Origin of the sequence: Paenibacillus sp. BK720, from assembly GCF_011761545.1 — a bacterium.
In the GTDB taxonomy this organism is placed as follows: domain Bacteria; phylum Bacillota; class Bacilli; order Paenibacillales; family Paenibacillaceae; genus Pristimantibacillus.
Window position 1 is genome coordinate 403,699 of sequence record NZ_JAASRQ010000002.1, and the last position, 57,671, is coordinate 461,369.

Annotated in this window: 54 protein-coding genes and 3 pseudogenes (2 of these 57 only partly in view); 40 read left to right on the top strand and 17 right to left on the bottom strand. The window is 48.3% G+C overall.

Going from position 1 to position 57,671, the window contains the following annotated elements:
* The 6 genes and pseudogenes from FHT67_RS08620 to FHT67_RS08645 form a co-directional block, all read left to right on the top strand.
* Positions 1-1,634, top strand: partial view of an adenosylcobalamin-dependent ribonucleoside-diphosphate reductase gene (locus FHT67_RS08620; protein WP_167197420.1) — the 3' portion only. 961 nt of this gene lie to the left of the window's left edge; only the last 1,634 of its 2,595 coding nucleotides appear in the window; its start codon lies beyond the left edge, outside the window; the stop codon is at positions 1,632-1,634.
* Between the two features lie 147 nt (positions 1,635-1,781).
* Positions 1,782-2,027, top strand: a pseudogene (locus tag FHT67_RS30655) (IS110 family RNA-guided transposase); the annotation flags it as partial.
* Positions 2,028-2,563: 536 nt separating this feature from the next.
* A pseudogene (locus tag FHT67_RS30660) lies at positions 2,564-3,472 on the top strand (DUF3885 domain-containing protein).
* A gap of 74 nt (positions 3,473-3,546) precedes the next feature.
* Positions 3,547-4,491, top strand: a complete 945-nt coding sequence (locus FHT67_RS08635) for an ABC transporter substrate-binding protein (RefSeq protein WP_208403238.1) — start codon at positions 3,547-3,549, stop codon at positions 4,489-4,491.
* 157 nt (positions 4,492-4,648) lie between these two features.
* Positions 4,649-5,104 (top strand): GNAT family N-acetyltransferase, encoded by a 456-nt coding sequence (locus FHT67_RS08640; RefSeq protein ID WP_167197429.1) that lies wholly within the window; start codon positions 4,649-4,651, stop codon positions 5,102-5,104.
* A gap of 398 nt (positions 5,105-5,502) precedes the next feature.
* Positions 5,503-5,598 (top strand): annotated as a pseudogene (locus FHT67_RS08645) (manganese catalase family protein); the annotation flags it as partial.
* Between the two features lie 328 nt (positions 5,599-5,926).
* Here the strand turns inward: FHT67_RS08645 and FHT67_RS30330 are convergent.
* From FHT67_RS30330 to FHT67_RS08670, 5 genes are all read right to left on the bottom strand, one after another.
* A complete protein-coding gene (locus FHT67_RS30330) occupies positions 5,927-6,793 on the bottom strand; it encodes a collagen-like protein (RefSeq protein ID WP_167198383.1) in 867 nt (288 codons plus the stop codon).
* Positions 6,794-7,494: 701 nt separating this feature from the next.
* Positions 7,495-8,577 (bottom strand): Ger(x)C family spore germination protein, encoded by a 1,083-nt coding sequence (locus FHT67_RS08655; RefSeq protein ID WP_165930639.1) that lies wholly within the window; start codon positions 8,575-8,577, stop codon positions 7,495-7,497.
* Positions 8,570-9,640: a GerAB/ArcD/ProY family transporter gene (locus tag FHT67_RS08660; protein ID WP_167197432.1), complete on the bottom strand. Its 1,071-nt coding sequence runs from the start codon at positions 9,638-9,640 to the stop codon at positions 8,570-8,572. The genes FHT67_RS08655 and FHT67_RS08660 overlap by 8 nt, the downstream gene beginning before the upstream one ends.
* Before the next feature lie 5 nt (positions 9,641-9,645).
* Entirely contained in the window at positions 9,646-10,974 is a 1,329-nt protein-coding gene (locus FHT67_RS08665) for a spore germination protein (protein WP_167197435.1), read from the bottom strand.
* Between the two features lie 768 nt (positions 10,975-11,742).
* On the bottom strand, positions 11,743-12,090 hold the full coding sequence (locus FHT67_RS08670; protein WP_167197438.1) for a putative quinol monooxygenase: 348 nt from the start codon (positions 12,088-12,090) through the stop codon (positions 11,743-11,745).
* Between the two features lie 491 nt (positions 12,091-12,581).
* Between FHT67_RS08670 and FHT67_RS08675 the strand changes: the two genes are divergently transcribed.
* From FHT67_RS08675 to FHT67_RS08690, 4 genes are all read left to right on the top strand, one after another.
* Entirely contained in the window at positions 12,582-13,268 is a 687-nt protein-coding gene (locus tag FHT67_RS08675; RefSeq protein ID WP_167197441.1) for a DsbA family oxidoreductase, read from the top strand.
* A 57-nt stretch (positions 13,269-13,325) separates the two neighbouring features.
* On the top strand, positions 13,326-13,640 hold the full coding sequence (locus FHT67_RS08680) for a Dabb family protein (RefSeq protein ID WP_165930637.1): 315 nt from the start codon (positions 13,326-13,328) through the stop codon (positions 13,638-13,640).
* Between the two features lie 39 nt (positions 13,641-13,679).
* Positions 13,680-15,152, top strand: a complete 1,473-nt coding sequence (locus FHT67_RS08685; protein WP_208403196.1) for a VanZ family protein — start codon at positions 13,680-13,682, stop codon at positions 15,150-15,152.
* Positions 15,153-15,594: 442 nt separating this feature from the next.
* Entirely contained in the window at positions 15,595-16,041 is a 447-nt protein-coding gene (locus tag FHT67_RS08690; RefSeq protein WP_167197447.1) for a cupin domain-containing protein, read from the top strand.
* A gap of 339 nt (positions 16,042-16,380) precedes the next feature.
* On the opposite strand, the gene FHT67_RS08695 is transcribed toward FHT67_RS08690, so the two are convergent.
* The gene (locus FHT67_RS08695; RefSeq protein ID WP_132306465.1) at positions 16,381-16,893 is read right to left on the bottom strand and encodes a nuclear transport factor 2 family protein; all 513 of its coding nucleotides are present in this window, start codon (positions 16,891-16,893) and stop codon (positions 16,381-16,383) included.
* Positions 16,894-17,233: 340 nt separating this feature from the next.
* Entirely contained in the window at positions 17,234-17,893 is a 660-nt protein-coding gene (locus tag FHT67_RS08700; protein ID WP_208403197.1) for a nuclear transport factor 2 family protein, read from the bottom strand.
* 561 nt (positions 17,894-18,454) lie between these two features.
* Between FHT67_RS08700 and FHT67_RS08705 the strand changes: the two genes are divergently transcribed.
* A complete protein-coding gene (locus FHT67_RS08705) occupies positions 18,455-19,879 on the top strand; it encodes an MFS transporter (RefSeq protein WP_167197450.1) in 1,425 nt (474 codons plus the stop codon).
* Positions 19,880-19,949: 70 nt separating this feature from the next.
* Complete coding sequence (locus tag FHT67_RS08710; protein ID WP_132306459.1) at positions 19,950-20,612, top strand: NAD(P)H-dependent oxidoreductase; 663 nt, start codon at positions 19,950-19,952, stop codon at positions 20,610-20,612.
* Between the two features lie 151 nt (positions 20,613-20,763).
* Here FHT67_RS08710 and FHT67_RS08715 read toward each other — a convergent pair whose 3' ends face one another.
* A complete protein-coding gene (locus FHT67_RS08715) occupies positions 20,764-21,099 on the bottom strand; it encodes a winged helix-turn-helix transcriptional regulator (RefSeq protein ID WP_243711613.1) in 336 nt (111 codons plus the stop codon).
* A gap of 347 nt (positions 21,100-21,446) precedes the next feature.
* On the opposite strand from FHT67_RS08715, the gene FHT67_RS08720 reads away from it, so the two are divergent.
* The 3 genes from FHT67_RS08720 to FHT67_RS08730 all read left to right on the top strand — a co-directional run bounded on the left by FHT67_RS08720 (position 21,447) and on the right by FHT67_RS08730 (position 24,422).
* Positions 21,447-22,433: an SDR family NAD(P)-dependent oxidoreductase gene (locus FHT67_RS08720; RefSeq protein ID WP_132306455.1), complete on the top strand. Its 987-nt coding sequence runs from the start codon at positions 21,447-21,449 to the stop codon at positions 22,431-22,433.
* Between the two features lie 490 nt (positions 22,434-22,923).
* Entirely contained in the window at positions 22,924-23,646 is a 723-nt protein-coding gene (cuyB, locus tag FHT67_RS08725; protein WP_167197452.1) for a cysteate racemase, read from the top strand.
* Between the two features lie 74 nt (positions 23,647-23,720).
* Complete coding sequence (locus FHT67_RS08730) at positions 23,721-24,422, top strand: response regulator transcription factor (RefSeq protein ID WP_167197455.1); 702 nt, start codon at positions 23,721-23,723, stop codon at positions 24,420-24,422.
* A gap of 476 nt (positions 24,423-24,898) precedes the next feature.
* On the opposite strand, the gene cuyB (FHT67_RS08735) is transcribed toward FHT67_RS08730, so the two are convergent.
* Positions 24,899-25,645: a cysteate racemase gene (gene cuyB / locus FHT67_RS08735; RefSeq protein ID WP_243711612.1), complete on the bottom strand. Its 747-nt coding sequence runs from the start codon at positions 25,643-25,645 to the stop codon at positions 24,899-24,901.
* A 168-nt stretch (positions 25,646-25,813) separates the two neighbouring features.
* Between cuyB (FHT67_RS08735) and FHT67_RS08740 the strand changes: the two genes are divergently transcribed.
* From FHT67_RS08740 to FHT67_RS08775, 8 genes are all read left to right on the top strand, one after another.
* Positions 25,814-26,737 carry a transglutaminase domain-containing protein gene (locus FHT67_RS08740; RefSeq protein WP_132306447.1) on the top strand — a complete coding sequence of 308 codons (924 nt, stop codon included), beginning with the start codon at positions 25,814-25,816 and terminating at the stop codon, positions 26,735-26,737.
* Positions 26,738-26,770: 33 nt separating this feature from the next.
* Positions 26,771-28,273, top strand: a complete 1,503-nt coding sequence (locus FHT67_RS08745; protein WP_243867041.1) for an amino acid adenylation domain-containing protein — start codon at positions 26,771-26,773, stop codon at positions 28,271-28,273.
* Between the two features lie 4 nt (positions 28,274-28,277).
* On the top strand, positions 28,278-28,508 hold the full coding sequence (locus FHT67_RS08750) for a phosphopantetheine-binding protein (RefSeq protein ID WP_132306443.1): 231 nt from the start codon (positions 28,278-28,280) through the stop codon (positions 28,506-28,508).
* Positions 28,509-28,517: 9 nt separating this feature from the next.
* Positions 28,518-30,110: an MBOAT family O-acyltransferase gene (locus FHT67_RS08755; RefSeq protein WP_167197460.1), complete on the top strand. Its 1,593-nt coding sequence runs from the start codon at positions 28,518-28,520 to the stop codon at positions 30,108-30,110.
* Between the two features lie 24 nt (positions 30,111-30,134).
* Positions 30,135-31,205 (top strand): SGNH/GDSL hydrolase family protein, encoded by a 1,071-nt coding sequence (locus tag FHT67_RS08760; protein WP_132306439.1) that lies wholly within the window; start codon positions 30,135-30,137, stop codon positions 31,203-31,205.
* 26 nt (positions 31,206-31,231) lie between these two features.
* Positions 31,232-31,798: a hypothetical protein gene (locus FHT67_RS08765; RefSeq protein ID WP_167197463.1), complete on the top strand. Its 567-nt coding sequence runs from the start codon at positions 31,232-31,234 to the stop codon at positions 31,796-31,798.
* A 256-nt stretch (positions 31,799-32,054) separates the two neighbouring features.
* A complete protein-coding gene (locus FHT67_RS08770) occupies positions 32,055-32,603 on the top strand; it encodes a 1,2-dihydroxy-3-keto-5-methylthiopentene dioxygenase (RefSeq protein WP_132306435.1) in 549 nt (182 codons plus the stop codon).
* Between the two features lie 89 nt (positions 32,604-32,692).
* A complete protein-coding gene (locus FHT67_RS08775; protein ID WP_167197466.1) occupies positions 32,693-33,415 on the top strand; it encodes an alpha/beta fold hydrolase in 723 nt (240 codons plus the stop codon).
* Between the two features lie 92 nt (positions 33,416-33,507).
* Here the strand turns inward: FHT67_RS08775 and FHT67_RS08780 are convergent, their stop codons facing one another.
* The 3 genes from FHT67_RS08780 to FHT67_RS08790 all read right to left on the bottom strand — a co-directional run bounded on the left by FHT67_RS08780 (position 33,508) and on the right by FHT67_RS08790 (position 35,908).
* Positions 33,508-34,464, bottom strand: coding sequence for an SDR family NAD(P)-dependent oxidoreductase (locus tag FHT67_RS08780; RefSeq protein ID WP_167197469.1), 957 nt, complete (start codon positions 34,462-34,464; stop codon positions 33,508-33,510).
* Positions 34,464-34,823: a MerR family transcriptional regulator gene (locus FHT67_RS08785; RefSeq protein WP_132306429.1), complete on the bottom strand. Its 360-nt coding sequence runs from the start codon at positions 34,821-34,823 to the stop codon at positions 34,464-34,466. The genes FHT67_RS08780 and FHT67_RS08785 overlap by 1 nt, the downstream gene beginning before the upstream one ends.
* Positions 34,824-35,017: 194 nt before the next feature.
* On the bottom strand, positions 35,018-35,908 hold the full coding sequence (locus FHT67_RS08790; RefSeq protein WP_167197471.1) for a LysR family transcriptional regulator: 891 nt from the start codon (positions 35,906-35,908) through the stop codon (positions 35,018-35,020).
* Positions 35,909-36,031: 123 nt separating this feature from the next.
* On the opposite strand from FHT67_RS08790, the gene FHT67_RS08795 reads away from it, so the two are divergent.
* The 4 genes from FHT67_RS08795 (at position 36,032) to FHT67_RS08810 (ending at position 39,460) form a co-directional block, all read left to right on the top strand.
* On the top strand, positions 36,032-36,958 hold the full coding sequence (locus tag FHT67_RS08795) for a DMT family transporter (RefSeq protein ID WP_167197474.1): 927 nt from the start codon (positions 36,032-36,034) through the stop codon (positions 36,956-36,958).
* A 149-nt stretch (positions 36,959-37,107) separates the two neighbouring features.
* On the top strand, positions 37,108-37,398 hold the full coding sequence (locus tag FHT67_RS08800) for a DUF3817 domain-containing protein (RefSeq protein WP_167197477.1): 291 nt from the start codon (positions 37,108-37,110) through the stop codon (positions 37,396-37,398).
* A 198-nt stretch (positions 37,399-37,596) separates the two neighbouring features.
* Positions 37,597-38,529 carry an ABC transporter ATP-binding protein gene (locus tag FHT67_RS08805; RefSeq protein WP_132306421.1) on the top strand — a complete coding sequence of 311 codons (933 nt, stop codon included), beginning with the start codon at positions 37,597-37,599 and terminating at the stop codon, positions 38,527-38,529.
* A gap of 19 nt (positions 38,530-38,548) precedes the next feature.
* On the top strand, positions 38,549-39,460 hold the full coding sequence (locus tag FHT67_RS08810; RefSeq protein ID WP_208403198.1) for an ABC transporter permease: 912 nt from the start codon (positions 38,549-38,551) through the stop codon (positions 39,458-39,460).
* Positions 39,461-39,516: 56 nt separating this feature from the next.
* Here FHT67_RS08810 and FHT67_RS08815 read toward each other — a convergent pair whose 3' ends face one another.
* From FHT67_RS08815 to FHT67_RS08825, 3 genes are read right to left on the bottom strand one after another with little or no spacing between them, the layout of a single operon-like run.
* Positions 39,517-40,362: an ABC transporter permease gene (locus FHT67_RS08815; RefSeq protein ID WP_207918125.1), complete on the bottom strand. Its 846-nt coding sequence runs from the start codon at positions 40,360-40,362 to the stop codon at positions 39,517-39,519.
* Complete coding sequence (locus FHT67_RS08820) at positions 40,346-41,149, bottom strand: ABC transporter permease (RefSeq protein WP_132306417.1); 804 nt, start codon at positions 41,147-41,149, stop codon at positions 40,346-40,348. The genes FHT67_RS08815 and FHT67_RS08820 overlap by 17 nt, the downstream gene beginning before the upstream one ends.
* Positions 41,146-42,144, bottom strand: a complete 999-nt coding sequence (locus FHT67_RS08825) for an ATP-binding cassette domain-containing protein (protein WP_167197480.1) — start codon at positions 42,142-42,144, stop codon at positions 41,146-41,148. The genes FHT67_RS08820 and FHT67_RS08825 overlap by 4 nt, the downstream gene beginning before the upstream one ends.
* A gap of 327 nt (positions 42,145-42,471) precedes the next feature.
* On the opposite strand from FHT67_RS08825, the gene FHT67_RS08830 reads away from it, so the two are divergent.
* From FHT67_RS08830 to FHT67_RS08845, 4 genes are all read left to right on the top strand, one after another.
* On the top strand, positions 42,472-43,389 hold the full coding sequence (locus tag FHT67_RS08830) for an EamA family transporter (RefSeq protein ID WP_167197483.1): 918 nt from the start codon (positions 42,472-42,474) through the stop codon (positions 43,387-43,389).
* A 186-nt stretch (positions 43,390-43,575) separates the two neighbouring features.
* Positions 43,576-43,917, top strand: coding sequence for a hypothetical protein (locus FHT67_RS08835; RefSeq protein WP_208403200.1), 342 nt, complete (start codon positions 43,576-43,578; stop codon positions 43,915-43,917).
* The gene (locus tag FHT67_RS08840; RefSeq protein WP_167197485.1) at positions 43,914-45,668 is read left to right on the top strand and encodes an ABC transporter ATP-binding protein; all 1,755 of its coding nucleotides are present in this window, start codon (positions 43,914-43,916) and stop codon (positions 45,666-45,668) included. The genes FHT67_RS08835 and FHT67_RS08840 overlap by 4 nt, the downstream gene beginning before the upstream one ends.
* Positions 45,652-47,505, top strand: coding sequence for an ABC transporter ATP-binding protein (locus FHT67_RS08845; protein ID WP_167197488.1), 1,854 nt, complete (start codon positions 45,652-45,654; stop codon positions 47,503-47,505). The genes FHT67_RS08840 and FHT67_RS08845 overlap by 17 nt, the downstream gene beginning before the upstream one ends.
* A 50-nt stretch (positions 47,506-47,555) precedes the next feature.
* On the opposite strand, the gene FHT67_RS08850 is transcribed toward FHT67_RS08845, so the two are convergent.
* Complete coding sequence (locus FHT67_RS08850; RefSeq protein WP_167197491.1) at positions 47,556-48,656, bottom strand: glycoside hydrolase family 88/105 protein; 1,101 nt, start codon at positions 48,654-48,656, stop codon at positions 47,556-47,558.
* Positions 48,657-48,804: 148 nt separating this feature from the next.
* Between FHT67_RS08850 and FHT67_RS08855 the strand changes: the two genes are divergently transcribed.
* The 6 genes from FHT67_RS08855 to FHT67_RS08880 all read left to right on the top strand — a co-directional run bounded on the left by FHT67_RS08855 (position 48,805) and on the right by FHT67_RS08880 (position 54,828).
* Positions 48,805-49,635 (top strand): AraC family transcriptional regulator, encoded by an 831-nt coding sequence (locus FHT67_RS08855; protein ID WP_167197494.1) that lies wholly within the window; start codon positions 48,805-48,807, stop codon positions 49,633-49,635.
* Between the two features lie 96 nt (positions 49,636-49,731).
* The gene (locus tag FHT67_RS08860; protein WP_207918123.1) at positions 49,732-50,226 is read left to right on the top strand and encodes a DUF2798 domain-containing protein; all 495 of its coding nucleotides are present in this window, start codon (positions 49,732-49,734) and stop codon (positions 50,224-50,226) included.
* Positions 50,227-50,366: 140 nt separating this feature from the next.
* Entirely contained in the window at positions 50,367-51,305 is a 939-nt protein-coding gene (locus FHT67_RS08865) for a hypothetical protein (RefSeq protein WP_208403201.1), read from the top strand.
* A gap of 237 nt (positions 51,306-51,542) precedes the next feature.
* Entirely contained in the window at positions 51,543-52,997 is a 1,455-nt protein-coding gene (locus FHT67_RS08870) for an ABC transporter substrate-binding protein (RefSeq protein WP_167197500.1), read from the top strand.
* An 85-nt stretch (positions 52,998-53,082) separates the two neighbouring features.
* Positions 53,083-53,973, top strand: a complete 891-nt coding sequence (locus tag FHT67_RS08875; RefSeq protein WP_167197502.1) for a carbohydrate ABC transporter permease — start codon at positions 53,083-53,085, stop codon at positions 53,971-53,973.
* A 21-nt stretch (positions 53,974-53,994) separates the two neighbouring features.
* Positions 53,995-54,828 (top strand): carbohydrate ABC transporter permease, encoded by an 834-nt coding sequence (locus FHT67_RS08880; RefSeq protein ID WP_132306397.1) that lies wholly within the window; start codon positions 53,995-53,997, stop codon positions 54,826-54,828.
* Positions 54,829-54,927: 99 nt separating this feature from the next.
* On the opposite strand, the gene FHT67_RS08885 is transcribed toward FHT67_RS08880, so the two are convergent.
* Positions 54,928-55,578, bottom strand: a complete 651-nt coding sequence (locus FHT67_RS08885) for an SIMPL domain-containing protein (RefSeq protein ID WP_167197505.1) — start codon at positions 55,576-55,578, stop codon at positions 54,928-54,930.
* Between the two features lie 331 nt (positions 55,579-55,909).
* Here FHT67_RS08885 and FHT67_RS08890 point away from each other — a divergent pair, with 331 nt between their 5' ends.
* The 3 genes in view from FHT67_RS08890 to FHT67_RS08900 are tightly spaced (at most 20 nt apart) and all read left to right on the top strand, a layout consistent with a single transcriptional unit that may run on beyond the window.
* Positions 55,910-56,113 carry a hypothetical protein gene (locus tag FHT67_RS08890; RefSeq protein WP_243711610.1) on the top strand — a complete coding sequence of 68 codons (204 nt, stop codon included), beginning with the start codon at positions 55,910-55,912 and terminating at the stop codon, positions 56,111-56,113.
* Positions 56,114-56,133: 20 nt separating this feature from the next.
* Positions 56,134-56,835 (top strand): hypothetical protein, encoded by a 702-nt coding sequence (locus tag FHT67_RS08895; RefSeq protein WP_167197507.1) that lies wholly within the window; start codon positions 56,134-56,136, stop codon positions 56,833-56,835.
* Positions 56,832-57,671 carry the 5' portion of a glutathionylspermidine synthase family protein gene (locus FHT67_RS08900; protein WP_132306389.1) on the top strand. It continues 372 nt past the right edge of the window, so only the first 840 of its 1,212 coding nucleotides appear in the window; it begins with the start codon at positions 56,832-56,834; its stop codon lies beyond the right edge, outside the window. The genes FHT67_RS08895 and FHT67_RS08900 overlap by 4 nt, the downstream gene beginning before the upstream one ends.

The following is a 57,671-nucleotide window of genomic DNA, read 5'->3' on the forward strand; positions in this document are numbered from 1 at the left end:
CGGCTGAACCCGGCGTCGTCTTTATGGAGTATTACAACCAGATGTCGAACAGCTGGTATTTCAACCCGATTATTTGCACGAATCCTTGCGGCGAGCAAGGGCTGCCGGGCTGGGGCGTCTGCAATCTGTCCGCGATTAATCTGTCCAAATTTTACGATGAGAGCAAGCACGACGTGAATTGGGAGGAGCTGGCTAAGGTAACCCAGTGGTCCGTTCGTTTCCTCGACAACGTCATAGACACGACGCCTTATCACTTTGAAGAAAATGAGAAGAACCAGAAGAAGGAGCGCCGCGTAGGCCTTGGCACGATGGGGCTTGCCGAGTTTATGATCAAGCTTGGCATCCGTTACGGCAGCCCTGAATCCCTTCTGTTCCTCGATAAAATATACGGCTTTATGGCAAGAGAGGCTTATCTCTCTTCGGCGGAGATCGCTTCGGAGAAAGGTTCGTTTGAAGCGTTTGACGCGGAGAAGTTCCTGCAAAGCGGCTTTATGAAAAACATGGTGGCGGAATTCCCGGAGGTAGGCGAAGCGGTGCTGGCCAAAGGCATGCGCAACGTTACCGTTATTACCCAAGCTCCGACGGGCAGCACGGGTACGATGGTGGGGACATCGACAGGCATCGAGCCTTACTTTGCCTTCGAATACTTCCGTCAAAGCCGTCTCGGCTTCGACAAACAGCTGGTGCCAATCGCGCAGGCATGGAAGGATGCGCATCCGGGCGAAGAGCTGCCGGATTATTTCGTAACGGCGATGAATTTGTCCGCGAAGGATCATATCCGCGTGCAAGCGGCGATTCAGCGCTGGGTAGACAGCTCGATCTCGAAGACGGCGAATTGTCCTAGCGACTTTACGGTTGAAGAAACAAAAGAGCTGTACGAGATGGCCTTTGATCTGGGCTGTAAAGGCGTTACGATCTACCGCGACGGCAGCCGCGACGTTCAAGTATTGTCGACGAAGAAAGACGATGCCAAGCCGGATGCGGCTGGCGAAGCAGCTGCGGCAGCGGAAGCAGTGAAAGAAGAGGATAAACTCGAGACGCTGAATACGACGCTTAACGCGAAGGTATCGCCGCATGCGGAGCAGGAATTCGACAAGCAGTATAAACGCCGCCCGCAAATTCTTCGCGGGGCAACCTATAAAGTAAATACGCCGTTTGGCATGGCGTATATCACGATTAACGATCTGAACGGTATTCCGGGCGAAATCTTCCTGAACGTAGGCAAAGCGGGCTCCGACGTGTTTGCGATGGCGGAAGCGCTTGGCCGCGTATGCTCCTTGTTCCTCCGCTACGGAGATCACGGCAACAAAGCGAAGCTGTTGATCAAGCATCTTAAAGGCATTGGCGGCACGGGCGCTATCGGCTTCGGAGCCAATCGGGTAGAATCCATCGCTGACGCTGTTGCGAAGGCGCTGGAGATTCATATCGAGAGCACGAATGAGCAGGCGGCTGCTTCTGAACCGGTAAGCGCGGCTCCTTCTTTAGCCGTTGCCGCAGCGCCGGCAGCCGAAGACTCGCATAAGCATGGCGAGGTTACCTCTCGCGACTTATGCCCGTCCTGCGGATCAGCATCGCTGATCAATGTCGAGGGCTGCAAACAATGCAGCAATTGCGGTTATAGCAAGTGCAATTGAATAAAAAACAAGCGAAAATCTCTCGATGAATGAATGTCCGCTGTAATATCATATGTCACATCTTGTAATATAAAATGTCACTAAAATTGGTTATGATGTCAAAGCCCGAATCCCTTGTGGATTCGGGCTTTTTTGTATAATAGGACTGTTCTTTCAAAACGAGGTGACTCTGCTTTACGGAAATATCTCTACCTTGCAACGGTTCGGCTCGTTTGGAATAATCCCGTTTTCCGTTACCTGCATGAGCATAATTTGCAAGTAAAGAAGATGAAGAAGCAGCAATCCATCTTTAAATTAATCGGGAAGTTAGCACGCATTTTAGTTGGTATGGTTCAGCGAGGAGAAAAGTTTACGCCCGAGAAAACCATCCTAGCCTGGGGAGAAGCAGCTTAAGTTTTATTAGTATTCACGTATATTGACTCATTCGCAGGATTTCACAAAGAAAGCACGGAGGACCGAGTTCGTTTCCCATAAGGGCCAGACCCATCCGCTAAACGCTATCGGTCTCCACACCTTGGACAGGTATAACGAAGGAATGTAAGGGCAGTGACCCGTTGAGATTTGGGAGGGTGAACCTCCAGGGGAGAAGTGGAGTATGCATGCAGTAGTAACTAATTGGGGGATATTTCCTAATGGTTCCTCTGTTTCAGCATGCCCGACCGAAAGCCCAAACAGTACTATACCAATTCATACTTAAGATAAACCTGAATCAAGATGTAGAAATCCTGCGAATGAGTGAGTATATGTGAGATAAACCCTTAAAACCGAGGGACGGGAGACGTTAGCTGAGAACAACGTAATGGTGACTGACTAGCTGATCAGTTGCCATTTTTGTTAAAATAATGGGCTGGAGAGCCAAATCCAAACATTAAGGATATTGGTCAATGCGACATGGTAAAATGGTGATTAAAAGCAAAGGGAAAACTTCAATGAATATTGTAAAAGAAATTAAAGCTCAAGGTCCTTATATCCGTTTTGAATTAGGACTCGAAAGCTTGACGGAAGAGGCGTATCGGAACGAAAGTCTTCGTCGCGTGAGTGCCACTTATCATACAATTTTCGAACCTGAAGACGATGTGATTTTTATACATCGCACCAGCTATGGTATGAATGAAAAACGGATAGGTAAAGTACGATTAAAGCGTTTCTTCCTAACACGGTTGAAGCACACGTGATCGAGCACTTTACCATATGAGTTTGATGAGACTGATGACGAATTTTACACTAAAGAATGGTCCGTTGAAGTTAAAGCGAAAGAAATCAAAAAGTCGTATGTACTTGAATCCATTGAGAATACCGACTTCATGCGCAAACCGAGTGCCGACGGTCGGATTTACTTGTATAACAAAACAAAAGGCATCTTGTTTCACATGTATGACGATCGTGGTTGCGATGTCTTTAGTTCCAAAATAAGTACACTTTCGCCTCTTTACTATTTACATCGAAAATGGATTTTGGATTTTAACCGATACGAAATTGACAATCTTTTCGGTGAAGGACTCGCCGGTGTCATCGAAACGGATGAAGAACAAAAGACTCGATGGGAACTTAACAACAAGAAAGTTACTGATTCCGGAATCAATCTTAAACAAGTTAATACGTGTCACATATCACATCATTTCGCAATTCCGTTGGAATACGCTGACGAGTTTGCAAAAGAAATCGAGTTCACGTCATTTTCGATTCATCAGATTTCCAAAATGGATGACCGGGTCAGATTTATAGTTACTAAAATAGAAGCCTTAGCACTTATTGGTTATCAGACGCACCTCATGAGCATGTACGGTAAAAAATATGGTACTTATGAAGGTTGGAGCTTTGAAAAACAGTTTGATTAAGGCGGCAGGTCTAGAAAACAGCATCGCAAAAATAGATTCCACTAACGGAAACAATTGAACTAACTCCCTCAAGCCTGCCTGTCGGGGCGGGCTCTTACCGGATCGCTAAGCTTACGCCGGGGATGTGCGTGCTCGAAGTTTTCCCGGATTATTATGCGGCCCGGGGCCTGATCGATCGTATCGAAGTGATGATTATCCCGGATACCGGCGGAGTATGGACGGTGGAGAACAATCCGGGTGTACTGGTCGTCGAGACGGGGGAAGCCAACCGCCAGGAGCTGAAGACATGGCGGCGCAGCCGTCTCGTCACCGGATGCAGCATGCTGACAATGAACCTCGCGAAGCCGGGGATTCTGCAAAACGATTCCTTCCGCAGGGCACTTGCACTTGCGGTTGACCGGAGCCGTATGGTCCGGGAGCTGGGGTACCCGCATGCCTTCCCCTGCCTCGGTTTTCATCTTGACCCGCAGCCGGCTGCCGCTGATTCGCTGTATGATTCGGAAGAGGCATCCAGGGAATTAGAACGGGCCGGGTATGGCGGAGAGGGGCTGAAGCTGTATGCGTACCTGCGTCATGAACAAGCGGCTTACTGGCTTCAGCAGCAATATGGTCAGGCCGGAATCCGGCTGGACGTTCATATTCTGCCCTGGGAGGAATTAATGAAGGAAGAGCGGCTCCGGGAGGCGGACCTGATCTTGTTCGAGGCGCTGCTGAGCGAGGGGCTGCTCCGACAGATCGAATATTTGCTGTCCCGGTACAGCTTCATTCGCAGCATGCTGGAGCCCGGAATTCAGGCGGAAGTAGACAGGCTTGTGGGGCGGCTGCTTCAGGAGGCGGAACCGGAAGCCCGGGACGAGGCGTTTCAGCGATTGGAGACCTGGTTGATCGAACGCGGCACGGCTGTCTATTTGACCTACAACGAGGCCCGGGTGCTGTCCCATCCGGCGCAGCAGGGCGTACGGTTGAATGCTGCCGGGTGGGTAGATTTTAAGGACATCTGGTTTAAAGGGGAAGGTTAACAGCGGCTGATCCATCGCGATTGCGGAACGAGAAAACATGACATCTGACGAAAGGGGAAATGTTTCCCGAGAAGATTACCTTTTTCTCAAGCTCGTCCGGCTGTACAATGATCACAGCACAAGAGATGAAACTTACAACGGAGTGAAGGTGAAGGGTATGGAAATTAGGCTGGACGATTTAAGCGGGCCGGAAATAGCCGCATTGATCCACGAGCATCTTCAAGGCATGGCGGAGGAATCGCCGGCGGAGAGCGTGCACGCCCTAGACTTGGACGGGCTGCGGCGGTCGGATGTGACGTTCTGGAGCGCATGGGAGCAGGGAGAGCTGCTTGGCTGTGGGGCATTGAAGGAGCTCGATCCTGGCCACGGCGAGATCAAATCGATGCGGACCGCATCCGCCCACTTGCGTAAAGGCGTGGCCCGATCCATCTTGTCCCACATCATTGAGGAGGCCCGGCGGCGGGGATACCGGCGACTGAGCCTGGAGACGGGCTCGATGGCGTCGTTCGAGCCGGCCAGACGGCTGTACACGGCCTTCGGATTTGAGGAGTGCGGCCCATTTGCAGATTATTCACTCGATCCTTACAGCACTTTTATGACCCGAGAGTTGTAACCTAAACATGCGGAGCTTGATGTGAAAAAAGGACATGCTTCCTGTCATCGACATGGCGAGCATGTCCTTTACTTCAGTCTTATTAAAATTAAATTTGTTTTTAGGAATAAGTTGCAAAAATTGTTATAATTAGTAATAATTCAAATGAAAAATGGAGAGACAAAATGCTCAAATATAAAAAAATTATCGAGGCAATTCGTTTGATCGGTTTTTTAGCACTTGGATTGTACACGGCGTTTTCTGGAAATATTTTAGTTGGTCTAGCTGTTGCGATAATTTTGGGGCTGATAGACCTAAAATTTATTAGGTCTCGTTTAAAACCTAAAGATAATAATAAGTATTGATATATAAAAACCTTTAACAAAACCAATGAAAATAGAACGGATCTTTAATCCGTTATCGCGGACCTCTATAAAGATATCGCTACTGAAGAGAAAGCATGCGCCACGTATCAATGGCTGATCGATATGACGGATGATGTAGATTTGCAGGACAACTCCAGCTAGATATGTTACATGAATGCCATTTCAAGTGCATATGGAATACGCGCAAGAATGATTCGAAGCTCATACTCAATTGTGCAAGCTGACGCTGTATAATATCGGATGAGAAATCCAAAAGTAGGTAGTTCCCCTTGGATTTCTCAACCGATTTGTTTTATTGAGATTCCGACTTAGTCACACTACGACAGAAAGTGCTATTTACAACGCCTCTGTTAGGCACTTTTATTGTAATGTTTGTCTACATTGATTAGACCGCACTGCCTAGATATTCAATGTTACGGATTACCCAGAAGATCTTCGTTATACTAATCTTTTGAAGCTAAGCGACTCTCACAATTCTCACAGATACGTTCGGGATGTTAGGGAACTGGGAATTATAAATATTCCCTCCCAAGGAATCTGCAGCAATCTCCAATGTGTTGGTAGGATTAGGTGCATCAACAATAAAGCCCGAACTTAAAGTTTGGAAGTTGCCGGAAGTCGTTGTGGGGCTTACGACAGTAGCCCCAGGGATCGAAGTACCGTTAAGAACCGCTCTCGTCGATACAAAAACTGCTGTGGGAGCTGAGGATTTAGTGGTGTACTCAATCCAGTAAATACCGCTTTCAAGATTAATGACAGATGAACCCGGTGTATGGGTAATGCCCGGAGACAATAAAAAATTGGTATCTAAAGGAATTCCCGTTCCTTGAGGAATAAGTCCGGTCGTCGTAAAGTTAACGATAAAACCATTTGTTTGGGTAGCTAAAGGTCCGGTGGGTCCTTGCGGCCCTTCCGGTCCAGTCGATCCAATTGGTCCTTGTGGCCCTTCCGGTCCAGCCAATCCAATTGGTCCTTGCGGCCCTTCTGGTCCAGCCAATCCAATTGGTCCTTGCGGCCCTTCTGGTCCAGTCGGTCCAATTGGTCCTTGCGGGCCTGCTGGCCCTGCTGCCCCTGTCGGTCCTTCCGAACCCTCAAGTAAGATGGTCACGTTGGTAATGATGTTGTTGATGATCTCAATCTGGGCCACACTTAGGTTAAGTGAAAGGGTAATGAACAGCTGGTTGAAGATCTGTAATAGCAGGTTAATTTTATCGATTTTCACGACATTGAAATTCGCCAGCAACCGAATCGTCTTGCGCAGCAGCTTAAGCAAAATGAACTGACGGTATAAATGGGCAGTAGACAGAAAGTGTTCTAATCTCATGAATTGCAGAAGAAGCGGGCGGCTTTGTACCAGATCGTCGCTCTGAAGCGAAGCGGACAGTGTTTCTTGAACTCCTTGCAATATATTCGTTAGACGCTCGAACTGTTTCTGACTAATCCTCTTCCGGCAACGTCTCTTCCTTCGTACGACACAATCGCACTTCCTCAAGCACCTATTCGGCTTCCGTAACTTGTGTATTGGCACTTACGCACCTCCTAGTTGCCACAATATGTAGGTGTTCAGAAGACGGAACGGCAGTAGCGGACGGGCCAAGTGCCATAGTACAACAGACTAGCATACTAGGGCTCGATGTCGATCTGACCGATATTAGTTCGGGAGGAGTTTACCTGTGGCGCGAATTCAAGATGAAATTGTGGTCTCCTTATGGGATCGACAAACACACATGAAAAATCAACAGTCTGTCTTCGAGCATGTGGGTAAGTTACTGGACTAACGGCTCTTGCCCCTTGTTATTTAATAAAGAAGTCTAAAACCTTCTATTAAAAAACAAATTATGCTTTTGGTTCATGCAGACGGGAGCCAGTTAAGAGAGGTGCTGAGAAAACGCATTAATCGCTTTGTAACGGATATGCGCATGCAGGTGTCTACACGCTACCTCGATAGCGGCAATTTATTGCCAAAGCGTTCCCGCTGCTCCTCGTGAAGTGCTTTTTGCCAAGGGCCCCGCCTGCCAATGGAAGCTAATCCTCTTGAACCAGTTCGCCTAGATTGTTGATCACGACATGGACGCTGTATTTGATCTTCAGCTTAGGGTAATACTCAGTCCGCCAGTTGGTGAGCTTGTTGAACGGGATTTTGCTTCTGAAGTGGTTGCCGAGCCCCATCGGATCGCAGCCGGACTTTACCAGCTTGTTCGTGACGTTCTCCAGCTTCTTCGTGAATTCTACTTGTAGTTCTTTCTCATGCTCGCTTGCCGATTTTACGGCCTCCGACTCCGTAAGCGAAGCCTGAATGGAGAGCTTTCCGAGCAGTTCCGGGCCGCTACCGGTCATCTTACTTTGCCAGTCGATATGGGCTGATCGAATGGTGACGCTCGCATTTTGCATTACTTCGACATCGGCGCCGTAATAGTTATTACTTACCACGTTTATCGCCACAATCTCTTCTTCGTTCAGCCGGCCGACCATCTTCCCTTTTTTCAGCAGGGCGGAGCCGTCGAATTCGAGCACCGTTCTTCGGCCTGGCTTAATGATGGGGATCATGGTGTCCTGTGTGTACGATCTTGTCGCGGCGAATGCGTCCAGCAAGCTGGTTTTCGTCGTTCTAGGCGTCCATCCGGCGCGTTTGTTCGAGAATTTATAGAAAGTCGTGACATCGTTCGAAATGGCATTATTGGAATTGGTCAGTAATTCTTCCATATCTCCGTCCGTGATGGCAAGCAGCGCTTTTGGGGAAAAATTCCTTGACCGGATCACGTTGGTCAGTTCTTCATGAAGTCCCGCTTGGGCGAGCTCTTGACTGAAGACAATGAGTTGCACGCTGAGCAGGTCGATGTAATTCTCGACGTCGACTCGAATGGCGTTAATCGCTGCGCTGACCGTGGAAGCTTCTCTCGAGACGACCTTGACTGTCAGCTTCCGTTCTGCCGGGATGGGAATCTGCAGCGAAACTTTATAAGCCTTTTCCTGCCCTTTGGATATGCCTATGATGACCGGAATGGAGCGGTGATTTATGTCATGACTGTCCCAGCAGCCGCCGGTCAGCAAGCCGCAACAAAGCCAGACGAAAAGGGAACAAATCCATTTTAACGATCGTTTAGGCACGCGGCAGTCCCCCAACCTTAGTTCGATTGCGGTAGTAGCCCGCGATCAACGCAAGGATCAGCAACATCCCTAAACGAAGGGGTCCTCCCCAGCGCAATTGGTGTTCCAGCGCTTCCAAAGTCGGAATGGAATAGGCGACGACGATTGCAAGCGAAGCCATGACGGCCGGATTCGTGATTAGTCTTGGAACGAACGACGAATTCAGGGCAAGCTGTCTCGTCAGCCATAGCAGGCCGCTTAGGTTTATGAGCGTGCTGAACATGATCGTCATGATATAGAATAATGAGATCCGGTCGAAAAAAAACCATTTTACCCGTACCGTGTCTAGCAGCACGATCAAAGGAAACCGGAGATCTTCCACAACTTCCTGGCCGAGCACGCTTAGGGGAAGATATACGTTTGCGAGGAACAGAAAGAGTGAAACTAACCACGCTCCCCAAAGCCAGCGTTTGGCGGATGCGGAATACGGCCCGAAAAATCCAATCAAGCCGCAGACGTTGACGAAGGCAATAATCGAAGGCAGGATTTTCGGTTCATGCAGGAAAGCCAACGTCGGACGTAGCGGAAAAATCATAAGGTAATTCCCGTACCTCAAGGCAGCAAGGAAGGAGAACAGCATTAAGGGGATGCCGAAGCATCCAATCACCAGCGCCAGCCGCAGCAGAGAATCGCTGTCCGCATAAGCGATGCTCAGCGCGGTGACGAGCAGCAACGCGAATAAAACCCAAAGCGGCGTGGAGGGCAGATACAACATGCTTAACGTTTGGGCATGCCCCCGGATCATGACCCCGATGGCCATCAGGTTGAAGATGATCAGCGGCCAAACAAAACAGAGACGTATCCATGTTCCCGCATGCTGGAATTTGGCGAGCAGATCCGTCTTGTCCTCACGCAAGCCTCCAACCAGCAGACGCAGCAGCGCTCCTTGTATCAGCCAGCCGATGACGATGACAAGCCAATGGCCGGATGACTGGGACTGAATGATGCTCTGCGGGTACACGAACATAAATAGTCCGTATTGTAGTACAAGAAAGAAGGCTCCAACGCTGATTCCGCGGCTCATTCTGTTCACTCCTTTTTCATACTTAGCCTGAATGGAATCATCGGCTGCCGCATAATCGTAGCCGAGCTGATGAACGAGAGGAGGATATAGAACCCGCACACAATGCCGAGCGGCCCGAATATAGCGGCAAAGAGAAGCATTATATACCGCCATAGCCGGATAACGAGCGCAAAGTTATACCCGATGACGGTGAAATTGGCGATGGTGGAAGCCGCGAGGATGATAATCAACAAGCTGCTGACCAGATTCGCCTCGACGACCGCTTGTCCGAGAATGATGCCGCCGACCATCGTCATCGCCGGACCGACGCTCTTGGGCAGCCGAATAAGCGCTTCGAACAGCATTTCGATAATGAACAAGAGCAGTAGCGCTTCGGTCAGTGAAGGATAAGGAACGCCTACTCGGCTCAACGAAATGGAATAAATGAGCTCGACCTTCATGACGTCCGGATTCACCGATATCAAAGCGACATAAGCCGCCGGAGCGGATATGGCGATAATGACGCCAAGAATGCGGAAAGCGACGATCATGAACGCGATGACGGGGGTATACTCCAGGTCGGTATCCGCAATGAACAGGTCGGGCAGCTCCACAGGGAGGACGATGGCTTCCGGATAACCATCGACTAACAAAACGACCCGGCCTTTCTTCAGGAAGTAGGTGACCTCGTGCGGAGACTCCGTTTTGAAAAAGGACGGAATCGGATTCCATTTGGGCCGTCTGCACAGCCAGTTTGAAACTTGCTGGAGAGAGACGAAAGGAGTGTGCGTCTGCGCGCTCAGCGCTTTCTCGATATCGGCCGCGAAAGCTGGATCCGTTACGTGATCAAGTGAAAGCACTATAATCCGCCGTTTCTCACGGGTGCCGATATCGACATGCGTAAACTTCAGGTCTTGAGAGCGAAGCTCACTCCGGATCAGTCCGAGATTGGTTGACAGCTCTTCGATGAATCCCGCTTGCGAAGAGACGAGGATGTTCTGATTATTCGGCGTGCCGACCGGACGGTAAAGATGCCGATCCTCCGACTGCACCCAAGCCGCTCCGGTTCCGCCAGGCTGTAAAATGATGGTCCGGCCGTCAAGGAGGCCGCGAACCAAACCATCGCGCGCTTCCTCCGCGCCAAGCTCACCGAGCAGCGCTTGCCAATTCTCTGCAGGCTCCCGCCCGGCTTCCGACAGACGCCGGGCGGTTGCCGCAACGTCCACAAGACTGGACAACGCGATCATTTCCAGATGGATTCCGCATATTTGAAGAGGCTGAATATGGAAATCCAATGCATTCCCTAGTTGCTCAACGATCTGTTTTCGTTGTGAATTTTCCTTTTTTATAATCATTCCCCATCACCTATCCTCTAGCTTGACCAGCACCATCCAGAATTATGTAAAATATTGCCGATATATCGATTGAACGTGGCGAATTTCAATGAAATCATCTCGCACAAATCGATGGAAGGAGGATGAAGAGTGATTCGCCTGACGAGGGAAGTATTATTCAATTACAACGAAGTGATTTCGGCTTCGGATGTGAAGGGCCATGAACGCTTCAGTGGTGTATCGATGTGCAGTCTTCACGCGCACTCAGCGGATGCTACCGTTTCTAAACAAGTTCGGCATGTGCGAGCCATGCGAGAGGTAATTGCGGGGATTGAGGAGCGTCGTAGTAATCCCCCTACAACCTGGGAGGCAGATTTGGGTCCTCATTAACCTAAACATTCCTGTTAGTCTTAATAAAGGACTCTATCCAAAAAAGTTCATTCCCAAATTAACTGACAATGTTTTTCAACGATCAATTATTAAACTCCCAGCAAACGTAAGGCGAGTTTTACGCTGGAATGTTCTTTATTTTCCGTCAGATAGCTTGCATATGCCCATAAACGGGGGATTGGCTTTTTTGTTACGCTACCCCGAAAATTACTCTTAGCTCAGACCCAAAAATGGCAGCACGAAAACAAGCCCAGCTTTTATGTTTTTTTAAAACTGTTCCACAGCCCCAATGCACTGGTTGCATTGGGGTTTCTTTATATAAATTATCATAGCCTCTGTTATAGGACTTTCAAGAAACCCGGCTATCCTTAATAGGACAGCCGGGTTTCTTGGTTTAATTTAAGAATAATGGTTGCCTGCTGTAATCGTAGTTCCCCATTCACCTATCGGTGTATAGAAACTAAGCTCTCTTCCCAGTAAAAACTCTGCAGCTCTGGTGTAGGGACCTTGACGGTAAGCTTTGGACTCTTCTTCTGCCAGCCAAGTCTCTTTAGAACAGTTCCAAATTTCATAGAAAATAATCTCATCAGGATTATCGACATTCTCATGAACGATTCCGTTTACAAATGTCGGCTCTTTTGACATTGTGTCAAACAAGGGCTTTAGATTATCAAAAAAAGCCTGCTTGTCCGAATTTGGCTTCAATTGAAAACGTGCAATAATTACAGTCTGGTTCGATTGATTCATATTTAAAAACCTCTTTTCCGTTATATTTTTATTGGTAGCACATCAGGAATTATACATCGTACTTTCGGAGAGGTCTGTATGTTAGATTACTTTTAAAAAAGGAACTGCTGCTTTTATATTTATTATTTTGTCAGTTTCTTATGTTGTTATGCTGAGTTGAAAACCTAAAAGCGAAAGCAATTTATCGAAATATCGTCACCGCTACACATCTTGATAGACAAAACATAGCTTTACTTTTATAAAGCATATATAAAAAAAATGCCTTCTATGAATAATGTGAAGAACTGATATATTTACCTAGGCGATCGAAATAAATGCTTTAACGTAAATTAAATCTACGACAGTCACATGAGCAAAGTCCACTTCCGCTGATGAGATCATTATAACAACTCAAATGTACCGTCAAGAAGATCGGCTTCGCAATTTTCAAATCATAGCTGGATTACTTCAGTAAGGGTTCTTATAACAGCGCAGCATAAAGGAGTGGAATTATGAAAGTGGAAATATGGTCGGATATTATGTGTCCTTTCTGTTACATCGGCAAGCGCCGTTTCGAAGCGGCATTGCAGGAGTTCGCACACCGCGATCAAGTCGAGGTCATTCATCGCAGTTTTGAACTGGACCCTACTTCTCCATTGCAAACCGATAAAAATTACTTCGAATATACAGCCGCAAAGTACGGCATTTCGGCGGAAACCTTGGCTAAGCAAAGCCGATCCGTCACGGAACGGGCAAAACAAGAAGGCTTGATTTTTAATTACAATACCGTGAAAAACGCGAATACACATGACGCACACCGTCTGCTTTATTTCGCAAGAGAATTCGGCAAGGAACAAGAATTGCTCGAATTGTTATATAAAGCTTATTTCACGGAATCTCTGCCTATCGGACAACACGAATCGCTTGTGTCGCTGGCCGAACAAGTTGGGCTGGATCGCCAGCAAGCATCAGCGATGCTCGCTGGCACGCAAAATGGGGAAGCTGTTCGAAATGATCAGCTGCTGGCCGCCAGATTAGGCATTCAAGGCGTTCCGTACTTCCTGATAGATGGCAGGCATGCCATCTCCGGCGCCCAACCCGCCAGCACAATGACTCAAGTGCTTGATTCTGCTTGGAAAGAAGCTAAAGCTTCCCGAAATCAATTAGATTCGGACATTTGCAATGGCGGCATTTGTTAATGGCCATTTTGTCCAGGCGCTGAGCTGAAAAAAATGAGTCAGGAAGGAGGAGTGAAAGTGGGACATAAAAGCATTCATCATATGGTCATTTTTAGTCTGAAGCATGCAACGGGTTCGGAGGAGGCTAAAGCCTTCATGCGCGATGCGGAGAGCCAATTGACAAAGATACCGGTCGTAAAGCAGTTCCGCGCTTTTCGGCTAAAACCAAATAACCTTTTGGATTACGGTATTTCTATGGTTTTCGACAGCGAAGAGGATTATCAAACGTATGTGGCGCATCCGCTGCATGATGATTTCGAGGATCGTCGTTGGAAAAAGGAAGCCGCACAGGGTATGGTTATCGATTACGAGATAGGTACAGAAACTTCATGACGATAGTCACTCTCACCACTTATAGTTTTCAGTTATGACATGGATTGGATGCAAGCCAAAAAGGCTGGGGAGAAGGATGGATATATGGATTTAATTACTGTTTCTACTGCACTGATCAAATGGGCGCTCGCCGCACTGGTCGGATGCCTTGGCGTCATTACGCTGCTGGGCGGCGGCTATCTTATATATAAAAAAATTTTTCGCGGAAAAAGAAACATGTCCAAAAAACAATGGGTTGTGCTCAGTCTGCTTGTTGCCTGGTTTTTAGTTGTACTAGGACTAACTACAATCAGCAGGGTTGCAAACTTTACGGGTGATATCAATCTCCATTTATTCAGCGGTTATGTGAATGCATGGAATAAATGGTCCTTCAGTGAGCTGCAGTTGATCCTATTTAACATGCTAATGTTCGTTCCATTGGGCTTTCTGTTGCCACTGCTCATGCGCAGAGCAGAAACCTTTTGGCTAACCTTCCTTGTTACATTGTTAACGACGGGCTTTATAGAAATCATTCAGCTCGTAACAGGGAAAGGGATTTTTGAGCTGGACGATATTTTTCATAACTTGATCGGAGGTCTGGCAGGATACTTCTTCGTTATGGCGATCCTGGTGTGTGCTCGGCAAAAACGCTTTGCGATCCAATTTGTTCTACGGGGTGTAATGATTCCAGCGTTGTTCGGTGCGTTGATTGGCAGTGCAATGATTACGTACCAAGCGAAGGAGTTTGGGAATATGCCTATCCTTCCTGCAATGAAGCAGGATATGGATGAGGTGACGGTTGAAAATAAACTACTCTTGCACGAGGACGCTGATAGGGCTTCGATTTACCGAAATATCTATGCAAAGGATATGCAACGAGGCAGAGATATTGCTGATCAGCTATCCCGGAAGTACGCAGTGAATTTTTCCGATATCATTCGCCGGGAAGGCGATGACAATCGCATTTTTATGGGTGCGGCACCGGATGGTCATGAAGCCGACTTGTATTATCAATATAAGGATGGAAGCTGGCACTTCAGCGCTGGGGATGCGGGGGGAAGTCTCTCGGATCATCAGGCAGCCACATTGAGGGCAGAGATGGAGCAATGGCTTTCGCAAAGCGGCCTGTTGCCTGACAATGCTGTATTCAGCATACAGGACAACAATATTTTGCGATGGGATGCAAAAGAACCTGAGGATCTGGCCCATCAGGATAATGATTTTGTTTCCAGTATAATCATGGTGCAGTTTGCTAAGGATGGGACCCTGAGCGATCTCTTCAATCAAACAATATGGAACAAGTTTGACCGCAAGCTGGAGCTTATCTCCTCTAAACAGGCGTTTGAACAAATTCAAGCAGGTAATTTCTATATGTACTCGCCATTTCAAAAAGGTGATAAGCTTGTCGTGAATGAATATGCTCTGACCTATGTCTACGATACGAAAGGGTATTACCAGCCTGTGTACGAATTCAAAGGATATATCAACAATAACGAACGCCAATGGTATTGCCAGATACCGGCTAGAAAGTAATGCGGGATCTTTTAGAAACAAGCAAATGGTAGTTGTCACAGTCGATCAGAAGGCCGAGAGATTATTTCTCATGGCCTTATTTCCAGTTATCGAGATTCAGAAGTTTTGACGCCGCTTCCACGGACACGGTTATGAGCTATGCCGAATAATCAAGGCTAAGCAAGATAATACGGTGATCTGCTTAACAGCCTTAGAGTAGGAAGTGAACGTGGTCACGGGACTAGGTTGCTGATCAGATTTACATTTACAAAATGTTAAACGTTTCGAAAACATTAGCCTCTCCGCGAAGCTTTATATTTATAAAGCATATTTAAAAAAAGTGCCTTCTTATGAAGGTAATTCATATTTGATATAGTGACTCCATGGCAATCGATTGATAAGGGATCGGATCCATAAAAGTAGTTTGAAAAATGAATCCAAGTGATTAAAGGAGAATGACAACATGAGTAAACCAGTCGTAAATTTCGCAGAGGATCTCGTATGGTTCGATACAATGCCAGGTGAGCAAATGGCTGTGCGTCTTCACAGCAATCAAGTTGGCGGAGCAATATCTGTAGTGGAAGCGCGTGTACCATCTCGGATGGGCCCGCCAAAACATATCCATAACGAACGAGAAGAAACGTTCGAAATCTTGGAAGGAACATTCCGTTTCCAAGTTGGCGATAAGGAGTTTGATGCGACTCCCGGAACAAGCGTCCTAGTTCCCCGCGGTACACCTCATGCATGGGTCAACGCAGGTCCTGACTTGGGGCGGATCTTGTTCATTTTCACACCTGGCGGCATCGACGATTTTTTCCCTGAGATTGGGCGTCATTCTCTCGAGGAAATTGTTCAAATCGCGGCAGATAATGACACAGTGATTATCGGTCCTCCGATGGTTGTGAAGTAAGACTGACGAAAATGACGTAAATCCAAGCGTTCCGCTCGATAATACATTTCTTGGATGGAAGGATATAAAGGACAGAATGGAGTATCTTCGCCTCAAACGACAAGCTGGGGAGCAATGAATGAGCGAAGATGATGGACATACGTTGCAAGTTCGGAGAATGCATATGCCCGAGAGTGAGATTTGGCCAAATAAGGAATAGCCGGGGATTGTGCCGGTTCCTGCAGCAAGGAAAAACAAAAATAGCGGTGCAGGGATAGCCCTCTGCAACGCTATTTTTGTGAAGAATCACCTTTTTATTTAGTATGCAGGCCGTTCCTACAGTCAGCCCTTACGTTTTAATTACTTGCCTGTTACAGGGTCCGTGTTAGGATTCCAATTGTTCAGAGGATCCATGCGGAAACGGGTTAGTACTGTGCTGCTTATTTTCCATACACCATCTACACGACGATAGGTTTCGCGATATTGTCCATATCCATTATGTCCGGGATATGCATTTTCCGCATCAGGGAAAGTCAATAAATCCTCCATGGACCAAATACCCTTTGCGTTATCCTTATCGATTATCTCGATTTCCGGCATATGCCCATGGTGAACCGTAGGTGCACGGCCCACAAGGTCCCCAATCATTTTTCCGTAAGCCATACCGCCCATGTCAGAGAAGTCTTGCCCTTGGGCAATGATTTTAGCATCCGACGTAAATAGCTCCCCAAACTCCGTCCATTTTTTTTCATCAACAAACCGGAAATAACGAGCTCTTAACTGTTTGATTTGCTCGATATCTTCTAGGCGCTGATACTTCTCTTCAAGTTCCGTAATTTTATCTAATAGCTGTTGATCTGTATTTACTGACATATGATCACGTCCTTAATCGATTAATTTATATTTGTGGTATCTACATCTTTTCGTGACGATACTCCGAAACGAGTCGTTAATGGGTCAAAATCGACTACAAGAAAGTGAATGTTATTTTGTACCGCATATTGGAACAACCTCTCATTTAGGATGGTAATTGAGATTCAATTGCCTCGAGATCAACTATAACAGGTATCCATTGCTGTCGTAAGAAGGCAGTTTTTTTAAACATGCTTTACAAAGATAAAGTGATGCATAGGCATCATGAATAAAAAGAAACCCCAGCAGACGCTCTTCTCGAGTGTTTGAAGGAGTTTCGATTGGTAATGGATATTAGATTTTATTTTGTAGGTTTGCCTGTTACAGGATCTGTATTCGGGTTCCAGTTTTTAAGAGGATCCACACGGAATCGCTTAAGTTCCGTACTGCTGATTTTCCAGACACCATTTTCTTTTCTATAGGTTTCTCTGTATTGGCCGTACCCATGATGCCCTGGGTATGCTCCTTTCTTATCGGGAAAGGTTAATAAATCCTCCATTGCCCAAATACCCTTAGCATGATTTTTATCGATGATCTCTATTTCAGGCATATAACCGTGATGAACCGTCGGCGCTTTACCCACTAGATCTCCGATCATTTTGCCGTAAGCCGTTCCGCCGCCCTTTGAATAATCCACGCCATCTGAAATGATTTTCGCATCAGCCGTAAATAACTCTCCAAATTCCTTCCACTTTTTCTCATCAATAAAGCGGAAGTAGCGGGCCTTTAATTGCTTAATTTGTTCCATATCTTGCAATCGTTGATATTTGCTATCAAGCTCGGCTAATTTAGCTAATTGTGCCTGTACATTGACATTTGCCGTTTGTTGTTGCGCCTTTATAACTTGTTCTGATTGAGTACTTTGCTTTTCCACGCCTTTTTGATTCGCGCAGCCTGATAGTACAGCAGTTAGCATGATCGTGCCCAGTATTAGAATGACGGGTAAATAGGATTTGTTCATTTTCAACATATGATCACTACCTTTGTGTGTATTGGTAATAACTTCGCCATGATCCTCGGAGTCCCGAGGGCAGTTTTGTTTTCCTAATCAGACGTATTTTCTTCAACCGAATTCTTTTTCATTCATTTTAAAGTTAGCTATGGATTGAAACTCTGTACCAACATTGCAGACAACCTCTTCTCACCAATTTATTAAGGATTCGGTTTTCCTCCGGTTTTCCTCGAGGTCTACTATAGCAGGTCTTATTTTCCACCATAAGAAGGCTATTTTTCTAAACATGCTTTATTTGAATAAAGTCGCTCGCAAGCTTGAGATTGTGGTCCAAGGGAAGAGAATAGCTTTATTTTTCTAAAGTATATTTAAAAAAATAACCTCCTTATGAAAGTTAAGAATCCCTGTTATAGTTGTGGCCAAGGCAATAAAACTTGACTAGAAGGCAAAAGAAGAGAGGTTGTTAGTCATGTAGCGAAAGTATCTGAATTGGATCACAGTCCGATGGTATTGAATGTTTGAAAGTCTTTATTAACAAATTTCAATATAGATAAAATAGGAGTGAATAAAGTGAGTGATCGTATTTCAAAAGCGAATATGCTTTTGCTTATAATAGTATGTTTTGCGCAATTCATCGAAGTAATGAACAGTTCTACGGTCGTCGTCGCGTTACCGTCCATTCAAACGGCACTTCATATGCAAGCAAATGACTTACAATGGATCGTCACTTCGTATGTGCTTACCTTCGCGTGTTTTCTGATGATTGGAGGACGCGCCAGTGATTTACTTGGCAGAAAACGCGTTTTGCTGGTAGGTCTGGGCATATTTGCGCTTGCCTCTTTGACAGGCGCTCTGTCAATGAATCCGGTTTGGTTAATCGCAAGCAGAGCCATACAAGGAGTAGGGGCGGCGCTGTCTATTCCGGCGGCAATGTCGCTCATTAGTAATAACTTCCCCGCAGGAGCACAACGTAACAAAGCGTTTGGTATATTCGGCGCATTAGGTTCCGGGGGAGCGGCGGCAGGATCGATCGTCGGCGGTTTGCTGACTGATTCTGCAGGCTGGAGATCGTTGTTTTATCTAAATGTTCCATTGGCATTGCTGCTTATCGTTGGATTGATATTTGTTAAAGTAAGTCCTTCTGTTAAAGCTGAAAAGCAATCCATTGATTTTATGGGATTAATATCTGTATTGGCGGGGATTTTTATCCTCGTCTACAGCATTTCAATGCCTGATGTGAACGGAAGCTGGCCAATATCGAAAATCATCATGCTGATTGTGGGGGTATTCGTACTCCTGTTGTTCGTAGCGATCGAGAAATATGCCAAAAATCCGCTTATGCCGCTTCGCCTCTTTAAATTCAGGTCGCTTCTTATATCAAATTTCATTGGTTTTCTAATGTTTTCATACGTTAGTGGTTTCAATTACTTTTCGACTTTATATTTTCATGAACTTGGCTATTCCTCTTTAAAGGTTGGTTTAGCTTTCTTGCCACTAGGAATGACTGCTATCGTAGTCACACAAATCACGCCGTTCTTCATGCGTAAATTTGGTGCCAAAAAAGTTCTGGTTATTACGCAGCTTATCAACGCGCTTGGCATGTTCTGGTTAAGTGATATGGACATGACTAAGGGCTATGCAACATTTATTCTTCCGGCCTTCATCATTCTCGGTTTGTCGGTGGGCGCATCCTACACGGCGGTAATAGTCGGATCCGTACAGGATGTAAAACCCGAGGAACATGGTATTGCCGGAGGGATTGTAAATACTTTCTTGCAATTAGGAGGAAGCCTGGGTTTATCCATTCTTGCCACAGTTGCAACTACCGTTACCACGTCAGCGCATCATGAAATGGCGAGCGATGCGTTATTGTTGGGCTTTCGAACGGCACTAATCGTAAGTGGTGCATTTGCTGTCATTGCAGTGATCCTCGCATTAATAAGCGGAGGAAAAAGTAAGCATACGGTTTCCGTTTCACAAGAAATGCATATTTAATCTGCCGGTATCGCGCAGAAGCTTCAGTAGCCTTAAAAATACAGCATAAAATGAGAGGATGTTTTAATTAATGAATATCGAGGCAAAAAAAACGGAATTAATGTCTACATTTCATTTCAGACATGCGACTAAAGAATTCGATTTGACAAGAAAAATTACGAATGAGGATTTTGAGTTTATTTTAGAGGCTGGCCGGCTTTCACCAAGCTCCGGAGGTAACGAGCCATGGAAATTCCTGGTTGTTCAGACGCCGGAATTTAGAAAAGAGCTAGCCCCACACGTTACCGGTGCTGTCCGTTCGTTGCCTACAGCTAGTCACTTTGTGATCATCTTGGCGAGGAAGGGACTTACCTTCGATTCTCCATACGTCGTGGAACAGCAAACGAAAGTGAAAAAGATGCCTGTTCATGTGTATAACAGCATGCGGGACGCATATGCGCAATTCTACGGGGATCTTAAGCTCGATACGGAAAGGGCGCTGCTAGACTGGTCATCGAAGCAAACCTACTTGGCTATGGGTAACATGATGACTGCCGCTGCACATATTAACATCGATTCGTGTCCAATTGAAGGTTTCGATTTAGATGCAGTGAATGAATTACTCGAGAAAAAAGGACTGCTCGGCAACAACGAATTTGGTTTGAGTGTTATGGTGGCTTTCGGCTATAGATCAAAGGAGCCGGTTCGTGCCAAAACAAGACGCCCAATGCAGCAACTCGTTCAATTCGTATAATACCGTAAAAATAATGAGGGGGTTTCTTAAAGGTCAACCATTTTGGCCCTTAGGAAACCTTCTTCTTTGTAACCATCATTTTAAGCGGCCAAACAAAAATAACGCGCACCGATTGAGTACCGGTGGGCGTTTGAAGACCATTGACGTTATATTATTTTAAAACCGGCGCTTCCCATTCGTTTTTCCATCGATGTATTTCATTAAACACGTCTGTAAAAGCTTTTCCCTTTTCAGTAATGGAATACTCCACTGTGACCGGTACGGTAGAAAATACTTCTCTTTTTATCATTTGATGTTCTTCTAAATTGCGCAAGGTATCCGTTAATCCCTTTGTATTAATGTTCCCTAAACTTCTTCGTAAATGGTTGAACCGCTGAGGTTCTTTTAATAACTCCGTTATGACAAGAAATGTCCATTTTCCTGAAAGGAATTGCAACACCTCAGAAATTGATGTAATGCAATCAAGATCAAACTTCGAGGACTCCAATTTTATCATCTCACAATCAATTATAATGTTAGCCTAATATTTAAAGTATCTAATTTAAAGTATAGTGCAAAAAAATGCGATGTCACTGGAAGAAATATGCCAATTATAAAAGGACATGATTACATGCATGACCAATTGTCCTAGTATTATGAGTCCATGTCTGTTTCCTTATTCGAAATTCAAGCCCATAAAAAGCGGTAATAAATGATTAAGACAGTGCAGGCACTTTAGATTTATAAAGCATATTTAAAAAAAGTGCCTCCTTATGAAATAAATCAATACCTGTTATAGTTGTCCTCGAGGTACGACATAGCCCGTCACTTTAAACAAGCATGGAGGTTACACCTATGACAATTCAAAACGACTTTGGCCTTCAAACCCCCATAGCATCCGGGTTTGGTCCAAGAACGACTGCACAGACGATAATTGGGGAACAGGACCTTCGCGGAAAAATGGCTATCGTGACAGGTGGTTATTCCGGACTCGGACTCGAAGCCGTCAAAGCCCTTGCTTCTGCCGGGGCACGGGTTATTGTTCCCGCTCGCGCGTTGGAAAAAGCACAAACAGCACTTGAGGGAGTGTCCGGTGTGGAACTCGAACGTTTAGATCTTATGGATCCAGCCTCGATTGATGCGTTTGCAACGCGTTTTCTTGCTTCTGGCAGGCCTTTACACATTCTTCTTAATGCCGGGGGAATAATGGCAGCTCCGCTTGTTCGTGATTCCCGGGGGTTTGAGTCTCAGCTTGCAACCAATCATTTGGGACATTTTCAACTGGCGTTAAGGTTATGGCCGGCGCTTGAGAAGGCAAAAGGCGCAAGAATTGTTTCAGTCTCATCGCGTGCCTTGCAACTCAGCGCTTTTGATTTTGTGGATCCGAATTTTAACTCGGGCGAATATGACAAATGGCTTGCTTACGCCAGATCCAAAACAGCCAACGCTTTGTTTGCCGTTGCAATGGACAAGCGCGGAAAGCCTCACGGAGTGCGAGCATTTTCGGTTCATCCAGGCACGATCGCCACAGATTTGGCCCGTCATTTAACGGATGACGAATTGCGTGCAATGGGCGCTTTAAACGAACAAGGTGAGCGTGTTTTTACCGAGTATAACGATGAAATCAAAACGATTGAAGAAGGGGCGGCCACTTTGATTTGGTGCGCCGTTCATCCTCAGCTGGACGGAAAGGGCGGGGTCTATTGCGAAAACGGAGATATTGCAGGCATGACGGACACGCCTTACACTCCCGGCGTATTTGAGTGGGCGGTTGATCCCAAAGAAGCGGAAAGACTATGGAAATTAAGTGAGCAATTAATTGGCATAAAATTTGAAAACTAAGGCCATCGTATATATTTCATATTTCAAAATATAAGAAACAGCCTGCTGAATGCTCAGCAGGCTGTTTCTATGATCATTGCGGGAATGATTTGCTTCGCTTATTCACTAGACAAATATCTGGTTGATTTTGGAATAGAGATCTTATGCGTTGCTAGGAGCATGGCTTTACTTTTATAAAGCATATATAAAAAAACAGCCTTCTTACGGATGGGGATAATAGCTGTTATAGTTGGCCCGTAACGTTTTATTCCCTCTAATGACGCTGCACGTGATGGAGCTAAGAATAAATTCGAAGTATTCGGATTCATTCATCCATTAATTAAAATGTTACAAAGAAGTTACATCTTGTATGTATTTTTGAGATATGTTTTTTGCATGATTAGTTTAGCGCTATTAACTGAACCAAAGTTTACAAGGTGATATGGATAATACATTACGGAATAGCCAGTGGTTCGAATTTTTAATATGCAGGCTAAGTAGGTGAACGAAGATGGAACATGGGAGCTTAGGTATTATTGGAGGAATGGGTCCCAAAGCGACCTCGGTTTTTTTTGAAAAAATAATAAATAAAACGAATGCGGATCTGGATCAGAACCACATTAATATCATTATTCTTAATCATACAAGTCTTCCTGACCGGACCGATGTTCTTCGAAAGAAGGAAGGGGATCTATTTTTAAATAAAATATCTAAAGACATGGCTCTCCTTCATAATGCCGGTGTGTCCAATATTGCAATACCCTGCAACACCGCACATTGCTTTTATGATGAGATGCAGGAAATGACCCCCATTCCCATTATAAACATGGTTAACGAGACACTTAAGCTCGTGACGGATAAGTTTGGATCAGGCAGTAAAATAGGGATTTTAGCGACTGATGGAACCTTGCATAACGGGGTATATAGCAAAGAATGTGAAAGATTGAACCTTAAACTATACAAGCCGAATGAAGAAATACAGAAACGTATCATGAGTATCATTTATGAGAAACTGAAGAAAAATCAACAGGTTAAGCCAGCAGAAATCGAGGAGATAATAGAGAAGCTGCTGAGCGACTTCGGTTGTGACTGTGTCGTAATTGCTTGCACGGAATTATCAAGTATACCATTGCGGCAAAATATTAAAAGATATTGTATTGATGCTATGGATGTACTCGTAGAGCAATCAATTCTTCGTTCAGGTAAAAGAGTTATAACTTCTGATTTTACATAATACATGCATGACGGAAAGATATAACTTCTTCAATGATTTAATGGAGTCAAGAGCTGGTTCAAAAGGGGTTTATTATGATGAAAGTACTTGTTGTGGAAGACGACTTCAGCATTTCTAGTGCCATAACTTATGCGCTTGAGCGAGAAGGCTACACGGTCAGAACCGCTGCTGACGGGGAGGAAGCTCTAGAAAAAGCGGAAGCATTTAAACCCGACGTAATTATTCTTGACATTATGATGCCTAAAATGAACGGATATGAGGTTTTCCGTAAGCTTAATCAGAAAGAACGGCCAGGCGTGCTTTTGCTGACTGTGAAAAACGATATCGTAGACAAGGTGCTTGGCCTGGAATTAGGTGCGGATGATTACATGACCAAACCTTTTGATATCCGGGAGGTGCTGGTCCGAGTAAAGGCATTATACCGTAGGAGAAATTTTGCATATGACAATAGTAATGAGCTTGAGAAAGTAAATATTGAGATGGGTGGTTTATCGATTCAATTATATAGTCGGACGGTGAGGATGGATGGTCAAGAACTAGACTTGACGCTAAAAGAGTTTGACCTTCTCGTTGAGCTTGCATGTAATCCTGATCGGGTATATTCCAGAAAGGTGCTGCTGAAGAAGGTATGGGATATTAATTATGCCGGGGGAACCAGAACGGTAGATATTCATATCCAAAGGCTCCGCAAGAAGCTTGGAAGATGGCAAGGGCTCATTCAAACGATTAACGGAATTGGTTATAAAATTATTCCTGTAACACTAGATAATGAATGATGGGTGCTGAGAACTGTATTAGGACCCCAAAAGTTTCATTTAGAGATGAAATCTAATGTGCGCGGTTTTGCAGGTTATATCAAGGGAAAGGAGAGATCAGGTGGCTAAATTAGATTTCATCCCCGCCATATCATTTCCAACTGGCAGCAAGAGCAAGACAAGGACATTTCTGTCTTCATACAGTACTTGAAAAAATACGATGTAGCTGTTCAATGAGCCGGTTTTCATAAAAACCTTCATTCAAGCACGAGCATTCGTGTAGGAATGAAGGTTTTTCTTTCAATAAGGCTTCACCACAGCTTCGTACAATTCCAAGATGATGAGGTGATCCCCATGTTTCTAGAATATACAAATCTAACTGGATAGCCTTCGGCAATCTGCCGACCTTATCCGCCTGTTACACCGGAAAGACAGCTGGATGCGTGATCGAGCATTGTCCAAGTTTATTACCAAAGAATTAGGCGTGCGATTCGTCTTCATGATTTCTCTATGAACAGCCGTTCGGAGCACGCTGACTTGATCGTACCGCCGGACAACGTAATGGACCGATGCACGAGCACGTCCAAGGCGTCGATAAAGTAAGGCCGCACGGATTCGCCTAATTCGATGCACGATAATTCCGTGCACGCGAGAACGAGGCCGTCGCATTTTTCCCGCTGGAGCATTTCCGTCATGATACCTTCGAGTACACGAGCATCCGAGTGTCCGGTTTTTTTGATATCTTCATAGATGATGCTCATAATGCTTTGTTGCATGCCCGGGCTCGGGATAACCGGCTCAAGGCCGTATTGCCGCAGGACATTCGAATAGATATCGGTTTGAAGGGTGGCGTCGGTCGCGAGAATGCCGATTTTACGATTCGCTTTATGCTTCGCGAGCAGTTCCTCGACCGTTTCTTTTACCATGTTGACGATCGGAATAGCCGTCATGCCTTGAATGTCGTCGAAGAAACGGTGCGCCGTATTGCAAGGCATCACGATGTTAGACACTTTCGCATGCTCAAGCAGCGCGATGTCCGCTTGGATGAGCCGCAGGAATTGCCGATCTTTCCGTTCAAGGATCGAGCTCGTTCGGTCAGGCAATGACGCATGATTCAGAATAATCATGTCGATATGGTCTTGATCCGCGTCCGCTTCGGTGAATTCAATAACTCTGTCGTAGAAGACGGATGTCGCCTTCGGTCCCATCCCGCCTATTACGCCTAATTGAGGTCGTTTCATCATCTCTACCTTATTTTGTATTATCATCTTTTTCGTAAAATTTCGACTGAAATGCTATTAAAGCTTTTCAATGAAATGAAAATTCTTGAATTCCGTAATCCGGTTTTGGCTATAGTATATTGAAATGAATTGAAATTATTCGTAAAGATTCGACAGGAATGGAGTTGCCGCATGCGCACAAGACGAACTAGACGCACTAGACGAAGCAAGGTCATCTTAGGAGTTGCCTTCGTTCTTATTGCCGCGTTGGTTATTTGGACTTCGATGGACAGCATATCGGCGGATAACAAGCCCTCAGCCACGCCGACTGCCACACCGGCCGCAGCGTCTGCTGCCACGCCGGATACCAAGGCTGATACGGAGCCGCCCGCAATCACGGGAGTCCAAAATTTAACCGTTTTTATCGGAGACCGCGTTTCTTACAAGACCGGCGTAACCGTTAAGGATAATCACGATACGAACGTCGCTTTGGCCGTAGATACGAGCGGCGTCAACCTAAAGAAAGCCGGCGTTTACAACATTACGTATAGGGCCCAGGACGCCGCAGGCAATGCTGCCCAAGCGGAAGCTACCGTAACGGTCAAGGTAAAGCCTGCGAGCCCCCTCAACGAAGAAGAATTGAATAAACTGGCGGATACCGTACTCGCCAAGATCTTGACGGAAAACATGACGGAAGTCGACAAATTATGGGCAATCTTCAAATGGACCAAGTACAACATCGGCTATGTCGACAGTTCCAGCCACACCGATTGGCGAAAAGGCGCCCTTCAAGGGTTTAAACAAGGTACGGGTGACTGCTTCGTGTATTACGCCACTGCAAAGATACTGTTGGAGAGAAGCGGCTTCGAAACGCAAACCGTGATTCGGGACAAGGGCAGAAAAACGAAACATTTCTGGAGCTTAGTCAAAGTCGATGGCGCCTGGTATCACTTCGATACCACTCCCACGATCAAAAAGAATACGACTTTCCTGCTTACGGACGCAGAACTGGCATTATTCAATAAGCAATTTAAGAACTACTACCTATTCGATAAGACTAAACATCCGGCAACGCCGACCAAACCGCTCAAAGAAAGAAGCAAGTATCTAAAATAAGAAAGGCAAGGTTTGCCTATGCAGTTCAATGTCATGGAGTATTTAGAGCATACGGTACGAAGAGTGCCGGACAAAACAGCTTACGCGAACGACGAATTCGGCCTTACGTTCCAAGCAGTGTACGGGCAGTCCAGAGCGATCGGCACGTTTCTGAACAAGCACAATTTGCAAAAGCAACCGATCGTCGTATTTATGAACAGGAGTCCGAAAGCGATCGCGGCTTATTACGGCGTTATCTATAGCGGCAATTTCTACGTACCGCTAGACGACGAGATGCCACGCACCCGCATCGAGACGATCGTTAGGAAGATAAATCCCGGCGCGATCATCTGCGACGAGTCGACGAAGGAAAGCGCCGATGCCATCGACTTTCAAGGGAATGTGCATCTGTTCGACGACCTGATTCAAGGTCCTGTCGACGACGAGGCATTAACCCGAATACGTCTTTCCGCCTTGGATACGGATCCTGTGTACGTCGTCTTCACGTCCGGCTCAACGGGCGTTCCGAAGGGCGTCATCGCCAACCATAGATCGGTTATCGATTATATCGAAAACTTATCCGACGTGCTTTCGCTGAGCGAAGACACGATATTCGGGAATCAGACGCCGCTGTATCTCGATGCTTGCTTTAAAGAGCTATTCCCGACCCTGAAGTTCGGAGCGACGACGTATATCATCCCGAAAAGCCTGTTTATGTTCCCGCTCAAATTGGTGGAGTTCCTGAACGAGTATCGCATAAACACCGTATGCTGGGTCGTATCGGCGTTAACGATGATCTCTTCCTTCAAAGTGCTGGACAAGCTGGTTCCGCAATTTCTGCATACCGTCGCGTTCGGCAGCGAAGCATTCCCGGTGAAACAATTCAATCTGTGGAGAAGCGCGTTGCCTAACGCGAGATTCGTTAACTTATACGGCCCTACCGAAGCGACAGGCATGTCTTGTTACTACAAGGTGGAACGGGCGTTCGAGGAACACGAGATTTTACCGATCGGCAGGCCGTTTCGGAATACCGAAATCCTCTTGCTTGGTGCAGGCGATCGCGAAGCCGCTCCCGGGGAAACCGGAGAAATTTGCATTCGAGGCACTTGCCTGACGCTGGGTTATTACGGGGATTTCGCTAAGACGAACGAAGTTTTCGTACAAAATCCGTTAAACGCTCTATATCCCGAACTGATCTACCGGACGGGGGATTTGGGCAAATACAACGAGCGCGGCGAGCTGATGTTCGTCTCGCGCAAAGATTACCAGATCAAGCATATGGGGTATCGCATCGAGCTCGGAGAAATCGAGGCGAACGTCAGTCGGCTGGAAGGCGTCAGGAGCGCTTGCTGCGTTTACGACAAAACCACGGAGAAGATCGTCTTATTCTTCGTAGGCGAAACGGACGCCAGATCGATCGTCAAAGAACTGAAGCTGCAGCTGCCGAAGTATATGATTCCCAATCGGATTGAGCCATTAGACGCAATGCCGCTCACGACGAACGGAAAAATCGATCGCGTTTACCTCAAAGAAGCTTGCATGAAGAAGGGGAGTTAAGCACATGGATGAATTATTGAAAATATTGGAAGATATGCACCCTGACGTCGATTTTCGTCAATGCGATACGCTAATCAAGGATAAAGTGTTGGATTCTTTCGACATCGTCACGCTGCTTGCGGAAATCGACGGCGAATTCGGCGTGACGATTCCCGTGGAGGAAATCACGCCCGATAACTTCAATTCCGCTCAGGCGCTGTACGCGTTAATCATCAGACTATCCGACGATTTATAGGGGGAGATCATGCTTTTCACCTCATACGGTTTCATTCTCTTTCTCGTTGTCTTGTTCGTCTTCTATTACCTCATTCCGAGAAAATACCAGTGGGTATTGCTTCTCATCGCGAGCTATTTGTTCTATGCGTTATCCGGGCTTCAATTTCTTGCTTATATCGCGGCGACGACGGTTTGCGTTTATTATGCCGGACGCCGAATCGGCGACTTGGTGCAGACCGAATCCGCGTATTTGCGGGAACATAAGCAAGAATTAACCAAGCCCGAGATCAATGAATATAAATCCAAGATGAAAGGAAGAAAACGGATCCCGATGCTGCTGGCCTTGTTCGTGGCCTTAGGCATTCTTGCTTTCGTCAAATATACCGATTTCGCGATCGCGAACATCAATCTCATCGCCCGGGCTTTCGGAAGCGAAGGCGGCATTTCCTTCTGGACAATCGCCGTTCCGCTCGGCATTTCCTTCTATACGTTCAAGAGCGCGGCTTACCTGATCGATATTTACAGGGGGAAATTTCCGCCGGAGCGCAATCTGTTCAAGTTCGCGCTGTTCGTTTCCTTTTTCCCCGAAGTCATACAAGGACCGATTAGCCGATTCGATCAATTGGGCAAGACGTTGTACGGCCCGCACGACTTCGACGGCCGCAACGTAAAGTTCGGCTTGCAGCGAATCGCATGGGGATTTTTCAAAAAGCTGGTCATCGCCGATCAACTCACGGTGGGCGTTCGGACGATTTTCGACGATCCCGATCACTATAACGGTGCGTTCGTGCTGGTTGGCATGTTGTTATACGCGTATCAGCTGTTGGCCGACTTTTCAGGCGGTATCGATATTACGATCGGGATTGCCCAGGTGCTCGGCGTCAAGGTTCAGGAAAATTTCCTGAGACCGTATTTCGCCAAGTCGATCACGGATTACTGGCGCAGATGGCATATTTCGATGGGCGCTTGGTTCCGGGATTACGTCTTCTTCCCGATGTCCGTCTCGAAGCCGATGCTTGCCCTGTCGAAGTTCTCCCGCCGGCGGTTCGGCAACGCGATCGGCAAACGCGCTCCCGTGTATCTAGCGACTTTAACGACCTGGTTCGCCACCGGCATTTGGCACGGTTCCAGCTGGAACTTCATCGCATGGGGACTGGCGAACGGTATCATCATTCTTATCTCGCAAGAACTGGAACCGTTCTACGATTGGTTCCATGGAAAGTTTAATGTGAAGCATACGTTCGGATTCCGCTCTTTCCAAGTCGTGCGGACGCTGCTGCTGATGAGCTCGATCCGGCTGTTCGACTGTTACATGGACGTGCCGCTGACGTTCAAGATGTTCGGGTCCATGTTCACGACCTTCAATTATCGAGTCTTATTCGACGGTTCGCTGCTTCATCTGGGCATCTCTTTTAGTCACTATGTCTTAATCCTGTTGAGCCTAGCGGTTGTCGGAATCGTCAGCTTGCTTCAAAGAAGCGGGAGCGTGAGGGAGAAGATAGAGGCGCAGCCGATTGGCGTAAGGTATTCGCTTTACGGCATGCTGATCCTCTCGATTCTGGTCTTCGGGGCTTACGGCGTCGGTTATGACGCGAAGCAATTTATCTATAATCAGTTCTGATTTCAAAGGAGGGATGAGGGGACATTGGTACGGAAGAAGCTTATAATCGGAGCCGTCGCGATCGTTCTGCTGCTCGGCTCGTTGTATGTGCTGCAACGCCTGCTTATGCCCAAATACGTATCCGGCATCGTCGAGGGTTCGCTTATCGGCGAATATTACAAAGAGAAACGCAAGGATTTCGACGTTATATTCCTCGGGGACTGCGAAGTGTACGAGAATTTCTCGCCGGTAACGCTGTGGGAGAAATACGGGATTACGAGCTATATCCGCGGCAGCGCGCAACAGTTGATCTGGCAGTCGTACTATTTGCTGGAAGAGACGCTGAAATACGAGAAGCCGAAAGTCGTCGTCTTTAACGTTCTCGCCATGCAGTACAACGAACCGCAAAAAGAAGAATATAACCGCATGACGCTCGATGGGATGCAACTCTCGGCAACCAAGCTGAAGAGCATTCAAGCGTCCATGATGAACAGCGAGCATCTCGTCGATTACCTAGCGCCCTTATTGCGTTTTCATTCCAGATGGGATCAATTAAGCAAAGACGACTTCACGAATTTGTTCGGCAAGGAGAAGTTATTCCACAATGGGTATTATATGAGAGTAGACGTGAAGCCGGCGGGAAGAGTTCCGAGAGCTCCGAGGCTTCCCGATTACCGATTCGGTTCCAACGCCTATAGCTACTTGGATCGATTGACGGAATTGTGCAAAGAAAATGGTATCCAACTCGTATTGGTCAAAGCGCCGACGATCTACCCGCATTGGCACGACGAGTGGGATACCCAGATGGAGCAGTACGCTGCGGCCCACGATTTAACCTACATCAATTTTCTGAAGCACATGGACGATGCCGGAATCGACCTGCAGACGGATACCTATGACGCGGGCCTGCATCTGAACGTATACGGAGCGGAAAAGCTAGCTGCGTACTTCGGAGCATTCCTGGCGGATACTTACCGTCTGCAAGATCATCGTACTGACAAGACGTGGAGCGGGATCTGGCAAAAGAAAATCGACTTTTACGATCGGATGAAGCAGGATCAATTGGACGAGCTCGCCAAATACGGATACCTGAAACGCTATAAAGTCGAAACGTGATAAGAATGGATGAAGGAGTGTTTACGTTGAAAAAAGCAAGTATAGGGCTGATCGCCCTCCTAATGGTACTATCCGGTTGCGGGAACAAAATGACGGAGGAGGGATCCGCGTCGCCTAGCGCGTTGACGCAGACGGAAGGAGCCGCTGCTTCGCCAGCTTCGACCCAGGCTTCCGGGACGCCTGAACAAGCAAGCGGCGAAGGCTACGTGTTTGAGGCGAACGGAATCCCGATTCCGATGCATGCCGAAGCGGCGCCGATCTTGAAGCAACTGGGAAAACCGCAAAGTTATTTCGAATCGCAAGCCTGCGCTTTCCCGGGACTCAATAAAATTTACCAATACAGCAGCTTCGACGTGTATGCCTACGAGAAGGACGGGGTCGATTATATCGCGTCCGTCATTCTGTTCGACGATACGGTGGCCACCAAGGAAGGCGTCACCTTGTTCAACAAGAAAAGCGACGTGATTAAAGCCTACGGCGACAAGTTCACCAACAACTTGAATTTGTACGTCTATGACCAAGGCAAGTCCCAATTACGGTTCGTCATCGAGAACGATCAAGTGACCTCGATCGAGTATTTGGCCAAGATTTGATCGGAATCGTAAGCATGAGTATAGACGCCATCGGGGCCGGAGTACTTCCCTCGATGGCGCCTTACTATGTAACGTGACTTTAATTTTCTAAAGTATATTTAAAAAAATAGCCTCCTTATGAAAAAAATAAAGAACTGCTATAGTGGACTCCGAGGCAATTGAAGCACTTGAAGAGGATGTTGCAAATGAGTCAAGCACGTCCAGAAAGCATTCGCCTTATGCAGTACCAGAAATCTGTAGGAAGGAAGGAATACTTATGGCACAAATTCGAATTCGCAATACGGACGAGCGCATTGAAGCTGAAGATCAAGTGCTTGACTTTCTAGACAAGCAGGAAATCTTGTATGAGCATTGGGATTCTGCTAAACTCCCGGAAGAGCTTAAGGAGAAATTCTTACTGAACGACGAAGAGAAGCAGCAAATTCTCGCGATCTACGATTCCGAGATTAAAGATCTGGCAGCTCGACGCGGCTACAGGATCTGGGACGTTATTACCTTGTCCGAGGCCACGCCAAACTTGGAGGAGCTGCTGCAAAAATTCGAAGCAGTACACACGCATTCCGAAGATGAAATCCGGGCCATTACGGCGGGTAAAGGAATTTTTATCATTAAAGGCACGGATGATATCGGCTATTTTGACGTTGAACTCGAGGCTGGCGACGTCATCTCCGTTCCGGAGTCGAAGCCCCATTTCTTTACGCTGATGGACAACCGAAAAATTGTAGCAGTTCGCCTCTTCATCGAGACGGAAGGATGGGTAGCTTCTCCTTACAACGATCCCGAGTTTGTGAAAGACATCGGCTAATTACAGTACATCGTTGAACATGACATAAAGCTAAACAACCAACGCTCATTAGGGTAATGATTTAATACATGCATATTGGAGTGATGATGATGAGTACGTTCGTGCTAGTACATGGATCGTGGCATGGAGCCTGGTGCTGGGAGAAAATAATTCCCAGATTAGAAGAAGCGGGGCACCGGGTAATCGCTTTGGACCTGCCTGGGCATGGTCAAGATCATACGCCCGTATCACAGGTGAATTTAAAAAGTTATACGGACAAATTAAGCGCTATTCTGGAAAAGGAGTCAGGGAAGGTCATTTTGGTAGGTCACAGTATGGCGGGGCTTGTCATCAGCCAGACAGCCGAGTACCTGCCTGAAAAAATTGAGAAGCTTGTTTATTTATGCGCTTATCTTCCAAAAAATAATCAGACGTTGATTCAAATTGCTCAAAACGAGAAAAAAGAAAAAGAATCTCCTTCTATTGTTATCATAAGCGAGGATGAAACGTGCATGAATCTAAAAGACGAACGGATAAAGGATTCATTTTACGGCGATTGCGTGGAAGATGACATAATTAAAGCAAAGGAAAAACTTTGTCTAGAGCCGCTGGCCCCATTTTTTACACCCGTGCAACTCACGGACGCTAGATTCGGAAGGATTCCTCGCGTTTATATAGAAACTTTGAGAGATAAAGCTATTTCCATTGCTTTACAAAGAGATATGTATAACGAGTATCCGAATAATCGGATTATTACATTGGATTCAGACCACTCGCCATTTTTTTCACATCCAGACGAGTTAACCTCTCATTTCATTCAGTTAACATTTTAAACGATTATTATACAAAAAGCCCCTAGCTGGGGCTTTTTGTGTGCAAAATTTAAAACAATACATAGGACCGCTTGTTTTTATTTTCGGGAATATTAGTTAAACAATCGCGGAGTTTCCTCCCATAATCGGAGTGCAATTGCTTTATCGATCGCCCATGCTTTAACACCCACGGTCATACCGTCGTCCGTATGGAGAGGCGCAATATCGCAATTCTCGCAATAGACACCGCCATGTGCGTCTAATTGAGGGCTGACCGCACACCATACGATGGTTGCCGCCCCTTCGGAAATCGTTTTTCTCTCGTTGTCGTATTGTTCGTAGCCGCGTTCACCGTTTGCTTTGATCGCCCCAAACGCCGTAAGCTCTTCCTCCGACAGCGCATCGGAGAGACCGGTCACGATGCTGCCCGGATGAACGGTAAAAGCGCGGATATTATCTTCTTTGAAAAGCTCGTCTACCGCTACGCTGAGCAAGGCAGCGGCCGTCTTCGCTTGACCGTAAGCGATCCATTTGTCGTATGACGAATGATTAAAGTTAGGATCCTCGAAGTTAAAGGCCGAATACCAATGGGCTCGGGAGGATAAGGTGACAACCCTGGCCCCGTTCGCCTTCTTCAGCTGAGGCAGAAGATGATGGATTAAATGATAATGCCCCAAATAATTGGCCGAGATTTGCATTTCATTCCCCCGTTCATCCCTGGAGAGCGGAATAGCCATTATTCCGGCGCTGTTAATCAGGATGTCCAGCTTGTCGTACCGCGACTGGAACCATCTGCCGAAGGCTTCAACCGTTTCCCGTTTGCTCAGATCCATCTCTTCCGGATACAATTCCACGTTGGATAGGCCGGTGAGAGCTTGGCTTGCTTTGTTGACGTTTCTGGCAGGCACGACCACCTTGGCGCCCGCCGCCGCGAGCGTTCTGGCCGATTCCAAGCCTAGACCGGCGGAACCTCCGGTAACGATGATGATTTTACCCGTCAAATCAGCGTCTTTCACGATATGGTTAGCCGTTGTTCTAGCCGAATAACCGGATGGAATAGGTTGTTGCATTAAATACCGCCACCTCGAAGTTTACTGAAGTGAGTCACCTTGTATTGCACCTTCTCCAGGATCCTTTGGCGTTTCTCAAGCTCAAGCTCCATCTTGACGGCGTGCTCCCGCAGAATCTCGTGGCACCGCGTATAGTCCTTGGCCCGATAAGCGTCAACATAGCTTTTGATCTGCTCCAAGGACATATCCGTGTCCTTCAAATTGACGATAAATTGCAGATAATCAATCGTCAATTGATCGTAGATTTTATATCCCCGGGCATTTTTTGCCGGCTCTTCAATTAATCCCAATTGCTCGTAATACCGAATGGTTGGAATCGGCAGGCCAATCAGCTTGGATACCTCTGAAATTTGATACAAGTGATTCTCACCTCGCGAAATCAAGGTTACAACGTAAAGTTGACTTGATGTCAACATCGGATGCGATTAAATTTATTTCTCTTCAAGTTTGCCCGATTCTTTCGTAAAGATTGCAAAATATCTCACTTGCTCGAGCTCCCGACCGTCGGACGATAGGAGCATAGCAAGAGATAAAAGGCTTGAACCCGGACGATTCAGGCCTTTTTAGGTTCCGCTGCAAAAGGGAAAAGCTTCTGTGCCGCCTCCATAAAAGCTTTTACCGCGATGGTGCAGTCCTCCAGTGGGCCCGAAGCGATGTGAATATCGCGGTAAGCCGCCGGAGAGATCTGCTTCAAGACGATTCCGGAGGGGAGATCCAGAAGGGACAGCTCGGACATGACGGCTACTCCTTCACCCGCCAGAATCATCTGAAGCGCGGTTCTGTAGTTGTAGAGAATATATTTAATGGTTGGCGATTCTCCGGCGCTTTCAAACCACTTCAAGACCGGGGGCTCATAGCCGGCTTTGCAGATGAGCATCGGCTCATTCCGCAAATCTTCCGGGCTAATGATCTCTTTTTCGTTCAGCGGATGATCTTCGCGCATAACCGCATAAATTCCCTCGCGGTAAAGCGGATAAGAAAAAGCCGTTTTGTCGGAGGGGATAAGAAGGCCGACGTCAATTTCGCGATTATCCAGCCATTCCTGCACATCGGCGATCGTGCCTTCAACGATGCTGAATTCCAGGTTGGGATATTGCTGCTTCATATGACGGATCAGTTGGGGCACGAAATAAGTAGCGGCAACCGGGAATGCCCCGATACGGACGCTGCCGGTCTCCATTCCTTTTTCGCTCGCGATTTCCTGGTCGATCTTATCGTACCCCTGAAGAATTTCCCTGAACGTCCGGACAATCCGCTCCCCCACGGGAGTGAGGGCAACTCCTTGACGCCGGTCCCTGATCAGCAGCGTAACCCCAAGCTCGCGTTCCAAGGTCGTGACGGCACGGCTGACGGCCGGCTGCGTCATATTCATTTTCTCCCCGGCGGTCGTAAAGCTGCGGGTCTCCGAAATCGCAACAATCAATTGAAGAAGTGATTTGTTCATAACAGATTTGGTATCTCCTTCATTACTTATATTCATTTTATTTATGATCAGGTTTATTGTAACATGATTATAGACCAAGAGAAAGAGAGACCTGGAGTTAACCAGGGAGAGGAGTGTTTGAGCATGAAAACAAAAGCATGGCTTTTTCTAGTATTAGCGAATCTGTTTTGGGCGGGCAATTTGATTTTCGGCAAGTCGGTTACGGCCGATTTTCCGCCGATCTGGGCAGCCTTCTTACGTTGGGCAATTGCGGCTATGGCCTTGATCCCGATGGCTCAGCTTATTGAAAAACCAAACTGGAGGAAGGTGTGGAATGCGAACTGGGGCATCTTGTTATTCCTGTCTCTGGTAGGCGTCGTATTCTACACGCTGCTTACCTATACGGCTTTGCAGCATACCTCGTCAACAAACGGCAGCCTGATTAATAGCTTGACTCCGGCTGTGATGATCGTGTTGTCGCTGCTGTTCCTGAAGGAAAAAATAACGGTGTGGCAAGGAGCGGGATTGGTATTATCCTTCCTCGGCGTGCTGACGGTATTAACGAAGGGGCATCTGCTTGGCGCATTCCGCACCTCTTATAATGAAGGAGACGGCATTTTGCTGATCGCGGTGTTCTTATGGGCCATTTACTCCATTATCAGCAAACGCGCGCAGCATCTTCCTCCGATAACGTTTGTGGCCTTTACGGCTTTAATAGGCGTCATTTGCATGATTCCGCTGTTGTTTATCCAGCCGTTGGAAACCGAACATCTTACAGCCCTTGGCGTAACGGGAGTTATTTATCTGGGGCTTTTCCCTTCCATCGGCTCGTTCCTGTTCTGGAACCAAGGCGTCAAACAGCTTGGAGCCGGCAAAGCCAGCATTACGATGAATTTGATGCCGATCTTTACGGCTATCCTCTCCGTACTGACGGGCCAGCAGCTGCTGGTCTCCCAAATCGTTGGCGGAGTTATCGTTATCGCAGGAATGCTGTTATCGGCGAACCTTATCAAACGGTCGGATAGAAAAGGTATCAAACGGGTGAATGAACGACAGACAGGCATCGTGTAAGGAGAAGGCGGTTCTCAAAGTCTTTCGCTTTGGGAGCCGTCTTTTTTCTTTGGTCATCGAATGGACACGAATTTGCGATAAACGAGAGAAACGAAGAGTAGGCGTGATACGTAATAGATTCTATCGAAAAGGAGAAAGGAAGTGTGCGAATGGAGCAATTCGTCCGGACATGGTTTCGCTGGATCAGCTATTTGGAAGCCATCTCGTTTCTAGTCCTATTGGGAATAGCGATGCCTTTGAAATACATGTTCGATAGTCCGGAGGCCGTTGCGGTAACGGGCGGTATTCACGGGTTCTTATTCTCTGTTTATTTGGTAGCGATTGCGGTGATGGCGGTTCTGTTCAAGTGGAAGATTATCCGCATTGCGGGAGCGGTTCTGGCCGCCTTTTTGCCGTTTGGTCCGTTTGTTCTGGAACGAAGATTAAAAGCTAATGCTTAGCATGGCGTGAGAAAAGCCCGGGTTCTTTCCAAGCTTGTCGGAGAGAGTCCGGGCTTTTCGCATTTAGAGGGATGAATTGTTTCTAACAACAAAAACGTATTTAAATGAAATAATAATTTATTGCAAAACGATAAATACCGTGATATTATCAAAACGATTATCGATGCGATATTTATTGTTTGGGAGGCTATTAAATCAATGAGCAGCGAACCTGTTATCCGTCTGCAGAATGTAACAAAGCGGATCGGAAGAAAAAACGTTATCGACGATCTTACGTTTGACGTGCCGGAAGGCGAAATATTCGGTTTCCTTGGACCAAACGGTGCCGGCAAGACAACGACCATCCGCATGATCGTGGGCTTGATGTCGATTACGAAGGGCCAAATTCTGATCAAGGGGAAAAATATAAAGACCGAATTCGAACAGGCCATCCGTCATGTCGGCGCCATCGTGGAAAATCCGGAGATGTACAAGTATTTGAGCGGCTACCGCAACCTTGTCCATTATGCCCGCATGATCCCTGGCGTGACCAAGGAGAGGATCGACGAGGTTGTCTCGCTTGTAAAGCTGGAAAGCCGCATCCATGAAAAGGTCCGAAAGTACTCGCTGGGCATGCGTCAGCGGCTTGGCGTAGCGCAAGCTTTGCTGCATAGACCGGCTTTATTGATTCTGGATGAGCCTACAAACGGTCTCGATCCTGAGGGCATTCGCGAGCTGCGCGATTATTTGCGGCATTTGACACGCACGGAAGGCATTACGGTCGTTGTCTCCAGCCATCTGCTCTCGGAGATGGAGCTGATGTGCGACCGCGTGGCTATCCTGCAGAGAGGCAAGCTGGTTGACGTGAAGCCGATTGATTATTTTACCCAAGGGAACGCTCCGCTCCAAACCTATCAGATTGAAGCGCATCTGCCGGATCAGGCTATGGCTGTTATAAGGCGGGTTTCCGGAGTGCAGGAGCTCTCCGTCACGGAAGAAGGACTTATCGAGTTGACGGTGGAGCGGGAACGCGTACCGGATATTTTGGAAGAGCTTGTCCGGAATCAAATCCGCATTTATGGCGTCAATAAGGTTCGCCGTTCCTTGGAGGATGGTTTCCTGGAATTAACGGGAGGTGGGCAGGCTGTTTAACCTAGTGCTTAACGAAAATATGAAAATCTACAGAAGGACGCGAACCTGGATCCTTATCGGGCTTATGGCTGCCTTTGTCCTATTCGGCAACATCATGATGTGGCATGACGGGAAGGACGCGCAAGGCGAAGGCTGGAGAGCCGAGCTGAAGCAAGAGAAGCAAATGTGGAGCGATCATTTAAAAAGCTCTGACCTGAATGAAGGGAACCGTACTTATTATGAGGATAGGATTGCCGTCATCGACTATCATCTTGAGCATAATATCCGGACGACAAAAGGAACGATTTGGGATGGGATTAATGAGTCGGCGAATCTAGGGATATTGATCACTCTATTCACCATCATCATTGCAGGAGATATCGTAGCCAGCGAATTCGCAACCGGAACCATTAAGCTATTGCTCATACGCCCGGCCAGCCGAATTAGAATCCTCGTCTCCAAGTATATCTCTATCCTGCTGTTCAGCATGGTCCTGCTGCTTACTTTGTTCGTCCTATCCGTCGTGCTGAACGGCATTCTGTATGGCTTTCACGATATGGATTTGCCCTTGGTAAGCATAAAGGATGGACATACCGCCGAAAAAAATATGTTTCTTCATCTCTGGGAAACGTACATGCTCAATGGCGTGTCCACAATTATGTACGTCACGATAGCGTTTATGATCTCGTCGGCTTTCCGCAGCAGCGCGATGTCTATCGGATTTTCCATCGGAATTCTGTTTGCGGGCAATATATTGCTAGAGGTGCTGCAACGTTATCAGTGGAGCAAATACTTGTTATTCGCCAATACGGATCTGACGCAGTATTTGGAGGGAAGACCGTTTCAGGACGGAATGACGCTGTCCTTCTCCATTGGCGTGCTTGTTGTCTACTTCCTGGCGTTTAATCTGGTATCCTGGCTGATGTTCACGCGAAGAGACGTGGCAGCTTAAAGCAAAAAGATCGAACCCCGCTTGTTCTGGGGTTCGATCTTTTTGCTTTAACTAGGTTACCGCCGTAACCCCATCATATTGCCGGATGTATATCTTCGTAAGCCTCGGTAAAAGAGCAGGATCCCTCCGGCGGTCAATAAGGCTGTCATGCCTAATGCTCCGTACAAGAAGGGGAGGTCCATCTCGCGAATGAACGATACCGGCATGCTGCTGATGAAGCCGGCAGGAATAACGGTGAACAAGACAAGCCGGCCGAATCCTTTGAATATAGCCGTGGGGTAAGTGGCAAAGACGAGCAGCGCGTTAAACAGCTGAAAGCTTAATCCTTCCGTATTGCCAAGCCAGAACGAAAGACAGCCGGCAATCACGCAGAAGAAAATAAAGATCATGCCGGAAATTAGCAGGGCTGCCGTAAATTTAACGATTCCAACCGGCGAGACGTCGCCAAACCCTATAAAGATGAATACGGCAAATAGCAGATCGCCGATCGCGCTCACCGACATTCGGCTGATGAGGACGTTCAGAAGCACCGGCTTAGGCTGAGCCAGGTAGACGTCCAGCTGCCCGGTAGCAATCAGATTGGCAAGCCGGGTTGCGTTGCCGAAGAAAACGGACATGATTCCGAATCCGCCCGACGCTGCCGCCCACATCATCATCACATCCTGAAGCGTCCAGCCATTGAGGACCGGGAAGCGTTTGAAGTACATGCCCCAGAATATAATCCAGACGATATTATTTACGATCATGGATCCAACCGTCAGAAGGAAGCTGAACCGGAATTCCATGGCACCTGCCAGGTTAAGCCTCCAGCTTGCCGACGTGAACCGAAGCAGGCGCTTAAGCCTGCCCGGCTGGTCATGCTCGGATATGCCCGTATACGACTTGTCATCCGCCATTAACATTGAGCTTCCGCACCCCCATCCGGTATAACAGCCATACCATCACTCCAATAAGGACAACCCACAGCCACTGCACGGCAAGGGCGCGAGAGATCTGATCAAGATGCATGCCAACCGCCGTACGGGCCGGAAAATAAACGACGGTCTGAAAAGGCAGCCAGTGACCGATTCGCTGCAGGCTCTCCGGAAACAGCTCTAACGGCATCAGCATCCCGCCTATTGTAAACAAAATTTTGTTATACACGAATTCGAGCCCGCGAGTTTCCTCCACCCAAAAAGCGCTAAGGGCAACAAGCATGCCGAGCATAAAGTTTACGGTAAAGCCGCCAAGCGCCATGATCGGAAGCCAGGCGAGGCCAATGCCTGCAGGCAAAGGACCGACAAGCAGCAAGCCAATCGCAGAGCCTAGTATCAGATTGATGACATAACGGATAGCTACCTCGCTCATATATTCGGCATAATGGAAAGCAAGGAAGCTGATCGGCCGGATGAGCTTAAAGGCAACGTCGCCGCTTTTCACTTCCTCTTCGATCCGTGTGCTGAGGCTTGGAGTTGCGAGCACCATGGATTCGGTAAAGACGAGATACCACATCATCTGCTTAAAGCTATAGCCGTTAATCGTTGCGGTTCCTTCTCCCGCAAACGTCGTTTGCCATAACTGCATGAAAATATATAAGATCAGCAGCAAAAACACGGATCGGATCAGAAAATCAACCACGTAGGCCAGCTGGCTGCGCAGCGTAATTTTACCGATAAACACATATTTCGCCGGCTTCGTTAAGCTGATCATCCCGCCGCCTCCTTTGCCTGAAACGTCCCGTACATCCTTGTAATAATATCCTCCATCGGCGGATCCTGAACGGTCATATCGACGATGCGGTGGCCCGCCATCAAGGCGGACAGAACGGATTCGATCGTTGTAAGTCCGGTGTCCACGCTAAGCGTCAAGCGCGATCCATCCCGGCTCAGCACCTCAACGCCTTCCAGCGCCATAGGCCCCGGATCGTCCTCCAGCAGGAGCTGAACCGTCTTATGCGTCAGGAACCGCTGCTTCATGAAGTCGACCCGTCCGTCAAATACGAGTCCTCCATGATTAATCACAATCGCGCGGTCGCATAGCTTCTCGACATCGCCGGCGTCATGCGAAGTAAGAAAGATCGTCGTGCCTTCTTCGCGGTTCATCTCCAGAATCAGCTCCCGGATCCGTTGCTTGACGACTGCGTCCAGCCCAATCGTCGGCTCGTCGAGGAACAAGGCTTGCGGACGGTGAAGGAGAGAAGCGGCTATCTCGCAGCGCATCCGTTCACCGAGGGACAACTTCCTAACGGGCGTATGCAAGTAAGGGCCAAGCTCGAAGCGCTCGATCAGATCGTCGCGACGCGCCTTGTATTCCTCCCGGCGGAGCTCGTAAATCCGGCTCATCAGCTCGAACGTATCCAGCGGCGGGAGATGGTACCACAGCTGCGACTTCTGTCCGAATACGGAGCCGATGCGGTAAGCCAGCTTTGCCCGTTCCGTCCACGGACAACAGCCCAGCACTTCCGCTTTTCCGGAGGTTGGATGAAGAATGCCGGTCAACATTTTGATCGTTGTTGATTTGCCCGCTCCGTTGGGCCCGAGGAAAGCGACCGTCTCTCCTTGCTCGGCGGAGAACGTAATGCCTTCAACCGCGGCTTTATCCGTATAATGCGGCTTAATCAACGACTTGAGACTGCCCGCAAATCCGGCTTGCTTTTTCTTGACTTGAAATGTCTTCTCCAATTGTTCAACCTCAATCGACCTCACGTTACACACCCCTTTGTTCGTTTCCTGCAAAAAAAGGAAAGACCTCCGCAAAGTCTCGCCCTAGTCTTGCAGGCGGAACTTTCCGAAGGTCTTTTATTCCTCACGGTGTAGCTTGGCGTCTACCCGCGCAAGCCGGCTTCGCTTGGTTCGCCATCCTGATGGAGTCGGATCCCTAGAAGCCCTTCCGAAAAACGTTTTCCACATATTAACATGATACGTTAGGTCTGGCAACAGCTTTTTGCTTGCGAAATTTTATCCTGCGAGAGCATTGCCACGCCGCGGATTCCTGACTAAGATTAGAAGAATGGGAAGGGGATCGTTTACGTCATGTGGATTGTATTTGCAGGGCTTGCTGCCCTATGTTTCGGATTGAGGGGGATATTATACCACTATACGAGCCAGCTTCCGTTAAGCCGGACCGTGCTGCTATGCGGCGCGTTCTCGATGGGGGCTATCATTTGCGGCGTAACGGCACTGTTGTCCGGTCAGCCTTGGACGTCCGCCGCTCTTGTCGGCATTCAGATGGGCGTGTTCTCGTTTGTGGCGAATGCCAGCATGTTCAAGGGCTTTGCCGTCGGCAAAGCCTCGCTCGTCGCGATCATTACGGCGCTTCCGGCCGTACTGGTTGTGATAGGCGCGTACGTGATGTGGGGAGAGGCGCTGAAGTATACCCAGCTGGCTGCTTTTGTTGTTATTGTGGCGGGGATATTGCTTGTGCGTTATTCGAATGATTTGTCGCTGAAAAATCTTCAAGGCGCGCAGTGGGGGCTTCTGTCTCTCGTCATGTTCGCCTGCAATGACCTGTCCGGCTCCTGGTCTACCAAGCTTGAGGCGCCGTTGTTTCCTACGCTGTTCTTTATGTTTGCCTCCGGCTCCCTTTGCTACGGCATTTGGTGGCTGAAGGACCGGATGGCCGGCAGGAGATACAGCCTGGCTGCGGCAACAGCCGAAGCAACCGTGTCAGCTGCCGCCGAGGATGGCCGGGATCCGGGCATAAGGTGGAGCGAACGCCGTACCTTCTTGACCGGGATGCTGGTTGGCACTACCAACGCGGCAGGCATGATGATGATTGTAACGGCCTTTGATCATGGCAAAGCAGGGCTTGTGTCCGCAGTCACCGCTTTGAATGTGCTCATCGTTCTTCTCTATACCCGGTTTGTGGTGAAAGAGAGCTTCACGCGGATTGAAATAACCGGGATGGCATGCGCGTTTGGCGGCATACTGTTCTTGCGGTTAATCGCTTAAGGTAATAAACGGCTAAGCGCCATCCGGGATTTCAAACCTGGATGGCGCTTTTTTTGCGCTTGCGGCGAATCGATTGTTAATTATTTGAAAATTATAACTTGACAGTCTTTTGGGATGCGTATACATTTGTATACATAAAGAGATGTGTATACGAACGTATACATTAAATAAAGGAGGCATAGACATATGCGTAACGGGCAAGATCACCGAGGCAGGCATCCCTTCAAGGAGGAGTGCAAGAATCGGGACGGGGGCAAGGCGCAAACGTTCCGGCGGGGAAGAGCGCTTGCTTTTCTGGAGAAGCTTACGATTACCCGCGCAACACTGCAGCGTCAGCTGGATGATCCGGCTTTCGAAGCGATTAAACCGGTGATCAGCGGCGAATTGAAGGCGACGGAAGCCATTATGGAAGAGTTTATTCACGTATTTCAGCTGCACGAGCTGCCCGAGGAAGACATTCCTTCCGTAGAAGCAACGGCTGGGGAAGAGAGCAGCTCCGAATCCACTAATGGAAGTGATGAGTCTTGAAATCAGAAGGCGTGTTAAAACCGTATTTCAGGCAGACCTGGCCCATTTATCTCGGATCGTTCACCCTTCATGCGGCAGCCAGTATCGTATTCGCTTATTTTCCGAAGGTGCTTGGGGACTTTACGGATAAGCTGAAGGGGGGAGCGCTTGGTACCCAGGATGTTGCGCATTTCAGCTTGTTGCTTGTTCTGATTGGAGCGGGATACGCCCTGCTGGGAGGATACGGTCAATACCTGGTCATGTATGTCGGACGGTTGTTCGAATACATGACCCGTCGTCGTCTATTTACTCATTTTTCCGGTCTTAGCGAGCATTACTATTCGAAGAACGGCGTCGGCAAAATGCTCAACTACTTCATGAACGACGTAACCGGCGTCCGGGAATCCATCTCCATGGGCATCAACCAGACGGCTATGGCCTCCATGCTGCTCGTCTCCTGCGTCGGGGCGATGATTCTTAGCGACATTCCGCTCTATCTCATCGCTGCTTCCGTGGGGCCGCTTATCTTCATTCCTTGGATCGTCATCAAGATTGGCCCGGTTATCCGTCAACGTTCCCGCAAAGTGCAGGAGGCGCTTGGCACAATGACGGAGTCGGCGGAGGAACAGTTTGGCGGCATTCGCGTAACGAAGAAGTTCGCGGTGGAGCCGATTATGATTGAGCGGTTTGGCGCCAAGGTCGATCGGATCAAGACTAACCAGCTGTCGCTTGTACGGATCAGCTCGCTATTCCAGGCAACGGTCCCTTTTCTTGGCAATCTGTCACTCATTGTATCCCTAGCCTACGGCGGTTACTTAACGATAAAAGGCGATATATCGCTTGGTAATTTCGTTGCGCTGACGCTGTACGTACGGATGCTGATGAACCCGCTGCAGCAAATTGGCAACGTTATCAATACGGTTCAGCGGTCGCGCGCATCCTTGCAGCGGCTTAACGAATTAATCGCGGTTCAGCCGGATATTGTGGAGACCGATCATGCGACAACGATTGATCTCTCGGCAAGTCCGATTCGAATACAGGATCTGACCTTTACTTATCCCGGAGCTTCACAGCCTTCGCTGCAGCATATCGATCTTGTTATTCAACCCGGGATGACGCTTGGCATTGTAGGGCGTACGGGCAGCGGCAAAACAACGCTCGTCAAGCAGCTGCTCCGGGTGTATGATCCGCCGGCGGATGCGATCCGCATCGGTTCTGCGGATATACGGGAGGTCACGCTTGAGAGCCTGCGCACGCAGATTGCTTATGTCCCGCAGGACGGCTTCCTGTTCAGCACCACGATTGGCGAGAATATTGCTTTTGCGCGGCGGCAGGCCGGTCAGGGCGAGATTCATGCGGCTGCCAAGCAAGCGCGGATTTACGACAATATTGCCGAGTTCCCCGAAGGCTTCGGGACGAAGCTGGGAGAGAGGGGCGTCACGTTATCCGGCGGGCAGCGCCAGCGAACAAGCCTGGCGCGCGGCTTTATCATGCGGGCGCCTCTCATGATACTAGATGACAGCGTCAGCGCCGTTGACGCGGTAACCGAATCCGAGATTGTGCACACGATCCAGCAGGAGCGTCAAGGAAAAACAACCATTATTATCGCGCACCGGCTCAGCGCTTTGAAGCATGCGGATCTCATCATCGTGTTGGATGAAGGGAAGATTGTTCAGCGGGGCAAGCACGAGGAGCTGCTTGCGAAACCTGGACCTTACGCCGAGCTCCATGCGATTCAAGAGGAGGGAAGCCAATATGCCGACAGCCGTTAACAACTGGCAGATGGACCAGAAGGCCGGCAATGGCAAGCAGCCTAAGCCGCAGTACAAGTCCGCTTTTCGCATACTGAAGTCTTATATCAGCCCGCACCGGAAGACGTTTTCGCTGGTGGCCATCTGTACGATTATCGCGATTGCCTCCGAGCTGTTCCAGCCTTACCTGGTAAAAATCGCGATCGACGATAACCTGATGGTGGGCAAGAACGATTACGGCAGCTTGATTGCGATTTGCGCGATTTATCTCGGCCTGTCCCTGTCAAGCTTGTTGTTTACGTATTTGCAAAATAACCTGCTGCAGGATGCCGGCCAGAGCATCGTAGCCCGCATCCGGAAACAGCTGTTTGAGCATATTACCAAGCTGTCGATGTCCTACTTCGATAAAACGTCCGGCGGCAGCCTCATTACGCATGTTTCGAGCGATACCGAGGCGATTAACCAGTTTTTCAACCAGGTATTGCTGACCCTGCTGAGAGATGGATTAACGCTGGTGTCCATTCTGGTGATGATGTTTTATCTGGATACGACGCTAGGGCTTTACTGTCTGCTTTTGCTGCCGATTATCGCGCTTATCGCCATTGGTTTCCGGTCCTTCATGCGCACGACGTATCAGATGGCAAGGACGCGTTTATCCCGCCTTGTGGCGTTTGTTGCGGAGAATCTGGCGGGCATGAGCCTCATTCAAGTCTTCCATCAGCAAAAGGCGCAAGGCGACTTGTACAAGGAGCGGAACGAGGATTATTTCAAGGCGAATGTCCGCGAGATCCGCACGGCGGTTACGTTTAACCGGACCTTTGATTTACTCGGCAACCTGACTATTGCTTTTGTGGTCTGGACCGGAGGGAAGGCCGTGCTTGGGCATACGATGGAGTTTGGCGTATTGTACGCTTTTATCACGTATATCCGGCAGTTCTTCCAGCCGATCAACGCCATCACCCAGCAGTGGAATACGCTGCAGTCCGCTACGGTAGCGGTCAACCGGATATGGGGCGTTCTTGACGTCGAGCCCGATATTAAAGACACGGCCAAGCCGGTCAAAATAAACCATGACGCCGTGCAGGGACGCGTGGATTATAATAACATCTCGTTCAGCTACGGGAACGGCACTCCGATCTTCCGCGGACTTGATCTTCATATCCATCCCGGCGAAATGGTCGGAATCGTCGGGACGACCGGCGCGGGCAAAAGCTCGCTCATGAGCCTGTTATGCCGGTTCTATGACGTGAACGAAGGCAGCGTTCAGATTGACGGGAACGATGTCCGGGATATCCCGCAGGCGGAGCTTCACCGGATTGTTGGCTTGGTTCAGCAGGAGCCTTATCTGTACGCCGGAAGCATTATCGACAACGTCCGGATGTTCGACGAGTCGATCTCCCGGGAGGACGTCATCCGCGCCTGCGAATTTGTCGGAGCGGATCAGCTGATTAACCGTATGCCGGGCGGCTACGAGACGAAGCTGTCCGAACGGGGCAGCGGATTATCCGCCGGCGAGCGGCAGCTGATCTCTTTTGCCCGGATTATCGTGTTCCGTCCAAAGATTCTGATTCTCGACGAAGCGACGGCTAACCTCGATTCCCAGACCGAGCAGCTCATTCAACGCGCGCTGCAGGTTGTGTCCGAGGGACGGACGACGATCGTGATCGCCCATCGCTTGTCCACCATTATGCACGCGGACCGGATTATCGTGCTCAGTCGCGGAACCATTGTTGAGTCGGGCACTCATGCCGAGCTGATAGAGAAGCAAGGCGTGTACGAGGAGCTGTACCGGCACTCGCAAGGCGAAGCCGCCGCTTCCTCGGAAGTGACCACGCCGGAAGTGCAGACGATACCTTAGGCTGTGAATAAAAAAAGCTGAAGCCTCTTTGGAGGGCTTCAGCTTTTTTTTTACTTGTTTGCTTGACGAGCCAAGCTCATCTCTACGCACATCAGGATAAAAGCGCCTGCGCCGTGCAGATCGTTCTCGCTTGTTGGCCGGGCGATGTAGTGGGCGTAATCGCCAATACCCGTGCCGATGCAGATTTGGCCGATAACGACATGGCCGTTGTCGTCAAGCTTCAGCGTGTCAATGACTCCTTGGTAGCCTTTCCATGCGTATTCCAAATATTTAGGATCCAGATAGCCGAATCGCACGGCTTTGGCAATGGCATGCACGTAAAGGGCCGTGCAGGAACTTTCAAGCCAGTTGTCCGGCAAATCGCCTTTATCCACCACCTGATACCATAAGCCGGTAGCCGTATCCTGGTATTTGATGAGCGAGATTAGCAGATCCTGCAGAATAGCGACAAGCGCTTCTTTATCCTTGTGATCCTCCGGCAGGTGCTCGAACATTTCAAGCAGGGCAACCGGATACCAGCCAATCGCGCGTCCCCAGAATTCGGGAGCAAGACCGGTCTCCGGATCGGCCCAGGATGCTTCCTTGGTCTCGTCCCAGCCATGATACAGGAGTCCGGTAACCGGGTCCTTTGTATGCTTTTCCATCAGGATTGCCTGGTAGGTCATCAAATCAAAATAATCGCTGTCCCCAAACGTCTTGCCGTACTGGACGGCAATCGGCCCGGCCATGTACAATCCGTCAAGCCACATCTGATTCGGATAATGCTCCTTATGCCAGAAGCCGCCGGAAGGATTTGTTTTCCACGATTTGATCAGCGGCACAAGATATTGCAAAGCTTTCTTGTACCGCTCGTCTCCGGTCTGCTCATACAGATTGTATAGGAGAACGCCCGGCTGAATGTCGTCAAGCTCATCCGGCTTATGCTTCTTGATGCGGCCATCCTCCAGCACCTGGCTGTCGACCCAGCGTTTCAGATACTCATAGTACTTCGGATTTTGCGTTTCCTTCCAGCATTTCTCCATCCCCGATAAAAAGACGCCCTGATGATAATGGAACCGGTCCGGCGGCAGCTGCTCCGGCTCGAATCTGGCCATTAATGCCTCGCAGGCTTTCTCTGCCCATTGGATGGGGGAAAGTACGGTTTTAATCATTTGCATAAGCCTCCTTCTTGTTCATAGGTTTATGCTAGCACGAGGAAATGTACATTTTTTGCAGAAATCAATGAATTCTTCTTATATCTTGCTGTAAATTGACCGAGGCGTATAATGATAGAAAAGGAAGCTGGAGGGGAGGCGGACGATGGGAGATTTCCAATACGATAACGGAGAGGGATCCTTCTCGGTTTCATACCGCAAAGCCCGGAGCCATAATATGCCCGCCAGCCATTTCCACAGCACGTATGAAATCTTCTGCCTCATGTCCGGGAAGCGGGAGTTTTTTATTAAAGACCGGACCCTGGTTGTTCAAGAAGGGGATATGGTTATCATCTCGCCGAATATCCTGCATCGGACAACGAATACGGAAACGCCGGAGCATGAACGGCTTATTGTCAATATTCACGAAAAGCATATGGCTGCGGGGAGCTATATGGATGTCCTGCATCCGTTATTCGAGAAGGAGTATCTGATTGTTAAATGCCCGCTCCAGGACCGGTTAGCCATTGAAACTATTCTGCAAACGATGATTGCGGAAATGTCGGAGAAAAAGCCCGGCTTTGAGTTGTACGCGTTGACGCTCACCTTGCAGATGCTAATGATTTGCTGCCGGCATGTGAAGTCGAGCAGCGTGGAGATCCTTGAATCGCCAAGCCCGATGCATGAGCGTATTTCGGAGGTTGCGCGGTACATAAACAGCCATTACAGGAATGAGCTGTCGCTTCATATGCTGGCGGAGAGGTTCTACGTAAGCCCTTATTATTTGAGCCGATTTTTCAAGGAAGCTACGGGCTTTACGTTTGTGGAATACCTGAACAGCGTCAGAATCAAGGAAGCGAAAAAGCTGCTGGAGCAATCCTCCATGAAGGTTAATCTGATTGCGAAGCGGGTCGGATTCGGCAGCGTGACGCATTTCGGACGAGTGTTTAAATCGGTTACCGGACATCCTCCCCTGCATTATAGAAAAGGGAAGTAGGGCTATGCGGGGGCTTTTTTCATCCGTAAATGTTCACAAACTTGTCACTTATGAAGAGGGTATCCAAATCTCTATAATGACAGGAGAACAGAAAGGATGATGATGGTGCCGACGAATAAGAGAGACGAGTTTTATTTTGGAGTAATGATGGTGACGGGGATGGCGCTGGTCATGATTACGTATAATCTGATGCGTAATCACTTGTTCGGAACGCTTTCTCCGGGAGAATTGATCCTGCAATATGTTTTAGGGTTTATCGTTGCGTTTGCGGTCGAGATGTTTGTTGTAGGACCTCTTGCCAAAAAAGCCGCATTCGCGATGCCTTACGATAAATCGAAGAAATTGTACGTGATTTTGGCGCTTGCTTTCTGTATGGTAACGGGCATGGTGCTGAGCATGTCGTTGTACGGCTTGATCAGCTCATCTTTGTCCGGCAGCTTGGGAGACGGATCCTTAATCGTGCATTATTTGACGATTGTTTTTCACAATTATATTCTGGCCTTCCCGCTTCAATTGATTGTCATGGGACCGCTGGTGCGTTTCCTGTTCGGCAAGTACGTTGCTAAACATTCAGTGAAACTGGCCGCTTAATAGAAATCCGTGAGCATCCTAAGGGATGCTGCACGGTGTTTTTTTATCCTGTTAGAAATTTATGGTAGAGTAGGGTGAGAGGCGGAATGGATGAACCGTTATTAGGATGATAGAGAGGGTGAAGCAGAGTGCCGAGTTCAATGAAGGAATGGAATGAAGAGTTAGAGGAGCGAAGAGAAAAGGCTTCCGAGAAAGCGTATTTGGACCGCAGGCATGAACAATTGCAGCGGTTGCTTCGGAACGCAGCCAATCAAATTACGAATTTATCTGCCGAATTCAAAAGAGAACAAGAGGACGTTAACAAGCTCGAACGAAAATCCTGGACGAATTTAATAACCAGTATAATGGGGAATAAGGAAGAACGGCTCGAGAAGGAGAAGCAGGAAGCCCTTGCTGCTGCTCTTAAGCTGCAGGAGGCCTGTACGGCAAGCGAAAAGCTGGAGCGGGAGTTGGATGAGGTAACGGCAAAGCTGGCTGCGGTGCAGGATGCATCGGATCTTTATAACCGGACTCTTCTGCAAAAGGAGCAATATATGCGCAGCTCCGCGCCGGAGGCTTCTTCCGAGCTATCCAAGCTGGATGAGCAATTGTTCCGGGAGCAGGCGGAAGCGAAGGAGCTGCGCGAAGCGGCATCTGCCTGCAGAAAATTGGTTGAGGCCTTAAGCAGCGCAAGCGAGAAGCTGGATTCCGCCAAGGATTGGGGAACGCACGACATGTTTGGCGGAGGATTAATCAGCACCTCCATCAAGCATTCACGAATAGACGACGCGCAGGATTATATTCATGAAGCCCAGTACCATCTTCGCCAGCTTCAGACGGAGCTGAAGGATCTGAAACGTACGGCGGATCTATACGTCGGAGTAGGCGCTATGGACAAATTCGCTGACTTTTTCTTTGACAGTTTCATTACGGACTGGATCGTTCAAGGCCAAATCAAATCTTCCATTAGCGAAGTCGAGTCCCAGTTATCGGAAGCTACAGGCCTGCTTGTTGGCTTGGATAACGAGGTGAGAGCGTCCGAAGGCAGGCAGCAATCGATCAGGCAGCGGAGATCCGCATTTATTGAGCTATATTCTTAAATACTATAATTAATCCAGAGTTCCGGGCGACACGTACCGGAGCTCTTTTTTTCGTGCCAAGGCGCGCCATTAATTGAAGCGATTTTTAGAAGTCATTTAAATAGAGTTTTCTGTCGCAATCTTATAGTCAAATCTTCCGATTTTCATCGAATAAAGGAGGAGGTAGATAAATATCTATGAACTATAACCGCATGGAAGCGCTTAACCCGGGTGGTTGACTAATAGGGAGGGATTACGATGGCTCGCGGTAAAAGATTCTGGTCGATTTCCACATCGCTTGTTCTGTGTTCAACCTTGCTGTTTGCCTGTTCGAATAACGCGAACAACACAAACACGCCAAGCAACAGTCCAAGCACTTCGGCTGACACAGGCACGAAAGAGACGAATGCCGGTTCAACAAACGACGGGGGCACAACGGGAAATACGGAGAAAAAGGTCATTACGATTACTTATCGCGATGACGGCATTGGCGAGCAAGGCGTCATGTACAAATGGATTCAAGAGCTCGCGGCGAATTTTCCGGACAAAAGCATAGAGATTAAGGCTACTCCGATTCAGGCGTCCGAAGGGGACTATTTCGCCAAGATTGCTCTCGCGCTCAAGTCGAAGGATACCGCGCCGGATATCGTAACGGAGGATACGTTTATTCTGAATTCCGACGCCAGCGCGGGATATCTGACGCCGCTGGACGATAAGGTAAGCGCATGGGAAGACTGGACGAACGGCTCCTTCATCGAAGCGCTGAAAAAAGGCGTAACGGCCAGCGACGGCAAGGTGTACGGGGTTCCTTACAATACGGATTCCAGGGGTCTCTGGTATAACAAAGAGCTCTTCAAGAAAGCGGGCTTGCCGGAAGAATGGGCTCCTAAGAACTGGGATGAAGTTCTTGACGCGGCCAGAACCATCAAGAGCAAGCTGCCTGACGTGGTGCCTATCTGGATGAACATGGGCAAGGCAACCGGCGAAGCCACTTCCATGCAGACTTACGAAATGCTTCTCTACGGCACCGGCGAGAGACTTTACGATAACGACACCGGCAAATGGATTACGAAGAGCCAAGGCATTAACGATGCGCTAACGTTTATCCAAACGATAAACAAAGAAAAGCTTGGGCCGCCGCTCTCGAAGGTTCTGAATGGTCAAGCGGGCAATACGGCTACCCGTGAGTACTTGCCGCAAGGCAAGCTGGCGATCTCGCTCGACGGCTCTTGGATTACCGGCAACTATTTGGACGGCGGCGCCGCTCCATGGCCGGAGTACAAGGATGTTCTCGGCTTCGCGCCAATGCCAACGAGCAAAGGCCAGGCACCTGGATCCATCACGCTTGCCGGCGGATGGGCATTGTCGATCCCTGCGAACGCGCAGCATAAAGACGAAGCATGGGAAGTTATCAAATTCGCTCTGAACAAAGAAAACTCGAAAAAGCTGGTTATCGCATCGGGTAATATTACCGTTCGCGCGGACGTGGGTTCGGATCCGGAATATACCCAAATGCCGTTTAACCAAATCGCAACCGACTATCTGAAAAATGCCGAGTTCCGCCCGGCGCAGGATAAATATCCGGAAGTATCGACGCAAATTCAGACGATGGTCGAATCCGTTGCCTCCGGTACGTCAGCGAAGGATGCCGCGAACAAATACGCGCAGGATGTGACGCGTATCGTAGGCGCGGATAAGATTCTAGAAAAATAATAGAAAACGGCTTGCTCAAGCATTTCCTTCAGATGCGGATGCTTGAGCAAGTCTTCTTTTCTGAAGGCGGAGGAGGTAGACGAGAATGAGCAGTATAGCCTTAAATGGCGCGGCAAAGCGAAAGCGGACATGGACGTGGCTGTATTTTTTGCTGCCCTCCGTGGCCATTATGCTTGTGTTTTTTATTTATCCGATTCTGCTGACCGTATTCTATTCCTTTACCAACCTGGCTCTAACCGGCGAGGCGGCCAAGAATCTGAATTTTGTCGGCCTGGATAACTATTCGCGCATGTTCGAGGATCCTACGGTTCGGACGAGTATATGGAATACGCTCGTATTCCTGATTGGTTCGGCCGTAATCGGCCAACAGGTGCTGGGGTTCTTGATTGCGCTGCTGATGAAAAACAAAAACAAATGGTTCCGGAGAATTATCGGCACCATCGTATTGGCTGGCTGGGTTACGCCTGAAATCGTGTGCGCGTTATGCTTGTACAGCTTTTTCGGCGATGAAGGAACGCTTAACGCGATTATTACCTCGTTTGGATTCACTGAGGTTACCTGGCTATACACGGTACCGATGATTACGATCATCCTGGCAAATATTTGGCATGGCACAGCGTTCTCGATGCTTGTATTCCAGGCTGCGCTCGATGATGTGCCGAGCGAAATCGAAGAGGCTGCCATTGTGGACGGCGCTTCGAAATGGCAGGTGCTGACGAGAGTCACGATCCCGTATATCAAGGACTCGATCACAACAAACGCGATGCTTGTTACGCTGCAGACGTTAGGCGTATTTGGTCTGATCTACGCGATGACGGGCGGGGGACCGGGTACGTCGACAACCACGCTGCCGATCTTCATGTATAATCAGGCTTTCGTCAATTACCAGCTTGGTTACGGCACGGCTATTTCCTTATTGCTGCTGTTCATCGGCATTATCCTAAGCTTGTTCTATATCCGCTCAATGAAAGAGTAAACGGACAAGGAGAACAATTGTATGAGTGCAAAACAACGCAAATGGATCTATCAGCTGCTGCCCTACACCATATTGACGGTCATTGGGATTTGCTTTCTGCTTCCGCTCTTATGGGTGCTTGTAGCCTCCGTGGACACAAACGCGCTGCAGTCTCTTAAGACGCCTACCCATCTGACGGGGAATAACTATATCGATGTGCTCACCAACAAGGAAAATCAGCGTGCCTTTCTGATCGGCCTCTTAATGTCCGGCAGCCAAGCGGTATTGGTCGTTATACTCGGACTTCTGGCGGCTTATCCGTTGTCGCGTTATCAACTTAGATACAAGAAGCCTTTTATGCTGACGATCCTGTTTATGACTTCCTTGCCGATTACGGCCGTAATGGTACCGGTGTATCAGTTATTTCTAACCTTGAAGCTGTACAACAATATTTTTGGCGTCATTCTTTTCTTTGTTGCTTCGGCGATGCCTTACGGCATATGGATGCTCAAAAACTTCATGGATTCCGTGCCCTCCGAGCTGGAAGAAGCGGCATGGATCGATGGAGCCTCCGTGTTTGTCGGCATTAGGAGGGTCGTTGCCCCGCTGATGATTCCCGGCATCTGCACGGTTGCGATCTTTACCTTTTCCGGCAGCTGGGGCAATTTCTTCGTGCCGTATATCCTGCTTCAATCGCCGGAGAATTTCCCGGCCTCGCTCAAGATCTACCAGTTCTTCGGGCAGTACGGCATGGCGGATTACGGTAAATTAGCCGCTTTCTCGGTTATGTATGCCATCCCGTCGGTCGTTCTGTATATTTTGTCCCAGCGCTTTATGTCCAAAGGGTTCAGCATGCAGGGCGGAATGAAGGGGTAGGAAAGTCCTTCGCTAGATGAAGCGTGTGAGCGGATGAAGAAGATTTATTAAATACGATAATCACGGCGGTGCGTACAAAGTACGCGCCGCCGTTTTTTCTCAGCCGTACACGTACCAGACTCTTACGGATGCTTTGAACGTTAAGGTTCCGGGTTCGATGGTGGTGCCGGCATCGCCGGCGGGAACCGAAGCGGCTTTGAACATAATCGGCTCGAATCGGTTAACGGGCGACTCCGTAACCTTGCAAGGGACGGAAGAGAGGGAGACGCCAAGCGTAGCGGCAATCGCAAGCGCCTTCGCCTCGGCATCGCGAACGGCCAGCGTTAATGCCTTACGCCGGGCTTCGTCTGCGTGGGTGGATTGGAAGGTTACATCGGATACCATATTGGCTCCTTGAGCAACCGCAGCGTCAATGACACGCCCCGCATCCTTCGCCCCGTCTATGGTAATCCGCAGCAGATGCACCGCTCGATAGCCCCGAAAAATTTGTTTTCCGTCTACGAAATCATATTGCGGTTCAATCGAATATTGGGCGGTGGAGATGCTCTCCCGCGGCACGCCAAGAGCTAGCATGGCTTGAATAACGGCATCAATGATCTTGGCCTGATCGGTTTGAAGCGTTCCCAGGCTATCGCTTTCACCGGATACCCCAAGAGTTACGATCGTTTGGTCGGGTACGGCTGTTGCCGCCCCTTCTCCCGTAACCTCGATTGTAAAATCACAACAGGCCTGTGCTTGTTCCTTCATCATTAAACGCCCTCCGTCTCTAAGCAATCTCTCATACCCTATTAACGTTTTTTCATCTGGAGATGTTTCGGATTTTTTAGGATGATTTAGAACTAAACAACAATTCCAAATAGAGGAAATAGTAAAATCGGACTATTATTTTCCCAAATATTTCATGATACAATGCGGAAGTCATTCCTATTTTAAGCGGACACGGCTAGTAGAGGACGATCATGTTTAAAGTGATCGTGCTTTTTTTGTTTTAGAGGTAAATATTTTGCTTCCAAAAAATTGAAACGTCCATTTGCGATCGTCGTATACATTGAACATCCAACTGAAAGGGGCACAAAAACGGATGAGGGTAGTCCTGTTTGTAAAAGATTCGGAGCAGGGGTTAAGGCAAATGGATGAGCGGGAGTGGGATGCCGCCATGATTGCCACGCTTGAACATGTCAACTATTTGACCGTCCATGGCGAGGAGTACCAGACACTGGAAGGCAAGCTGAACCTGGACGCCGGCCAGCTGGAGCTCCTGGTTGTCAAGATGAATAACAAATAGAAGGGAAGAGGGGATTTGATATGCAAGAAAGAAAAAAAACGGATTCGTTAAAAGCCATTAAAGAAGGGATTCCTCTGAAGGTTCTCTCCACTTCGCTTGGTATCGCTTTGCTGGCGAATTTGGCCGCGGTACCGGCTCATGCCGGAACAACAAGCTCGGCTGAATCCCCAACCCCAAGCCCAACGGTAACCAGCGCAACATCCGGTCCCAAGCTGGTGGAATGGTCAAGCGAGACCGTGAAGCGTTATTATGACCCAGCCGTTGACTGGAATCTGCCGCTGCCGTCGGATAAAGAGCTGGACAAAGCAGCCGCGCAAGAGAGTCCGCAAGTGACGGCCGGCGGAAGTTCCGGCGGCACTACAACGATTGTTCATCAATCGTCGGGCTTTGGCTGGGATGACCTGATGCTGTATCACCTGCTGTTCAACAACGGCAGTTCTTATTCATCGCAAACCTGGGCATCTTCCCATCGTTCATATTATTATGGCAGCACCCGTCCTTATGAGCCCAAAAGCTATTCCAACGGGAAATTCCAGAATAAACCGGTTGTGGGTTCAACGGTATCACCGCCTAAGACCTCCAATTCCACGGGCTCGGTAACGCGTCGTTCGACTTCGTCCACCCCTGGCGGCATTGGCGGCAAATCCAGCGGATTCAGTTCCTCTTCAAGCTCCTCCAGCTCGCACTCCAGCTCGATTTCTTCGGGAGGATTCGGAGGATGACAACAACAACGGAGGTATTCACGGTTATCGGAGAACCGGATGCTGACCGGGCTCGCAAGGTTGAGATCCTGAAGGAAATGGGATTTGCCTGGGCGGATCTGGAGTCGGAAACCTACTGGATTGATCAGGTAGTGGGGATGGACCGGGAAATTTACGAAGAACTTGATCGGGCTTCAAGGGAGCTTTGGCTGATTCTGGACAAAACCGCGCGCTACATACACGGCAAACATGATTTATATCAGCTGATCGGCATCCCGACGATATTATGGGATTTAATCGATCTGCTGCCGATGCCCGATAAGGGGGTAATCAGCCGATACGCTAGATTTGATTATGCCGTTTCGCCTGACGGGAGCATAAAGATGCTGGAGTTAAACGCGGATACGCCTACCGGCTATGTGGAAGCGTCCATTGCAACGCCGTGGTTGTGCGAACAGGCCGGGATCGCGAACGTTAACGGGAGAATGAAGGAATTGGTCGCTTCCGCTTGGGGGATTGAGCAGCCGGATACGGTTGCGTGCGTCGCGTACGGATCGCATTTGGAGGATTCAGGGACAATAGAGGCATTAGCCAAGCATAGCGGGCTGGAACTCCAGCTGGAGGACTGCTTAAACCTGTGGGTGGATGACGGCATTTTGAAAAACGGGCAAGGAAAACCGATTCATAGAATGTTCGCTCTTTATCCGAAGGAATGGATGGCGCATGACGACGGAGGAGAAGCGTTGGCTTACGCGGCAGAGAAAGGTTACCTGCACCTGTTCAATTCCGTTCATAGCATCCTTCTTCAATCGAAAGGCCTGCAGGCAGCCGCATGGGGATTATACGAACTGGGCGTA

Bases quoted from the DNA above. Each gene is read 5' to 3' on its own strand.
- FHT67_RS08640 (WP_167197429.1), top strand. From the start codon at position 4,649: ATGGAAATTAGGCTGGACGATTTAAGCGGGCCGGAAATAGCCGCATTG.
- FHT67_RS30330 (WP_167198383.1), bottom strand. From the start codon at position 6,793: ATGAGATTAGAACACTTTCTGTCTACTGCCCATTTATACCGTCAGTTC.
- FHT67_RS08660 (WP_167197432.1), bottom strand. From the start codon at position 9,640: ATGAGCCGCGGAATCAGCGTTGGAGCCTTCTTTCTTGTACTACAATAC.
- FHT67_RS08665 (WP_167197435.1), bottom strand. From the start codon at position 10,974: ATGATTATAAAAAAGGAAAATTCACAACGAAAACAGATCGTTGAGCAA.
- FHT67_RS08670 (WP_167197438.1), bottom strand. From the start codon at position 12,090: ATGAATCAATCGAACCAGACTGTAATTATTGCACGTTTTCAATTGAAG.
- FHT67_RS08675 (WP_167197441.1), top strand. From the start codon at position 12,582: ATGAAAGTGGAAATATGGTCGGATATTATGTGTCCTTTCTGTTACATC.
- FHT67_RS08685 (WP_208403196.1), top strand. From the start codon at position 13,680: ATGGATTGGATGCAAGCCAAAAAGGCTGGGGAGAAGGATGGATATATG.
- FHT67_RS08690 (WP_167197447.1), top strand. From the start codon at position 15,595: ATGAGTAAACCAGTCGTAAATTTCGCAGAGGATCTCGTATGGTTCGAT.
- FHT67_RS08695 (WP_132306465.1), bottom strand. From the start codon at position 16,893: ATGTCAGTAAATACAGATCAACAGCTATTAGATAAAATTACGGAACTT.
- FHT67_RS08700 (WP_208403197.1), bottom strand. From the start codon at position 17,893: ATGAACAAATCCTATTTACCCGTCATTCTAATACTGGGCACGATCATG.
- FHT67_RS08710 (WP_132306459.1), top strand. From the start codon at position 19,950: ATGAATATCGAGGCAAAAAAAACGGAATTAATGTCTACATTTCATTTC.
- FHT67_RS08720 (WP_132306455.1), top strand. From the start codon at position 21,447: ATGACAATTCAAAACGACTTTGGCCTTCAAACCCCCATAGCATCCGGG.
- cuyB (WP_167197452.1), top strand. From the start codon at position 22,924: ATGGAACATGGGAGCTTAGGTATTATTGGAGGAATGGGTCCCAAAGCG.
- FHT67_RS08730 (WP_167197455.1), top strand. From the start codon at position 23,721: ATGATGAAAGTACTTGTTGTGGAAGACGACTTCAGCATTTCTAGTGCC.
- cuyB (WP_243711612.1), bottom strand. From the start codon at position 25,645: ATGATGAAACGACCTCAATTAGGCGTAATAGGCGGGATGGGACCGAAG.
- FHT67_RS08740 (WP_132306447.1), top strand. From the start codon at position 25,814: ATGCGCACAAGACGAACTAGACGCACTAGACGAAGCAAGGTCATCTTA.
- FHT67_RS08745 (WP_243867041.1), top strand. From the start codon at position 26,771: ATGGAGTATTTAGAGCATACGGTACGAAGAGTGCCGGACAAAACAGCT.
- FHT67_RS08750 (WP_132306443.1), top strand. From the start codon at position 28,278: ATGGATGAATTATTGAAAATATTGGAAGATATGCACCCTGACGTCGAT.
- FHT67_RS08755 (WP_167197460.1), top strand. From the start codon at position 28,518: ATGCTTTTCACCTCATACGGTTTCATTCTCTTTCTCGTTGTCTTGTTC.
- FHT67_RS08770 (WP_132306435.1), top strand. From the start codon at position 32,055: ATGGCACAAATTCGAATTCGCAATACGGACGAGCGCATTGAAGCTGAA.
- FHT67_RS08775 (WP_167197466.1), top strand. From the start codon at position 32,693: ATGAGTACGTTCGTGCTAGTACATGGATCGTGGCATGGAGCCTGGTGC.
- FHT67_RS08780 (WP_167197469.1), bottom strand. From the start codon at position 34,464: ATGCAACAACCTATTCCATCCGGTTATTCGGCTAGAACAACGGCTAAC.
- FHT67_RS08790 (WP_167197471.1), bottom strand. From the start codon at position 35,908: ATGAACAAATCACTTCTTCAATTGATTGTTGCGATTTCGGAGACCCGC.
- FHT67_RS08795 (WP_167197474.1), top strand. From the start codon at position 36,032: ATGAAAACAAAAGCATGGCTTTTTCTAGTATTAGCGAATCTGTTTTGG.
- FHT67_RS08800 (WP_167197477.1), top strand. From the start codon at position 37,108: ATGGAGCAATTCGTCCGGACATGGTTTCGCTGGATCAGCTATTTGGAA.
- FHT67_RS08805 (WP_132306421.1), top strand. From the start codon at position 37,597: ATGAGCAGCGAACCTGTTATCCGTCTGCAGAATGTAACAAAGCGGATC.
- FHT67_RS08810 (WP_208403198.1), top strand. From the start codon at position 38,549: ATGAAAATCTACAGAAGGACGCGAACCTGGATCCTTATCGGGCTTATG.
- FHT67_RS08815 (WP_207918125.1), bottom strand. From the start codon at position 40,362: ATGTTAATGGCGGATGACAAGTCGTATACGGGCATATCCGAGCATGAC.
- FHT67_RS08820 (WP_132306417.1), bottom strand. From the start codon at position 41,149: ATGATCAGCTTAACGAAGCCGGCGAAATATGTGTTTATCGGTAAAATT.
- FHT67_RS08830 (WP_167197483.1), top strand. From the start codon at position 42,472: ATGTGGATTGTATTTGCAGGGCTTGCTGCCCTATGTTTCGGATTGAGG.
- FHT67_RS08835 (WP_208403200.1), top strand. From the start codon at position 43,576: ATGCGTAACGGGCAAGATCACCGAGGCAGGCATCCCTTCAAGGAGGAG.
- FHT67_RS08845 (WP_167197488.1), top strand. From the start codon at position 45,652: ATGCCGACAGCCGTTAACAACTGGCAGATGGACCAGAAGGCCGGCAAT.
- FHT67_RS08850 (WP_167197491.1), bottom strand. From the start codon at position 48,656: ATGATTAAAACCGTACTTTCCCCCATCCAATGGGCAGAGAAAGCCTGC.
- FHT67_RS08855 (WP_167197494.1), top strand. From the start codon at position 48,805: ATGGGAGATTTCCAATACGATAACGGAGAGGGATCCTTCTCGGTTTCA.
- FHT67_RS08860 (WP_207918123.1), top strand. From the start codon at position 49,732: ATGATGATGGTGCCGACGAATAAGAGAGACGAGTTTTATTTTGGAGTA.
- FHT67_RS08865 (WP_208403201.1), top strand. From the start codon at position 50,367: ATGAAGGAATGGAATGAAGAGTTAGAGGAGCGAAGAGAAAAGGCTTCC.
- FHT67_RS08870 (WP_167197500.1), top strand. From the start codon at position 51,543: ATGGCTCGCGGTAAAAGATTCTGGTCGATTTCCACATCGCTTGTTCTG.
- FHT67_RS08875 (WP_167197502.1), top strand. From the start codon at position 53,083: ATGAGCAGTATAGCCTTAAATGGCGCGGCAAAGCGAAAGCGGACATGG.
- FHT67_RS08880 (WP_132306397.1), top strand. From the start codon at position 53,995: ATGAGTGCAAAACAACGCAAATGGATCTATCAGCTGCTGCCCTACACC.
- FHT67_RS08885 (WP_167197505.1), bottom strand. From the start codon at position 55,578: ATGATGAAGGAACAAGCACAGGCCTGTTGTGATTTTACAATCGAGGTT.
- FHT67_RS08890 (WP_243711610.1), top strand. From the start codon at position 55,910: ATGAGGGTAGTCCTGTTTGTAAAAGATTCGGAGCAGGGGTTAAGGCAA.
- FHT67_RS08895 (WP_167197507.1), top strand. From the start codon at position 56,134: ATGCAAGAAAGAAAAAAAACGGATTCGTTAAAAGCCATTAAAGAAGGG.